General features: G+C 71.2%; 52 protein-coding genes. 30 read left to right on the top strand and 22 right to left on the bottom strand.

What is annotated here, in order from left to right:
* The first annotated feature begins 282 nt into the window (after window positions 1–282).
* The 5 genes from BM290_RS44700 to BM290_RS44720 all read left to right on the top strand — a co-directional run bounded on the left by BM290_RS44700 (window position 283) and on the right by BM290_RS44720 (window position 4,305).
* On the top strand, window positions 283–777 hold the full coding sequence (locus BM290_RS44700) for a hypothetical protein (protein ID WP_143134193.1): 495 nt from the start codon (window positions 283–285) through the stop codon (window positions 775–777).
* Between the two features lie 202 nt (window positions 778–979).
* Entirely contained in the window at window positions 980–2,146 is a 1,167-nt protein-coding gene (locus tag BM290_RS44705; RefSeq protein ID WP_093622099.1) for a DUF6042 family protein, read from the top strand.
* Between the two features lie 602 nt (window positions 2,147–2,748).
* Window positions 2,749–3,240, top strand: coding sequence for a DUF6188 family protein (locus BM290_RS44710; RefSeq protein ID WP_143134194.1), 492 nt, complete (start codon window positions 2,749–2,751; stop codon window positions 3,238–3,240).
* Window positions 3,241–3,277: 37 nt separating this feature from the next.
* Entirely contained in the window at window positions 3,278–3,634 is a 357-nt protein-coding gene (locus BM290_RS44715) for a hypothetical protein (protein ID WP_093622101.1), read from the top strand.
* Between the two features lie 131 nt (window positions 3,635–3,765).
* On the top strand, window positions 3,766–4,305 hold the full coding sequence (locus tag BM290_RS44720; RefSeq protein WP_143134195.1) for a hypothetical protein: 540 nt from the start codon (window positions 3,766–3,768) through the stop codon (window positions 4,303–4,305).
* Between the two features lie 783 nt (window positions 4,306–5,088).
* Here the strand turns inward: BM290_RS44720 and BM290_RS44725 are convergent.
* From BM290_RS44725 to BM290_RS44735, 3 genes are read right to left on the bottom strand one after another with little or no spacing between them, the layout of a single operon-like run.
* On the bottom strand, window positions 5,089–5,640 hold the full coding sequence (locus tag BM290_RS44725; protein ID WP_239144121.1) for a TetR/AcrR family transcriptional regulator: 552 nt from the start codon (window positions 5,638–5,640) through the stop codon (window positions 5,089–5,091).
* Window positions 5,637–5,963, bottom strand: coding sequence for a DMT family transporter (locus BM290_RS44730; RefSeq protein WP_093622103.1), 327 nt, complete (start codon window positions 5,961–5,963; stop codon window positions 5,637–5,639). The genes BM290_RS44725 and BM290_RS44730 overlap by 4 nt, the downstream gene beginning before the upstream one ends.
* A 57-nt stretch (window positions 5,964–6,020) precedes the next feature.
* Window positions 6,021–6,476: a hypothetical protein gene (locus tag BM290_RS44735; RefSeq protein WP_093622104.1), complete on the bottom strand. Its 456-nt coding sequence runs from the start codon at window positions 6,474–6,476 to the stop codon at window positions 6,021–6,023.
* 312 nt (window positions 6,477–6,788) lie between these two features.
* On the opposite strand from BM290_RS44735, the gene BM290_RS44740 reads away from it, so the two are divergent.
* Complete coding sequence (locus BM290_RS44740; protein WP_093622105.1) at window positions 6,789–7,961, top strand: MFS transporter; 1,173 nt, start codon at window positions 6,789–6,791, stop codon at window positions 7,959–7,961.
* Window positions 7,962–7,969: 8 nt separating this feature from the next.
* On the opposite strand, the gene BM290_RS44745 is transcribed toward BM290_RS44740, so the two are convergent.
* On the bottom strand, window positions 7,970–9,238 hold the full coding sequence (locus BM290_RS44745) for an alpha-hydroxy-acid oxidizing protein (RefSeq protein WP_093622106.1): 1,269 nt from the start codon (window positions 9,236–9,238) through the stop codon (window positions 7,970–7,972).
* A 403-nt stretch (window positions 9,239–9,641) separates the two neighbouring features.
* On the opposite strand from BM290_RS44745, the gene BM290_RS44750 reads away from it, so the two are divergent.
* The 3 genes from BM290_RS44750 (at window position 9,642) to BM290_RS44755 (ending at window position 13,814) form a co-directional block, all read left to right on the top strand.
* A complete protein-coding gene (locus BM290_RS44750) occupies window positions 9,642–10,238 on the top strand; it encodes a TetR/AcrR family transcriptional regulator (RefSeq protein WP_093622107.1) in 597 nt (198 codons plus the stop codon).
* Between the two features lie 61 nt (window positions 10,239–10,299).
* The gene (locus tag BM290_RS47910; RefSeq protein ID WP_143134196.1) at window positions 10,300–10,587 is read left to right on the top strand and encodes a hypothetical protein; all 288 of its coding nucleotides are present in this window, start codon (window positions 10,300–10,302) and stop codon (window positions 10,585–10,587) included.
* Complete coding sequence (locus BM290_RS44755; protein ID WP_143134197.1) at window positions 10,587–13,814, top strand: NACHT domain-containing protein; 3,228 nt, start codon at window positions 10,587–10,589, stop codon at window positions 13,812–13,814. Before BM290_RS47910 ends, BM290_RS44755 begins: the two co-directional genes overlap by 1 nt.
* On the opposite strand, the gene BM290_RS44760 is transcribed toward BM290_RS44755, so the two are convergent.
* Together BM290_RS44760 and BM290_RS44765 are read right to left on the bottom strand one after the other, a co-directional pair.
* Window positions 13,805–14,470 (bottom strand): GNAT family N-acetyltransferase, encoded by a 666-nt coding sequence (locus BM290_RS44760; RefSeq protein ID WP_307837989.1) that lies wholly within the window; start codon window positions 14,468–14,470, stop codon window positions 13,805–13,807. The genes BM290_RS44755 and BM290_RS44760 overlap by 10 nt on opposite strands.
* A 76-nt stretch (window positions 14,471–14,546) precedes the next feature.
* A complete protein-coding gene (locus BM290_RS44765; RefSeq protein WP_093622110.1) occupies window positions 14,547–14,954 on the bottom strand; it encodes a VOC family protein in 408 nt (135 codons plus the stop codon).
* 87 nt (window positions 14,955–15,041) lie between these two features.
* Here BM290_RS44765 and BM290_RS44770 point away from each other — a divergent pair, with 87 nt between their 5' ends.
* Window positions 15,042–16,052 carry a helix-turn-helix transcriptional regulator gene (locus BM290_RS44770; RefSeq protein WP_093622111.1) on the top strand — a complete coding sequence of 337 codons (1,011 nt, stop codon included), beginning with the start codon at window positions 15,042–15,044 and terminating at the stop codon, window positions 16,050–16,052.
* Here BM290_RS44770 and BM290_RS44775 read toward each other — a convergent pair.
* Window positions 15,996–16,946: a LacI family DNA-binding transcriptional regulator gene (locus BM290_RS44775; RefSeq protein WP_093622112.1), complete on the bottom strand. Its 951-nt coding sequence runs from the start codon at window positions 16,944–16,946 to the stop codon at window positions 15,996–15,998. The genes BM290_RS44770 and BM290_RS44775 overlap by 57 nt on opposite strands.
* A gap of 193 nt (window positions 16,947–17,139) precedes the next feature.
* Between BM290_RS44775 and BM290_RS44780 the strand changes: the two genes are divergently transcribed.
* The 6 genes from BM290_RS44780 to BM290_RS44805 are packed head-to-tail and all read left to right on the top strand — an operon-like array spanning window position 17,140 to window position 24,778.
* Window positions 17,140–20,730 (top strand): nitrate reductase subunit alpha, encoded by a 3,591-nt coding sequence (locus tag BM290_RS44780; RefSeq protein WP_093622139.1) that lies wholly within the window; start codon window positions 17,140–17,142, stop codon window positions 20,728–20,730.
* Complete coding sequence (gene narH, locus BM290_RS44785; protein ID WP_093622113.1) at window positions 20,730–22,232, top strand: nitrate reductase subunit beta; 1,503 nt, start codon at window positions 20,730–20,732, stop codon at window positions 22,230–22,232. The genes BM290_RS44780 and narH overlap by 1 nt, the downstream gene beginning before the upstream one ends.
* Entirely contained in the window at window positions 22,232–22,843 is a 612-nt protein-coding gene (gene narJ / locus BM290_RS44790) for a nitrate reductase molybdenum cofactor assembly chaperone (protein ID WP_093622114.1), read from the top strand. The genes narH and narJ overlap by 1 nt, the downstream gene beginning before the upstream one ends.
* Window positions 22,840–23,574 carry a respiratory nitrate reductase subunit gamma gene (gene narI / locus BM290_RS44795; RefSeq protein WP_093622115.1) on the top strand — a complete coding sequence of 245 codons (735 nt, stop codon included), beginning with the start codon at window positions 22,840–22,842 and terminating at the stop codon, window positions 23,572–23,574. The genes narJ and narI overlap by 4 nt, the downstream gene beginning before the upstream one ends.
* A 10-nt stretch (window positions 23,575–23,584) precedes the next feature.
* Window positions 23,585–24,142 (top strand): cysteine hydrolase family protein, encoded by a 558-nt coding sequence (locus BM290_RS44800; RefSeq protein ID WP_093622116.1) that lies wholly within the window; start codon window positions 23,585–23,587, stop codon window positions 24,140–24,142.
* A 39-nt stretch (window positions 24,143–24,181) separates the two neighbouring features.
* Window positions 24,182–24,778, top strand: coding sequence for a class I SAM-dependent methyltransferase (locus BM290_RS44805; RefSeq protein WP_093622117.1), 597 nt, complete (start codon window positions 24,182–24,184; stop codon window positions 24,776–24,778).
* Here the strand turns inward: BM290_RS44805 and BM290_RS44810 are convergent.
* Entirely contained in the window at window positions 24,762–25,079 is a 318-nt protein-coding gene (locus BM290_RS44810; protein ID WP_143134198.1) for a DUF6232 family protein, read from the bottom strand. The two genes, BM290_RS44805 and BM290_RS44810, sit on opposite strands and share 17 nt — an antisense overlap.
* A 258-nt stretch (window positions 25,080–25,337) precedes the next feature.
* Here BM290_RS44810 and BM290_RS44815 point away from each other — a divergent pair, with 258 nt between their 5' ends.
* A complete protein-coding gene (locus BM290_RS44815) occupies window positions 25,338–26,543 on the top strand; it encodes an MFS transporter (protein WP_239144120.1) in 1,206 nt (401 codons plus the stop codon).
* Between the two features lie 84 nt (window positions 26,544–26,627).
* On the opposite strand, the gene BM290_RS44820 is transcribed toward BM290_RS44815, so the two are convergent.
* Window positions 26,628–27,494, bottom strand: a complete 867-nt coding sequence (locus BM290_RS44820) for an alpha/beta fold hydrolase (protein WP_093622119.1) — start codon at window positions 27,492–27,494, stop codon at window positions 26,628–26,630.
* 42 nt (window positions 27,495–27,536) lie between these two features.
* On the opposite strand from BM290_RS44820, the gene BM290_RS44825 reads away from it, so the two are divergent.
* Together BM290_RS44825 and BM290_RS44830 are read left to right on the top strand one after the other, a co-directional pair.
* Complete coding sequence (locus tag BM290_RS44825) at window positions 27,537–27,908, top strand: VOC family protein (protein ID WP_177320171.1); 372 nt, start codon at window positions 27,537–27,539, stop codon at window positions 27,906–27,908.
* A gap of 29 nt (window positions 27,909–27,937) precedes the next feature.
* A complete protein-coding gene (locus BM290_RS44830) occupies window positions 27,938–28,093 on the top strand; it encodes a GrpB family protein (RefSeq protein ID WP_239144122.1) in 156 nt (51 codons plus the stop codon).
* Here the strand turns inward: BM290_RS44830 and BM290_RS44835 are convergent.
* Complete coding sequence (locus tag BM290_RS44835; protein ID WP_093622121.1) at window positions 28,044–28,610, bottom strand: GNAT family N-acetyltransferase; 567 nt, start codon at window positions 28,608–28,610, stop codon at window positions 28,044–28,046. The genes BM290_RS44830 and BM290_RS44835 overlap by 50 nt on opposite strands.
* Before the next feature lie 172 nt (window positions 28,611–28,782).
* Here BM290_RS44835 and BM290_RS44840 point away from each other — a divergent pair, with 172 nt between their 5' ends.
* Window positions 28,783–29,034 (top strand): DUF4242 domain-containing protein, encoded by a 252-nt coding sequence (locus BM290_RS44840; RefSeq protein WP_143134200.1) that lies wholly within the window; start codon window positions 28,783–28,785, stop codon window positions 29,032–29,034.
* On the opposite strand, the gene BM290_RS44845 is transcribed toward BM290_RS44840, so the two are convergent.
* On the bottom strand, window positions 29,031–29,876 hold the full coding sequence (locus tag BM290_RS44845; protein WP_093622122.1) for a helix-turn-helix transcriptional regulator: 846 nt from the start codon (window positions 29,874–29,876) through the stop codon (window positions 29,031–29,033). The two genes, BM290_RS44840 and BM290_RS44845, sit on opposite strands and share 4 nt — an antisense overlap.
* 113 nt (window positions 29,877–29,989) lie before the next feature.
* Here BM290_RS44845 and BM290_RS44850 point away from each other — a divergent pair, with 113 nt between their 5' ends.
* Window positions 29,990–30,367, top strand: coding sequence for a DUF2203 domain-containing protein (locus BM290_RS44850; RefSeq protein ID WP_093622123.1), 378 nt, complete (start codon window positions 29,990–29,992; stop codon window positions 30,365–30,367).
* A gap of 99 nt (window positions 30,368–30,466) precedes the next feature.
* Here BM290_RS44850 and BM290_RS44855 read toward each other — a convergent pair whose 3' ends face one another.
* Complete coding sequence (locus BM290_RS44855) at window positions 30,467–31,297, bottom strand: carbon-nitrogen hydrolase family protein (RefSeq protein WP_239144119.1); 831 nt, start codon at window positions 31,295–31,297, stop codon at window positions 30,467–30,469.
* A gap of 39 nt (window positions 31,298–31,336) precedes the next feature.
* Here BM290_RS44855 and BM290_RS44860 point away from each other — a divergent pair, with 39 nt between their 5' ends.
* Window positions 31,337–34,099, top strand: coding sequence for a DUF4132 domain-containing protein (locus BM290_RS44860; protein ID WP_093622125.1), 2,763 nt, complete (start codon window positions 31,337–31,339; stop codon window positions 34,097–34,099).
* Between the two features lie 12 nt (window positions 34,100–34,111).
* Entirely contained in the window at window positions 34,112–38,107 is a 3,996-nt protein-coding gene (locus BM290_RS50465; RefSeq protein WP_244903963.1) for an AfsR/SARP family transcriptional regulator, read from the top strand.
* On the opposite strand, the gene BM290_RS44875 is transcribed toward BM290_RS50465, so the two are convergent.
* Genes BM290_RS44875 through BM290_RS44890 form a run of 4 tightly spaced genes read right to left on the bottom strand, consistent with a single transcriptional unit; the run spans window position 38,091 to window position 41,974 of the window.
* Window positions 38,091–38,831, bottom strand: a complete 741-nt coding sequence (locus tag BM290_RS44875) for an ABC transporter permease (RefSeq protein WP_203779911.1) — start codon at window positions 38,829–38,831, stop codon at window positions 38,091–38,093. The two genes, BM290_RS50465 and BM290_RS44875, sit on opposite strands and share 17 nt — an antisense overlap.
* Window positions 38,828–39,766, bottom strand: coding sequence for an ATP-binding cassette domain-containing protein (locus BM290_RS44880; RefSeq protein WP_093622126.1), 939 nt, complete (start codon window positions 39,764–39,766; stop codon window positions 38,828–38,830). Before BM290_RS44880 ends, BM290_RS44875 begins: the two co-directional genes overlap by 4 nt.
* Before the next feature lie 37 nt (window positions 39,767–39,803).
* Window positions 39,804–40,823, bottom strand: a complete 1,020-nt coding sequence (locus BM290_RS44885) for a zinc-dependent alcohol dehydrogenase (RefSeq protein WP_093622127.1) — start codon at window positions 40,821–40,823, stop codon at window positions 39,804–39,806.
* Window positions 40,823–41,974: an MFS transporter gene (locus BM290_RS44890; RefSeq protein ID WP_239144117.1), complete on the bottom strand. Its 1,152-nt coding sequence runs from the start codon at window positions 41,972–41,974 to the stop codon at window positions 40,823–40,825. The genes BM290_RS44885 and BM290_RS44890 overlap by 1 nt, the downstream gene beginning before the upstream one ends.
* 230 nt (window positions 41,975–42,204) lie before the next feature.
* On the opposite strand from BM290_RS44890, the gene BM290_RS44895 reads away from it, so the two are divergent.
* Window positions 42,205–42,831, top strand: a complete 627-nt coding sequence (locus BM290_RS44895; protein ID WP_239144116.1) for a phosphatase PAP2 family protein — start codon at window positions 42,205–42,207, stop codon at window positions 42,829–42,831.
* Window positions 42,832–43,027: 196 nt separating this feature from the next.
* Here BM290_RS44895 and BM290_RS44900 read toward each other — a convergent pair whose 3' ends face one another.
* Both BM290_RS44900 and BM290_RS44905 read right to left on the bottom strand, forming a co-directional pair.
* Window positions 43,028–43,786 (bottom strand): hypothetical protein, encoded by a 759-nt coding sequence (locus BM290_RS44900; protein ID WP_143134201.1) that lies wholly within the window; start codon window positions 43,784–43,786, stop codon window positions 43,028–43,030.
* A 139-nt stretch (window positions 43,787–43,925) separates the two neighbouring features.
* Entirely contained in the window at window positions 43,926–45,086 is a 1,161-nt protein-coding gene (locus BM290_RS44905; protein ID WP_093622129.1) for an alkaline phosphatase PhoX, read from the bottom strand.
* A 239-nt stretch (window positions 45,087–45,325) separates the two neighbouring features.
* Between BM290_RS44905 and BM290_RS44910 the strand changes: the two genes are divergently transcribed.
* Window positions 45,326–46,168, top strand: coding sequence for an alpha/beta hydrolase family protein (locus BM290_RS44910; RefSeq protein ID WP_239144115.1), 843 nt, complete (start codon window positions 45,326–45,328; stop codon window positions 46,166–46,168).
* Here the strand turns inward: BM290_RS44910 and BM290_RS44915 are convergent.
* On the bottom strand, window positions 46,158–46,628 hold the full coding sequence (locus BM290_RS44915) for a QsdR family transcriptional regulator (RefSeq protein WP_143134202.1): 471 nt from the start codon (window positions 46,626–46,628) through the stop codon (window positions 46,158–46,160). The genes BM290_RS44910 and BM290_RS44915 overlap by 11 nt on opposite strands.
* Window positions 46,629–46,778: 150 nt before the next feature.
* The gene (locus BM290_RS44920) at window positions 46,779–47,234 is read right to left on the bottom strand and encodes a MarR family winged helix-turn-helix transcriptional regulator (protein WP_093622131.1); all 456 of its coding nucleotides are present in this window, start codon (window positions 47,232–47,234) and stop codon (window positions 46,779–46,781) included.
* A 72-nt stretch (window positions 47,235–47,306) separates the two neighbouring features.
* On the opposite strand from BM290_RS44920, the gene BM290_RS44925 reads away from it, so the two are divergent.
* Complete coding sequence (locus tag BM290_RS44925) at window positions 47,307–48,329, top strand: LLM class flavin-dependent oxidoreductase (protein ID WP_093622132.1); 1,023 nt, start codon at window positions 47,307–47,309, stop codon at window positions 48,327–48,329.
* 74 nt (window positions 48,330–48,403) lie between these two features.
* Entirely contained in the window at window positions 48,404–49,453 is a 1,050-nt protein-coding gene (locus tag BM290_RS44930; protein ID WP_093622133.1) for an LCP family protein, read from the top strand.
* Window positions 49,454–49,613: 160 nt separating this feature from the next.
* Here the strand turns inward: BM290_RS44930 and BM290_RS44935 are convergent, their stop codons facing one another.
* Window positions 49,614–50,831 carry a hypothetical protein gene (locus BM290_RS44935; protein WP_239144114.1) on the bottom strand — a complete coding sequence of 406 codons (1,218 nt, stop codon included), beginning with the start codon at window positions 50,829–50,831 and terminating at the stop codon, window positions 49,614–49,616.
* 35 nt (window positions 50,832–50,866) lie between these two features.
* On the opposite strand from BM290_RS44935, the gene BM290_RS48935 reads away from it, so the two are divergent.
* From BM290_RS48935 to BM290_RS44950, 3 genes are all read left to right on the top strand, one after another.
* On the top strand, window positions 50,867–51,097 hold the full coding sequence (locus BM290_RS48935) for a hypothetical protein (RefSeq protein WP_177320173.1): 231 nt from the start codon (window positions 50,867–50,869) through the stop codon (window positions 51,095–51,097).
* 171 nt (window positions 51,098–51,268) lie between these two features.
* On the top strand, window positions 51,269–53,395 hold the full coding sequence (locus BM290_RS48940) for a serine/threonine protein kinase (protein WP_093622135.1): 2,127 nt from the start codon (window positions 51,269–51,271) through the stop codon (window positions 53,393–53,395).
* An 86-nt stretch (window positions 53,396–53,481) separates the two neighbouring features.
* Window positions 53,482–53,763, top strand: coding sequence for a hypothetical protein (locus tag BM290_RS44950; RefSeq protein ID WP_143134204.1), 282 nt, complete (start codon window positions 53,482–53,484; stop codon window positions 53,761–53,763).
* On the opposite strand, the gene BM290_RS44955 is transcribed toward BM290_RS44950, so the two are convergent.
* Complete coding sequence (locus tag BM290_RS44955; protein ID WP_093622137.1) at window positions 53,750–54,763, bottom strand: suppressor of fused domain protein; 1,014 nt, start codon at window positions 54,761–54,763, stop codon at window positions 53,750–53,752. The genes BM290_RS44950 and BM290_RS44955 overlap by 14 nt on opposite strands.
* Between the last annotated feature and the right edge of the window lie 152 nt (window positions 54,764–54,915).

Here is a 54,915-nt window from a genome sequence, read left to right on the forward strand (position 1 = left end):
GCTTCGACGTCATGCTGATGTGCTCTCCTCAGGGCCGTCCAGGAAGAGTATCCCCTGGTAGACGGGCTGTCTCACATCAGCGTGACAGGGAGGGCCAGGCGGGTTCGCCATCCGTTTCACCGCCGGCAGCGCGCCCGGGCCGTCGCTGGGTCCGGATGCGGTCCTGACGACACCGTGGCGGCACGCGCCCTTGGGCAGAGACCGGGCCAAACACGCCTTCTCGGCGGCAGTTGAGTGAAGGCTCGATATCGATAAGCGCTAACACCGGTGGACAATGTGCAGGTGACTCTCGCCGGCCCGCACCTGGTCCATGATCTGGTCGTTGCACTGGACTACGGACAGTTCGGCATCTATGGCGGCTATCGTCCACATGTCGACTACATGGATCTTCTAGCGAGGGCCCAATCAGGTCCCGGCATCGCCAGCTACGAGTGCGGCGCGGTGATCCTCTCTCCGCACCAGAACAATTTTCGTATGCCGCTGCGTATCGAGGTATGGCACCAACGGCCACCCGACGACGAAAGCAGCTGGGAAGAGATCATGGAGTGCCAGCTGGCGGTGGAGACCGGCGAGCTGCGCTATGAGTCGCCCGCCGTCGCCGTCACGGCAGTGTGCCAGATACCGAACGGGCAATACGCGCTACGAGTCTGCGGCCGGGGGTTTGTCAACCGCGGCTGGCCGGGTTCAACGGAACCGGGTGACGTCTGGCGGATACAGCTTTGGCCGATCGCTGACGAGTTCGCTGACCGAAGGGTCAAGGCTTGGCAATCCGCGTAGCGTCGACGGCGGGTCCGCCGTAGAGCACCTTGTCAGCGGCAAATGAGTGCAGCCTTAAGAGAATCGCAAACCGGCCTGGTAAGTAGGCTCCATGGCGCATCGCCCGTCGGTTGTCATGCCGGCCTTCAAACGATTCGTCGATCTAGGCGACTTTGTAGGGCTTTGGACGGCTGGGCCCTGGCAACCTTGTTACGTTTCCGTCGTGCGCGTATTCGAGATCGACGGGTACGACCCGGAGTTCAGCACGCTCGTCCTTCGAGACCCGGCGGGATATGAGTCTGCTGGGCCTGGCGAGCTTGACGAACCCGTCGGCACCTTCGCCGGGGCGGGGGCCGGGTGGTTGGCCGCCGCGACAAACGGTCGAAGCGACTCGCTGCGGCTTGAGGCGTACGACAACCCGCCTTCCGTCAGCGAGGCGGTGTTCGACGACGAGATGGAGACGCCCTACCACTCGATCACCGGGCGGCTATCGCTGACGGCCATGACGGCAGGCATCGGCGGACGGAGCGTGCTCGAGTTGGGCGACAGAGGTGTGTATCGCGCACGCGTGACTCGGCGCGGGGGTGCCGCCGACGGTGACCACTGGTTGCTTCAATTCTGGCCGAGCCGGTCCTCGGCCTTGCCCGTATGGCGTTCACGCAGTCGGCCCGCTGTGGGACACGGTAAGAACGGCTGGCGGAACGAGCTACCCGCGCCGATCATGGATGTTCGCCGCATGGTCGGCGCGGTGATCGCTGAGTGGGGCCGGTCAGTGAGCGTCGAAGACGTCGACGAGTGGACCCGTACCCACCGTCATCCGTCGGATTGGTTGAACGCACCGCTGTGGCGGCCGGTCAGCGAGCCGCTGGCCACCGGACACGCCGACCGTGATCGGGCAGTGGCGGATCGGCACGCGCAGACATTGGCCCGGTTGGCCGCGATGCGGCGACGGGTCGACGAGATCGCGGCTGAACTTCGGGTACCTCGGGTCCGAAGCAAGCCGGATGTTCTGCCACTGCTGGCCGCTGCCGGGCTGCTGGTTCGCGACGAGGCTGATCGGTACAGCCTCGGACGGCCCCAGCGGGTGGATACGGTTTTGTCGTTGCCACCCGAACGTGCCCGGTTCGTGCAGCAGGCCGACGCTCGCAGCCGGTATCAGCAACTTGCTGAAGACGTGCTGGCAGTGTTGCGCTGGACACCGGAAGTTCAGCTGGAGACCACGCCCGCAGAACTCGCTGAACGCCTGCTGGCCACCAAGGACCAGATACACGACGTCCTGAAATTCGCCGAACACACCGGGCTGCTGCGTATCACCATGCAGCAGCAGCGACTGTTGCTCGCTGCTGAGATCTCGTCCGCGCAAGGAGCCCCTACAGCCAACCCAGGATGACCCGCCCGTCCGCCGTGGAGAATTGCCGATATGCGGCAATTGAGTGCACGTCTGACCAGCTTCAGAGCGGCGACAAGACCATCTCGACGTGTCGAGCTGCCGCCACGTAATCCACCACGAACTGCGGCAACCAGGAGCCAGGCCGAAATGCTATACGATCTTCGCGGCCGTAGCCCGATCGGTAAACCGACGCAGCCAGCTTGAGGGCTCCCGAGAGTGATCCCCATACGCGGCAAATGAGTTGAAGCGGTCTTGAGATACACGGGCCAGCGATCGCCTTATCTGGTGGAAGGCTCGGCGCCCAGGCCGCGGTACCCGCCGAGGTAGGCAGCCATCGTTGCCGTCAGGAGCAGCGAGTCGGACGATGCCAGATGGGGCTGAAGCTCAGTTGAGTTAGTCATGCTTCACGCTTCGACCGGTCGAGGCGGGCCCTGATCGTCCGGGATCCTCCGCCTACCTGGCGCCTACTATTCGGGTGCCGGGCGGCGGTGCACCTTCGTGAGGTTCTCCCCGAGCGATGATCGCCGCTCGGCACCTGATCAGCTGCCACCACATACGCTCACGGCGGCAGCTGAGTAAGCCGCAGAAGGCATAATCGGCTCGTGCCTCCAGCGTTTGAAGATGTCGATCTGGCCAATCGGCTGCTACATGCTGTTGTCGGCTCCCGGCTACTGGCCTTCCGCATGGGTGGAGGTGTACGGCTGGAGTTTGACGACGATGCCTATCACGAGCTCACGATTGAAGGCTCGCTGCGATTCGTCCGTGCTGACGGTCCCGAACGGCATGGCGAACCCATCAGTCTCGACGCGGCCGAGCAGCTCATTCAGTCGCTGAACACCCCAGTTATGGCGGCAGCGGTCGATCCGCACGGCACGTTGACGGTCACTTTCGGCAACGCCAACCTCGTGGTGCCCTATGACGAGATGTACGAAGCCTGGCAGATGCGCTCCGATCAAGGGCTCCTGATGGTGAGCACGCCTGGCGGCGACCTCGCGATCTGGAAGCCCGAAAACGATGGCCCGACCGGCGCTGACCGTCCCGGCGACAGCAGACGCGCACGGACGTCGGCATTTGAGGGCTTCTCGTTCGGTTGAGCAGTGGCGGACCGGACTGTTCATTTATTCTGGGATTGTGATTGAAGCGGGTAGTCGGCGGCGAAGCCAGCCAGCACCGCCCCATGTCGTCCTCGAAGCACTGACCGAACCGAATCGGGACCCCGCACGTCGATGGCTATTGCTCCTGAAGGATGAGCAGCCACCGCAGGTGATCGCTGCTGAGCGACCGAATTTTGTCGTGTGGTCTTCGCTGTGGGCGAAGCGGGCCGACGCGCAGATCCGATTCGACTTGTCAGCCGACGGCAGTGGTACCCGGCTGGGTTGGGCCCTTTTCGTCGTCGAGCCGCTGCCAGACTTCTCAAACCTTGGGCACATGCGCAAACGGATCAATGAGCTGATCAATGCGAATTTGCGGTTCACGTTCGGACAGTAGCCCGCCAGGCTCGTCCTTCCGGTCAGCGCGCAGCGTCGAGACAGACGCGAAGCCGGATCGCGGCTACTTGAAGAGGACGGCCGCCTATCGGGAAGGACGGAAGATCTCACACAGGGAGGCCCGCCTCAACAATGGGCGACAAGCCGTCGACTCAGCTCGGCGAACAGCGCCGACGGTCCGGGCGTTATCAGGCCTATGATCTTGCCATGAGGCTGAATCGAGTCGTGACGGCAACACTTTCGTTGATGACCCTGGCGGCCTGCTCCGATGACGCGCCGGGTCAGCCGACCGGCACCGTCGTGACCTACTCCTGCTGCAACGAGACGGATATCGACAAGCAGTACCGGGCTGGCGAAACTTTCAGCCTGCACTGGGCGGTAGCCGCGCAGGAGGGAACACCCGGATCCTTTGCCCCCGAATTGAACGCGCGACTGGTTGGCCCCTTCTATAACGTCGCGGAGCTGAAGAAGGCCGCGACAGGGACCACGGCGTCCGAGTCATTTGCTGCCACACCCCTTCATCCATCCGATTCGCTGGCGGACAGGCCGGTAAGCAGCATTGTCATACCCTCCGACGCCGAGCCCGGCTACTACAACCTGATCTTCTCCGAGCAGCGAGGAGGCAGCAAAGTCGAGGGCGCAAGCATCGTTCGCATCATGGCAGCCGGGTAGTGCATGAGATCACCGCCGACAGTTTCCAGCCCGCATTCACTTAGCAGTTCAAACGCACTCTCGTCGGCAGTTCAAAGAGTCACCGATCGAAGATGCTCTACCGGAGGCGGCCGTCTTGCGACCAGCGGTCGGGTGTTGATCGGCAACTGCGAGTCATACTCGGTACTGTGAATGACCTGTTTGACCAGGCGGCAGCTGAGGCGGCAGAGGCTGCTGGCGAATGGTCTACCGCGATTGCCCTGGTGGGCGCGTATGCAGAGTGCTATAGCCAGGATCCTCACCGGCATAACGCCCACCTATGGCACATCGATCTGCTCGCGAGATCTGGCCGCCTACAGCAGCTGACGGAGTACGCCGTGACCGACGTCCACGCCCGGCGGAGACTTCGGCGCCTTCGGTCTGAGGCGGGCAGTTCCGATCCCGAGCCGGTGATTTAGACGCCGATGCGCGACGCACTCAACTCGGCAGATCCGCGCACCACGGCCCGAGACTTCGGTGACTTATCGTAGTCGGCGAACGATCAAGGCCTGCTCCAGCCGTGCGTACCGACGCCGATGGTTGCTGTGTGCTTGCTGGTGTACGCGGCTCTTCACTCCACGGCGTACGCCGACCGGTGGGGAGCCGATGAACCTCGCGTCCGGCCGGCGGCGGTTTCGGGAGGGCTGCGTGCGCCGGGATTCAGCCCGGCGGTCGCCGGACGGCCTTGCGCCGGGCAGACGTCGCGGGGGAGTTCCGGGACGGGGTGGTGTGGTCGGGGAGTGGTGGCCGTACCGAATCGCGGTTTTATGAACTTAGTTTCCTGATTGCGGATGTCAGGCGTTCAGCGTCCAGCTCCGTGTCGCTGACCAGGGCCTGCAGGATGAAACCGTCCAGCAGGGCGCAGATGTCGCGGGCCTTCGCGGTGCCGACCGAGGTCACGAGGGTTTCCGGCATGTCGTTCAGCCAGGCCTCGGCCAGCGGGCGGAGAGCTTGGTCGCGGGCCGCCGCCACGAACAGCTCGTACTCGATGCGGACCTGACGGCGATCGGCCAGATACTCCTGGACCAGCTGGGTCAGGGCTTCGGGCATGTCGGGCGCTGTGCGCAGGCGCTCATCCCAGGTCTGGAGCTCGGTCTGCAGCGCGTCCAGGGCGTGCCTCAGGCCGGCCGCGATCAGGTCGTCGAGAGTCGGGTAATAGTAGGTCGTCGCACCGAGTGGCAGGCCGGCGCGGGCTGCCACCGCGCGATGGGTGGTGCGGCCCACACCGTTCTCGGCGACGACCTCCATGGCGGCCGCGGCCAGGGCTGCCTTGCGGGCCTCGGGGTCGCGGGCTCGCTGGGTGCGGCGAGCGGTCAATGGGCGCCGCTGGTGTTGAGATTGAGCATCACGACTCCGCCGATGATGAGGGCAATGCCCGCCACCTTAACGGTCGTGAGTGGTTCGCCGAGGAAGACCGCGCCGATCGCGACGATCGCGGCTGTGCCGACACCGGACCAGATCGCGTAGGCGACGCCCACCTCGATGCTCTTGACCGCCTGTGCCAGCAGGATGAACGACGCGCCGTAGCCGGCGAGCACTGCGAGGGTGGGCCACAGGCGGGTGAAGCCGTGGGTGCTTTTCATGAGGGCGGTGGCGAGGAGTTCGGCGGCGATGGCGATGAAGAGGAACAGGTAGTGCACGGCGGGCCTTCGATCCTAACTTGTACGGATGTACAAGTACGATCGTACAAGAGGGCGTCACTGCAGAGCCAGCGCGACGAAGCCCACTCCGATCGCCGCGCACAGTGCGCCGAGGCCGATGACCAGCAGAGTCACCTGCCAGGCCTGGTAGGCGCCGAGCAGCGCGCCCCGCAGGGTCTCGCCCATGAACGCCGTCTCGCGGAGCTTGCCCAGTTTTTCGTCGTTCTTCGAGTTCTGGCACTCGGCGGCGATCTCCGCATACGTGCGACCGCCCGTCGCCGCGGCCACGTGCTCGGCGATCAGGTCGGAGTAGGCTCGGGCCTCGGCGCCGGTGCGGACCGGACGGCCCGCGTAGGCGCCCAGCGTTGCCGGCAGTCCCGCCTGCGGGAACGAGATGCGCTGCTGCTGGAGTTCGTGGGTGACACCGCGGCGGCCCGCGAAGCCCTGAAAGATCATGATCGGGGCGGCGGCGAGCAGGACCAGGCCGACCAGGCCGAGGATGGTCTGAATCATGCCGCCGAGTCTGGTGCGGAAGCGTTCCGCCGGTCAGGGCCGGACGTCCTCAGCCGCCGTGACGTCCGTGCGATCGCCGAGTGCCCCTAAGCGCGGGAAGCGTCCGCCTCCGGTGCGCCGACCGACGGTTCACCACCCCGGCGACCACCGGGCCGGCCGTGGAAAGCCCGCTTCGCGGGACGGCCGGCGACGGGTCGACGATGCCGGGTTCGTCACCGCAGCCGACGGTGCCGGCCATCATGAGCAGGGCGATCACCGTCGTACGATCGGCATGCCCCGATTTTGTCAGAGGGTCGGTCTAATGTGCCCCGCATGAACGCCGTGCGCCGTGGCCGGATCGCCACCTCCCTCGTGTTCCTGATGTTCGGGGCCGCGCTCGGGGTGTGGACGGCCCGCATCCCCGCGGTCAAGGAGAGTCTGAGGCTCACCGACGGCCGGCTCAGCGTCGCGCTGCTCTCCTTCGCCGCCGGCTGCATCACCGGGATGGCGCTGATCGGCCGTCTGACGGATCGGTTCGGCAGCTCACGGGTGCTCATCCCGGCCGCCCTGCTGGAGGGCGCGCTGCTGATCCCGCCATCGCTCGCCGACGGATTGGTGCTGCTCAGCGTGGCCCTGTTCGTCTTCGGGGCGGTGCACGGCACGCTCAACATCGCGATGAACGCGAACGCCGCCGAGGTCGAGCGGGCCCACGGGCGGCCGATCATGGCGTCGTTCCACGCTCTCTACAGCATCGGCGGGTTCCTCGGCGCGGTCGCCGGCAGTCTGTTCGCGCATGCGGGGCTCAGCGTCGCCGCGACCCTGACCAGCGTCGGCGTGGTCGCCGTCCTGCTGGCCGGCGCCGCGGCCAGGTGGGTTCTGCCGTCGTCGCCGGCACCGGCGAACACGACGGCCGCCGACGAGCCCGCCACGGCGGGGCGCCGGCCGCTGTTGGTCTTCTTCGGTGTCGTGGTGCTGTGCACGCTGGTGGGCGAGGGCGCGGCCGCCGACTGGAGCGCCGTCTATCTGCGCGAGGATCTCGGTGCTTCGGAGGGCTTTGCGGCGTACGGGTATGCGGCCTTCGCCATTCTGATGACCGCCGGACGGCTCGTGGGTGACCGGACAACCACCCGGTTCGGGCCGGTGACGCTGATCCGGGCCAGCGGTCTCGTCGCCGCGGCCGGTCTCGGTCTGTGCCTGCTGCTCGATCACCCGGTCGCCGGGGTGGCCGGGTTCGGTCTGCTGGGCCTCGGGGTGTCGTGTGTCGCTCCGCAGTTCTTCTCCGCGGCGGCGGGCGTGGACCCGCGGCGTGCCGGGCAGGCGCTGTCGACCGTGGTGAGCATCGGTTACGTCGGTTTCCTGCTGGGGCCGATCGCCATCGGGGCCGCGGCGACGTTCGTGGGGCTGCCGGTGGCGCTGGGCATTCCCGTGGTGCTGGCCGTGTTCGTGGCACTGAGCGCGGGCAGTCTCCGGTTCGGCGAGCGGGCCGAGCGACCAGCCACCGCCTGACCGACGTGTCAGGCGGCAATTCCGGTCAGCAGATTCGGCGTGATCGCGGCGATGTCAGGGGTGCCGGTCAGGGCCATGGTCAGGTCCAGTTCCGCGATCACGTTGCGGATCACGTCTTCGACACCGCTCTGGCCGGCGAGGGCCAGGCCGTACATGTACGGGCGGCCCAGCAGCACGGCGTTCGCGCCCAGGGCCAGGGCGGTGAAGACGTCGGCGCCGGTGCGGATGCCGCTGTCCAGCAGGACCGTCGGTTCCGGGCCGAGTGCGGAACGAATGGTGACCAGCGCGTCGAGGGAGGCGATGGAGTTGTCGACCTGTCGGCCACCGTGGTTCGACACCACGATGGCGTCCGCGCCGACATCGAAGGCCCGGCGGGCATCGTCCGGGTGCAGGATCCCCTTGAAGACGATCGGCAGTCGGGTGCGGGACCGGAGGGTGGCGAGATGATCCCAGCTCAGGCCCGGGTTCGAGTAGATGTCGAGGAACGTCTCCACCGACGCCCTCGGCAGCGGCGAGCGCAGGTTCGCCCAGAAGCGGCCCGGATGATTGCGGGTCATCGCCAGCAGCGTGCGGATCGCTCCGAGCGTGACCTCGGGTTTCGGCGAGGGCAGCCCGGCCCGTTCGGTGGCTATCTGCGTGAAACGGGGATCCGAGGTGTACTGGGCGATGCCCTCGCCACGGCTGAACGGCAACGAGCCCAGGTTGAGATCCTGCGGACGCCAACCGAGGACGGTGGTGTCCAGGGTGACGACCAGGGCTCCGGCGCCGATCGCCTCGGCCCGCGCGATCAGGCTGTCGACGAGCTGCTCGTCCTTGCTCCAGTAGAGCTGGAACCATCGTGTGGCGTCGCCCATCGCCGCGGCGCAGTCCTCCATCGGGTTGCAGCCCTGATTGGAGAAGATGTAGGCGGTGCCGGTCGCGGCGGCGGCGCGGGCGATCGTCAGGTCGCTGTCGGTGGCGATCAGCGCGCCGGCCCCGACCGGTGCGAGCAGCAACGGTGTCGAGTGGCGGGTGCCCAGCAGGTCGATCGACAGGTCGCGGTCCACGGCGCCCGACGCCATCCGCGGCACGATCGACCAGCGGTCGAACGCCTCCCGGTTGCGGCGCGTGGTTCGCCCTTCACCAGCGCCGCCGGCAACGTAGGTCCAGGCGCGGGCGCTGGTTGCCCGGCGGGCACGGCGCTCCAGCTCGGCGAAGTCGGCCGGGACGCGGGGGCGCCGGCCGAGGACACCTTGGTGGTAGATCGTGCTCAGACGGGCGAGCCCGGCTCCGGACATCGGCTCCTCCGGGAGTTCGTGCGGGGTTGATCAGGGCTGACGGCGGACTGGTCCGAGATCCGGGAGGTGGCGAGGTTCGGGATTCGGCAGCGGCGAAGTCCGGCAGCGGCGAGGTTCGGTGGTTCGGCTGTGGCGAGGTTCGGTGGTTCGGCTGTGGCGAGGGATTGGTGGTTCGCGAGCGGTGAGGGGTTGGTGGTTCCCGAGCGGCGAGGGTTGGTGGTTCGGAAGGCGGCGGAGGCCGGGCATTTCGGACGAGGTCAGGGCTGAGAGTGCGTGGATGGGTTCAAGTGACCAGAGGGGCGGGGACACGCATATCCGGGACCACCGGGGTTGGCTGACACGCTAAACCAAGTCATCTGACTTGAGAAGTCGGCTGGCTTGGGGTGAAAGTTAGGATCGGCGGGTGACACACGGCGGGGTGCGGGCGGCGCGGCGTGCGCAGGCCGTCGATGCTCTGCTCGACGCGACGCTGGAGAGCCTGGCGACCGTGGGGTTCGCCGCGACCACGACTCGGGGCGTGGCTCAGCTTGCCGGGGTCAGTCAGGGGTTGCAGCAGCACTACTTTCCGACGAAGGCCGCCCTGATCGACGCCGCGATCAACCGCCTGGCCGCCCGGCTGCTCGATGAGGCGTCCCGGCCGGTCGAGGGCAGCACCGAGCGGGAACGAGCCGGGTTGCTGCTGCGCCGTGTGTGGGACAGTTTCCACTCGCCGGTTCTCGCTGTCGTGGCGGAGCTTCTGGTGCTGGCGCGGACCCATCCCGACACCGCGGAGAAGACTGCGGCCACACTGGTGGCGGTCACCGACCGGGTGGTCGCGGTCGCCGAGCAGGCCCTGCCGACCTATGCTCGGGAGCCGCGATTCCGTGAGTCGCTGTTGCTCGCGCTGAGTGCGATCCGGGACGCCACCACGGTGGCGCGCATCCCCGGCACCGCCCGAGCGCTGCCCACCTGCGACACGATCACCGCCGGATTCCTCCGGACACTCGGCGAGCCCGGCTGACGGCCGGGCGCGCCGAGTGCGGCCGGCCGCTGAGCGTGCCGAGGGTGGTGGGCGACCGGGCGTGCCGCTGGCTGTTGGTGGCCGGCGTGCCGACTTCATCCGGTCGCTGAGCATGCGGTGGGCGACCGGGCGTGCCGAGGGTGGTGGGCGACCGGGCGTGCCGCAGGCTGTTGGTGGCCGGCGTGCCGACTTCATCCGGCCGCTGAGCATGCGGTGGGCGGTGGGCGACCCGGTGGGCCGCAGGGCGGCGGATGGGTGCGGCGGCGAAGGCCCGCAGGCGTCGCGGGTGGTGCTCTACCCTCCACATCGGTACGTGCTGCGGAACATCGTGCTCGTGGATGGGAACTGATGGCACCCTCTCCCTACAGTTTGGACGGCGCTCGGGCGATCCTCTCCGGGCCGGATGACGGCTGGGCGCAAAAGCTGGGGGCGCTCCTCGGCGCCGGGGTGCTCGCCGCCGGGCCGGCCGGGGTCGTCGCCGGCTCGGCGGGGCTGCTCACGGTCTGGGGCTGGGTCGACCAGAAGAACGAGCTCGTCGGACTCCTCACCACACTCGTGGGCCTCGGACGGGACAGGCTCCGCGGCGGGCGGACCGCGGACCGGGACGACGTCCTCGCCGCCACGCACACCGCGCTCGTCTACGGGGCGTTCTTCGCCGCGATCCGGGACAGTGTCGGGCCTGTCTACGACCGGATCGGTGTGACCGACGACGACAAGCAACGGCTCACCGACCAGGCCGCGGCGACGCTCGCGCACGACCACCTCACTCGCCCGTTCAGCACGGCCCGTGTGCCGCTGCCGTGGGCCGGGTCCGGGTTCCACGACAACCGGGACACGGCGATCGCCGGGCTCTACCGGGAACTTGCCTCTCTGAGCATCCGATTCTTCCAGCATTTCGCCTGCTGGGAGCGGGCCGAAGTGGACAGCCCGGCGCAACCGCTGATCGAGGACGTCGTCGAGCGGGCGCTGCGGCGGTACGACGCCGAGTACCGGTCACTGGCCGCCGACGTGGGTGAGTTCGAGATCTGGGCGATGCTTGGCGAGCATCGGGCCACCCAGCTCGCGGCCGGACGGGCCGTGGACTCGCTGGCCCGGCTGGAGCGGCTGGTCATCTCGTTCGCGGGCGCCGCCCGGCAGCAGGCCGGCCGGGTACGCCGGGCCAACGCGAACTTCAACCGTGCCGTCCTTGCCGACCCGATCGTCACGGCCGGTGTCTCGGACGACCTGCCTGACCTGGAGATCCCCACGATCGAGGCGGCCTACCTGAGCCCGTCGTTCCGGTGGACGGTGATGGGCGCCGACTCCCGGCCCGCCGACGAGGACTGGTGGAACCGTGCGGGTGTCGAGGGCACCGATCTGGACGCCTTTCTCGCGGCCTATTTCGCGTCACCGCAGAGCCATGAACGGCCGCTGGTCGTGCTCGGGCATCCGGGTTCGGGAAAGAGCATGTTCACCAAGGTCTGTGCGGCCCGGCTCTCCGGCAGTGACGCGTTCGCGGTGGCCCGGATTCCGCTTCGCAAGGTGCCGGACGCGACCGCCCCGGTCTATCGCCAGTTCGCCGACACCCTCGGCCGGGCCACGCAGGGGCACGTGGAGTGGGACGAGCTGAACGAGGCGTCCGACGGCGCCACCAGGGTGCTGCTCATCGACGGTCTCGACGAATTCATGCAGGCCTCCGGGACGTCGGAGTCGAACTATCTGGCGAGTGTCGTCGACTTCCAGCGGACCGAGCGGAAGGTGGGCCACCCGGTCGCGGTGGTCGTCACCTCCCGGACGCTGGTGGCGGATCTGGCCCGCATTCCGGGTGGCTGTCTCGTCGTCAAGCTGGAGGATTTCCGCCCCGAGCAGGTGGAGATGTGGCTCGACATCTGGAGACGGGCCAATCCCCGTCGGGAGCACGGCATTCCCGCAATCGAGTCGGTTCTCTCCTACGGCGGCATGGCCCGGCAGCCGCTGCTGTTGCTGCTGCTCGTTCTCTACGGCGTGTCCAGTGGGCTTCCGGCGATGGCGGAGGAGTCCACACCGGCTCAGATCTACGGTGACATCCTGCGCCGGTTCATCAAACGGGAACTCGGCAAACCGACGGACACCGAAACGGATGCCGGTGAGGAGACGCTGATCCGGGCCGAACTGTGGCGGCTCGGCATCGCGGCGTTCGCCATGTTCAACCGGGGCCGGCACTACGTCGAGGAGGAACTGCTCCTCGACGACCTGCACGCCCTCGATCCGGCGCCGGCCCCGCAGCGGCCCGCGCCGCGACGCGGAATCGCGCTGAACAGCGCCCGCCGGGTGCTCGGCCGGTTCTTCTTCATCCATTCCGCCGAGGCCGGGGAACGGCATGAGGGGCGCAGCTACGAATTCCTGCACGCGACCTTCAGCGAGTATCTGATCGCCCATTTCATCCGGTCGGAACTGGCCGAGCTGTGGGAGTCCCGCGATCGGCCCTCCTCCCAGAACTGGGACGACGACCGCCTCTACGCCCTGCTGTCGCACCACACCCTCGACTCCGGGGCGTCGGCTGTCCTGCCGTTCGTCCGCCAGTTGCACGCCCACCCGGACAGCGTGGCCGGCGCCCGCCGGATTCTCCGCATCCTGATCCGCGAATCCGGGAACCGATGGGGTCCCGGCCGGTTCGGCGCCTACGAGCCGTCTCCCGGTGGATATGTGGAAAGGTTCGCGACCTATACCGCCAACCTGATGCTGCTTCTGCTGGCGGTCGAGGAAATGCCCGTCACGATCGAGTCGATCAGCCCGCCGGGAGCGCCCGCGAGCTGGTGGCCGCGGCTCGTGCGGATCTGGGAAGCGTATCTGGGCCCGGAGCTGCTGGGGCGGATGGCGCCCGACCGCGTTCCGGAGCGGGCGGTCTCCGACGGGGGAAAGGGCGAGGCCCAGCACACCGTCCATGCGCATTGGCTGGCCTCCGATCGGCTGGAGGCGATGATCGCCAACGCGGGACACGGGCTGATGGGATTCGACGTCGACAGCCCGGACCTGGAAATCAACGTGATGGGCCTGGTGGGCCGCGCTTTCACCGAACCGGACAATTCTCTGGAGAGCACCTGGGCGGTCCAGGAGATCCTGGATCCGGCATCCGGCAGGAGCATCGATCACAACGCGCTTCCCGCTCTCGCGGCCTACGTCGCGCAGAACCCCGAGGCCTTCACCCTCGATGAGGTCGAAAGGCTGATGGGCTTCCACGAGAGGGAGATTGCGCGATTCGCCATGCGCTGGTCGAAGGCGATCCTGGTGGCCCAGTATCCGAAGATGTCCGACAACATGCGGGCCAAGCTGATCATCCGGCAGACCGCGACCTATGACCCGCCATTCGTCGCCCTGCTGGCCGGCGTGGTCGTCTGGGGCGACGAGTGGGCCGCCTCCGCCTATATCCTGGAGCGAACCCCCGAACCCCGGCGTTCGTCGGCGCAAGCGCTACGGCCGATGGTCGCCGGAATGGCCGGGTTCGTCGACCCGCGCCGGCAGGTCCTCATCGTGGCGCACGAGCTGGCCCGGCGGGACCGGGAATCGGACGGCGGGCACTCGGACATCGAGGCCGAGGCCGCCGAAGACTATTGGTGAGTTCTGATGCCCAGGTAGGTGAGGGGACCCGGGTCGGGGACGGGCAGGACGGTGAATCCCAGGCGGTCGTAGAAGCCCCTGGCCTTCACATTCGCGGTGAGCATGCCCAGGTGGACACCGGGCGCGTCGACCGTACGCAGGAAACGGTTGATCAGACGACGGCCGAAACCGCGGCCCTGGTAGGCGGGCAACAGGTCGATGTGCAGGTGTGCGGGATATCCGTCGAGCCCGTCGACGAGCATGCGTTCCGGGTGGAAATGCAGGGCGACCATGTCCTGCTCGGGAGTGCGCGGAGGTTGAGGGGGCACCGGATAACGGTCGCCGATCAGCGGAATCCACTCAGCGCGGTAACGGCGTACGAAATCGGCGGTGTCGTCGGTCCCCACGACATAACCGACCACTTCGCCGCCGTCGTCGACAACGAAGGCCAGATGCGGTTCGAGATGGGCATAGGGGCCCGCGAACAGATCGCCCATCAGGTCGTCGCTGGAATACCGGCCGCGGGCGTCGTCGCCGGCGTCGGCCGTGCGGACACAGATGTCGTAAATGGCGTCGCGGTCGGCGGGCCGGTACAGGCGGATTTCGGGCACGACCGGACGATAGGCGGTGGAAACGCTTCCACCACAAGCCTTTGCCGGTACGCATCCCGCCGCCACCGACCGCAACCATCCCGTCCCGCCGCATCCTCGGCGACGGGGCTGCCCGGTTGCGGCCGGCACGGCGCCGCCGGGCTCATGCGAGGGCCCGGCCACACCCCACGATGTCCAGATAGTGCTGGTTGTACATGACGCCGAGGATGTTCCCGAACGGGTCGGTGACCGAGGCCGTGACGTACCCGGGTCCGCGTTCGGTGGGCTTGTCGTGTTCGGTCGCTCCCAGGCCGAGCAGCCGGCGGTAGGCGGCCTCGACGTCGTCGACTGCCCAGTAGACGATCGCCCCCGACGGCGCCCCGGCCGGCGGGTGCGGTGCGAACCTGGCGTTGAGCAGCCCCAACTCGTGCTGGTAGTCGCCGGTCCGCCATTCGAGGTAGGCGCCGTCCCGCACGAAGTAGGGCTCCGCCTCGAAGACCGCTGTGTACCAGGCGCGGGCCGCGGCCATGTCGTCGGCGAGGAAGGTGACGGTGGTGAGTCCGCGAAGCATGTGGGTCGTCCCTTCGGTTGGTGTCGACGTCGATGCTTCCGGATTAAGTGCTCACCTCCTGAGCACTTTTCCTGAGAACCTGACGGCATGCGTGCGGACCGGCTCGTCGCCACTCTCCTGTTCATGCAGACCCGGGGCCGGGTGACGGCCGCCGAGGTCGCCGCCGAACTGGAGGTGTCGGTGGCGACCGCCCGCCGTGACCTGGAGGCGCTGTCCGCGGCCGGTGTCCCGGTCTGTCCGCAGCCCGGACGGCACGGCGGATGGTCGCTGGTCGGCGGCGCCCGCACCGACCTGAGCGGCCTGTCGGCGGCCGAGGCGCGAGCGTTGTTCCTGCTCACCGGCCCGGCTGCGGTCTCCGGTACGGCGCGGACGGCGCTGCGCAAGCTGCTCCGGGCGCTGCCCGCCCCGTTTCGCGCCGACGCCGAGGCCGCCGCCGGCGCGACCCTGATCGATCCGGCGGGCTGGGGTGAGCGGGCGCCGGAGACGCCGGAGGCGGTGGCCCTGCTGCAGGAAGCGGTGGTGGCCCGTCGCCGGATCCGGTTCGTCTACCGGGGGCGTGGTGAGGATGCCGAGCGGGTGGCGGAGCCGTGGGGCGTGATCGACAAGAGCGACATCCACTACCTGGTGGCGGGCACCGTGAACGGCCGGCGGACCTTCCGGGTGGACCGGATGTCCCGGGTGGTCGTGACCGGGGAGACGTTCGAGCGGCCGGCTGATCTCGACTTGGACGCGGCGTGGGACGAGGTGGTCGGCGAGGTCGAGCGGATGCGGTCCCGGACCTCGGCGACCCTGCTGGTCGACCGGCGTTTCGTGTGGGTGCTGCGGGACCACTTCGGCCGCCACTGCGAGGTGGCGGAGATACTCGCCGACGGACGGGCCCGGGTCCGGGTGGGCGCGCCGGAGCCTCGCGATATCGCCCGGACGCTGGCCGGCTGGGGTGCGGCCGTCGAGGTCCTGGACCCGCCCGCGGTGCGCGCCGAACTGGCCCGGATCGGCGCGGAACTGGCCGGCCTGTACCGGCAGCCCGGGAGTGCGTGCGGATCAGGCGGTGGCTCGCAGGACCGGCCGGCTCGGGAAGAGGCGGTCCCGGACGGCTGAGCCGAGGGCGGCCCTCGCGGCGGCCGTGGCGATCAGCTCGACCGGGTGGGTGGCGGTGGACAGGCCGGGGGAGGCGCTGGCGGCGAACGGGATGTCGTCGAAGCCGGTGACGGCCACGTCGTGCGGGACGCGGACGCCGGATTCCGCGAGGGCCCGGAGGGCGCCGAGGGCGGTGGCGTCGCTGACCGTGGCGATGGCGTCGGTGTCCGGCCATCGCCGCAGCACGGCACGCGCGGCGGCACATCCCCGGACCGCGGTGAAGTCGCCGGTCACGACGCGGACCGGCAGGCCGGCGTCACGCATCAGCGCGGTGTAGGCGCGCAGTGGCGCGCGGGCGGCGGCCAGCCACGGTGGCCCGCCGATGAGGGCGATCCGGCGCCGCCCGGTGGTGTGCAGGTGGCGTAGCAGGGCCCCGATGCCGCTCTCGCTGTCGACGTCGATGCCGCCCGCCCCGATCGCGGCGAACCGCCCCCGTAACCGGGCGGGCACGTCGTCGAGCGAGTCGTGCCCGGCCAGCACCACGGCGGCGACGCTGCGGTCGGCGGCGATCCGGTCCAGTTCGGCGGCGGCGGCCAGCGGCAGGTGGCGCAGCGCGACGCCGAGCCCGTCCGGTTCGACGGCGGCGGCCATCGCGGCGGCCGCCCGGGTCACGAACGGGTCGGACAGGATGCCGGCCCGGCGGTCCCGGACGGCGAACAGCAGCCGGGTCCCGGCGCCGCGGGCGAGGCGGCTGGCCACCGGATGCGGCACGTAGCCGACGTCGGCGGCGGCCCGGAGCACGGCGTCGCGGCTGGCGGCGGAGGCCGGTCCGCGCCCGGTCAGGACACGGGACGCGGTGGCGACGGAGACTCCGGCCAGCCGGGCCACCTCGGTGAGTACCGGACTGCGGCTCATGCCCGCCAATATGCAGGACCCGGGCCTGTCGGCCAAGAGCGGGCGGGACCTTGGTCCCGGGTAGAGGGGGACCGGCGGCTCAGGCGGTCCCGTGGGTTGTCGGACAGCCTTGAGGTGCGTCGGGCAGCCGCTCGGCCGAACGTTGAGCCGGCGAAGGAAAACCACCGTGTCACTGGATCCCGGAACCGCCCCTCTGCTGGGCGCACGCCGCTTCCTCACCCGCGAGACGGTCGGCGACCACGGCCGTACGCTGCATCGGGTCGACAACAGCGAGTGGGACGCGTTCTACCGTGACCGCTGGCGCTACGACAAGGTCGTCCGGTCGACCCACGGCGTCAACTGCACCGGCTCCTGCTCGTGGAACGTGTTCGTCAAGGACGGGCTGATCACCTGGGAGCACCAGGCCACCGACTATCCGACGACCGGGCCCGACTCACCCGACTACGAGCCGCGGGGCTGTCCGCGAGGGGCGAGCTTCTCGTGGTACGAGTACTCGCCCTCGCGCGTGCGTCACCCGTACCTCCGCGGTGTTCTCGCCGAGATGTTCCGGGAGGCGCGGCAGCGTCTGGGTGACCCGGTCGCCGCGTGGGCGGAGATCGTCGAGACGCCGCTGAAGGCGCAGGCCTACAAGGCGCAACGTGGTCGCGGCGGGTTCGTGCGGGCGACCTGGGACGAGGCGGTCGAGCTGATGGCGGCGGCGCACGTCTACACGGTGAAGACGTTCGGCCCGGACCGGGTCGTCGGTTTCTCGCCGATCCCGGCGATGTCGATGGCGTCGTTCGCGGCCGGCACCCGTTACCACGCGCTGCTCGGCGGCACCCTGCTCAGCTTCTACGACTGGTACGCGGACCTGCCGATCGCGTCGCCGCAGATCTGGGGCGACCAGACCGACGTGCCCGAGGCCGGCGACTGGTGGAACGCGACCTACCTGATGATGTGGGGTTCCAACATCCCGGTCACGCGTACGCCCGACGCGCACTTCCTGGCCGAGGCGCGCTACAAGGGCACCAAGGTCGTCGCGGTGAGCCCCGACTACGCCGACAACGTGAAGTTCGCCGACGACTGGCTGGCCCCGCACCCGGGCACGGACGGCGCGCTCGCGATGGCGATGGGCCACGTGATCCTGACCGAGTTCTTCCGTGACCGCGAGGTCCCGTACTTCCTGGAATATGTTCGTAAATACACTGACCTGCCGTTCCTGGTGACGATCGTGGACGGCAAGGCGGACCGTTTCCTCACGGCTGCGGATCTCGGCGACGTGGACGGCGAGCACAAGACCGTCCTGATCGACTCTCGAAACGGCGAGTTGGTCACGCCGAACGGCTCTCTGGGCTACCGCTACGGCGAGCCCGGCCGATGGAACCTCGATCTCGGCGACGTCGTTCCCGAGATCGGCCTGAAATCCGGCGAGGCGGTCGAGATCGAGCTGGCCCGTTTCGACATCGGCGACACCGAGGGCGGCGCCACGATCCGCCGCGGTGTCCCCGTGCGCCGGGTCGGCGACCACCTCGTCACCACGGTCTTCGATCTGATCATGGCGACGTACGGGGTGCGCCGCGGCGACCTGCCCGGCGAATGGCCGACCGGCTACGACGACGCCGGGTCCCCGAACACCCCGGCCTGGCAGGAGCGCATCACCGGCGTCGACGCGAAGCTGGCGGCCCGGATCGGCCGGGAGTTCGCCCGCAACGCCGAGCGCAGCAACGGCCGCTCGATGATCGTGCTGGGCGCCGGCGCGAACCAGTGGTTCCACTCCGACATGACCTACCGCGCGTTCATCTCGCTGGTCACGCTGACCGGCTGCCAGGGGGTGAACGGCGGCGGCTGGGCGCACTACGTCGGCCAGGAGAAGGCCCGCCCGGTCACCGGCCAGCAGCACATGAGCTTCGCCTTCGACTGGCAGCGGCCGATGCGCCACCAGGCGTCGACGCCGTTCTGGTATCTGCACACCGACCAGTGGCGCTACGAGCGGGTCCCGGCCGACGAGCTGTCGTCGCCGCTGGGCACCGGCCGGTTCGCCGGGATGGCGTTCGCCGACACGGTCGCGGCCGCGCAGCGGATGGGCTGGAGCCCGGGCCACCCGTTCTTCAACCGCAACCCCCTCGACATCGCGGATCTCGCGAAGCAGCAGGGAATCGAGCCGCAGGAGTACGTCGTCCGCGAGCTGCGGTCCGGCGGTCTGAAGCCGGTCGCCGAGGACCCCGACGACCCGGCGAACTTCCCGCGCTGCCTGACGCTGTGGCGCGCCAACCTGCTCGGCTCGTCGGGCAAGGGCAACGAGTACTTCATGCGCCACCTGCTCGGGGTGGACTCCGGCGCGACCGCCACCGAGTGCGAACCCGGCCATCGCCCCCGCGACGTCACCTGGCGTGACGAGGCGCCGGTCGGCAAGCTGGACCTGCTGACCACGCTGGACTTCCGGATGACCAACACCGGCCTGCACTCGGACCTGGTCCTGCCGGCCGCCACCTGGTACGAGAAGCACGACATCTCGACCACGGACATGCACCCGTTCGTCCACGCGTTCAGCCCGGCCGTCGAGCCGCCCGGTGACGCGCACACCGACTACGACACGTTCCTGGCCCTGGCCGACAAGGTCAGCGAGCTGGCGGTGACGCATCTCGGAACCCGGACCGACGTGCTGGCCGCGCCGCTGCAGCACGACACCCCGGACGAGCTGGCCATGCCCGGCGGCCGGGTGCGCGACTGGAAGTCCGGCGAGTGCGAGCCGGTCCCCGGCCGGACCATGCCGAAGCTGATCACCATCGAGCGCGACTACACCCGGATCGGGACGAAGATGCGTACGGTCGGCCCGCTGATGGAGAAGCTCGGCACCACCACGAAGGCGATCACCGTCGACGTGACGGCCGAGGTCGACTACCTCAAGCACCAGAACGGGGTGATCGACGGCCGCCCGTCGCTGGCCACCGCCGACCGGATGTGCGAGGCGATCCTCGCCTTCTCCGGCACCACCAACGGGCGGATCGCCCACGCGGGCTTCGAGGAGCTGGAGAAACGTACCGGCCGGCGGTTCACCGACCTGATCGAAGGACACGAGAAGGACCGGGTCACCTACCAGGAGACCCAGGAGGCGCCGCAACCCGTCTTCACCAGCCCGGAGTGGTCCGGCTCGGAGAAGGGCGGCCGCCGCTACTCCCCGTTCACGATCAACGTCGAGCGCCTCAAGCCGTGGCACACGATCACCGGCCGCCAGCACTTCTTCGTCGAGCACGACTGGGTGGCCGAGCTCGGCGAGCAGCTGCCGGCCTTCCGGCCGCCGCTCAACATGGCCCGCCACTTCGGCAAGCCCGGCGACGCGGTCGACGGCGGAGTGACGGTACGGTTCCTGACCCCGCACGCCAAGTGGTCGATCCACTCGATGTACCACGACAACGAGCTGATGCTCGCCCTGTCCCGGGGCGGCCCGGTGATCTGGATGAGCGTCCAGGACGCGCAGAAGATCGGGGTCCGCGACAACGAGTGGATCGAGGCCCACAACCGCAACGGCGTCGTCGTGGCCCGTGCCGTGGTCAGCCACCGGATGCCCGAGGGCACCGTCTTCCAATACCACTCGCCGGAGCGCACGGTGAACGTCCCCAAGACCGAGAAGTCCGGCAGACGCGGCGGTTACCACAACTCGATGACCCGGCTGCTCGTCAAACCCACCCACCTGGCCGGCGGGCACGCCCAGCTCACCTACGCCTTCAACTACTACGGCCCGATCGGCAGCCAGCGCGACGAGATCACCGTGATCCGCCGCCGCACGAGTGAGGTGGAGTACTGATGCGCATCCGAGCGCAGGTCGCCATGGTGATGAACCTCGACAAGTGCATCGGCTGCCACACCTGCTCGGTCACCTGCAAGCAGACGTGGACCAACCGCGAGGGCACCGAGTACGTGTGGTTCAACAACGTCGAGACGAAGCCGGGCATCGGCTACCCGAAACACTACGAGGACCAGGACCGCTGGAAGGGCGGCTGGAAACTCGACACCAAGGGCCGGCTGGTTCTGCGCGGCGGCGGCCGGGCCAAGCGGTTGAGCCGGATCTTCGCCAACCCGGACCTGCCGGCCATCGACGACTACTACGAGCCGGCCACCTTCGACAAGGACATCCTGGTCAACGCGCCGGCCGGGCTCAAGGACACCCCGGTCAAGCAGCCGTACTCGAAGCTGACCGGTGAGCCCATGTCGATCGAGTGGGGGGCGAACTGGGAGGACTCGCTGGGCGGCGACTCGGGGAAGGACGATCCGAACTTCCGGAACATGGTCGAGAAGGTCACGTTCGAGTTCGAGAAGACCTTCATGTTCCACCTGCCGCGGATCTGCGAGCACTGCCTCAACCCCGCGTGCGTCTCGGCGTGCCCGTCCGGCGCCATGTACAAGCGCGAGGAGGACGGCATCGTCCTGGTCGACCAGGACCGCTGCCGGGGCTGGCGGATGTGCGTGTCGGCGTGCCCGTACAAGAAGGTCTACGTCAACCACGCCACCGGCAAGGCCGAGAAGTGCACCCTCTGCTTCCCGCGGATCGAGGCCGGGCAACCCACCATCTGCAGCGAGACGTGCGTCGGCCGCCTCCGCTACCTGGGCATTCTGTGGTACGACGAGGAGGCCGTGCTCGCCGCCGCGTCGGTGCCCGAGGAGGAGCTGCTGGACGCGCAGCGCGCCGTCTTCCTCGACCCGTTCGACCCGGACGTGCAGCGGGCCGCCCGCGAGGCCGGCCACCCGGAGGAGTGGATCGAGGCCGCCAAGGCCTCGCCGGTGTGGAAACTGATCAGCGAGTACCGGATCGCGCTGCCGCTGCACCCGGAGTACCGGACGCTGCCGATGGTCTGGTACGTGCCGCCGCTGTCACCGGTCCTGGACGCCGCGGGCGCCGCCGGCCGCGACGACACGAACGCCGACGACATCTTCCACACCATCGACGACCTGCGGATCCCCGTCGCATACCTGGCGTCGCTGTTCACCGCCGGCGACACCGCGGCAGCCGGTGGCGTGCTGATGAAACTCGCCGCGATGCGCGCCTACATGCGGGCCCGCACGCTGGACGGCACCGTGGCGCAGGAACTGCTCGACGGCATCGGCATGACCGGTGCGCAGGTCGAGGCCATGTACCGGCTGCTCGCCATCGCCAAATACGACGAGCGTTACGTGATCCCGGCCGCGCACCGGGGACAGGCCGCGGCGCTCGAGGAACTCGGTGGCTGCTCCCTCGACGGCGAGGGCGGCCCGGGGATGGGTGGCGGCGGTCGTGTGCCGGTCACCATCGCGAGCAGGAGGAACCCGTGATGAACCGCTCGCACCTCTTCCAGCTGGCATCGGTGCTGCTCACCTACCCCGACGAGGAACTGCTGGCGGCCGGCGGCGAGCTGCGCGCCGCCGCGGCCGGCGTCGACGGGTTCGAGCGGTTCGTCGAGTGGCTGCTCACCGGCACCCTCACCGAGGTGCAGCGGCACTACGTCGAGACGTTCGACCTGCGGCGCCGGTCCGGGCTCTACCTCACCTACTACCTGCACGGCGACACCCGCAAGCGCGGGATGGCGCTGCTCATGCTCAAACAGCGGTACCGGGCGCACGGGCTGCGCCTGAACGGCGGGGAACTGCCCGACCTGCTGCCGATCGTGCTGGAGTTCGCGGCCACGGCCGGGCCCGGCGACGGCGAGGCGCCGTTGCGCCAGCACAGGCAGGGCATCGAGCTGCTGAGAGCCGCACTGCACGAGACGCGTACGCCGTACGCCCTGATTCTGGATGTCGTCTGCGACCTGCTGCCGCAACTGACCGACGACGACCGCGCCGCGCTGATGTCCCTCGCCTTCGACGGGCCGCCCGTCGAGACCGTCGGTCTCGACGAGGTGGGCCTCGGCCCCAACCTCGCACCGTATGCGGAGGTGTGCAGATGAGCACCCTGGTCTGGATCGTCCTGCCCTACGCCTGCCTGGCCGTCTTCGTGGCCGGCCATGTCTGGCGGTGGCGGCACGACCAGTTCGGCTGGACCACCCACACCAGCCAGCTCCTGGAGAACCGGCTGCTGCGGCTCGGCTCGCCGCTGTTCCACCTGGGCGCCTTCGGCGTGATCGGGGGGCACGCGATGGGCCTGCTCGTGCCCGCGTCGTGGACCGCCGCCGCCGGCGTCTCCGAGCACACCTACCACCTGGTGTCGGTCACCGGCGGCACGATCACCGGAGTCATGCTGGTGGCCGGCCTGGCGCTGCTGATCGCCCGCCGTTTCGTCAGCGGCCGGATCCGGCGGGTCACCACGACCATGGACCGGATCCTGTACGCGGCGATGGCCGCCATGGTCGTGCTCGGCATGAGCGGCACCGTGGTGATCAACCTGCTCGGCGACGGGTACGACTACCGCGAGACGCTCGCCGTCTGGTTCCGGGGCATCTTCTGGCTCCGGCCCGACCCGGCCCTGATGAGCGACGCCCCGCTGGTGTTCCAGCTGCACGCGATCGGCGGGTTCCTGTTCCTGGCGCTGTGGCCGTTCACCCGGCTCGTGCACGTGTGGTCCGCCCCGCTGGCCTACCTGTGGCGCCCGTACGTCGTCTACCGTGGCCGCCGCACGCCCGCCCCCGCGGCGCAGCCCGCTCCGGCGGCTGTCCGGAAAGTTGTCACACCCTCGTCCTAGGGTGGGGAGCATGACGACTTTGACCGATCGGCCCCGCACCGCCCTGCTCGTCATCGACGTCCAGGTCGGTGTGGTGGCCGGCGCGCCCCGCCGCGACGACGTGATCGCCAACATCAACACCCTGGTCGACAAGGCCCGCTCCGAGCAGGTCCCGATCATCTGGGTGCAGCACTCCGACGACGGCGGCCTGGCCCAGGGCAGCGACGACTGGCAGTATGTCCCGGAGCTCAGCCGCCGTGACGACGAGCCGATCGTCCACAAGCGGTATGGCGATTCGTTCGAGGCCACCGACCTGGAGGCGCTGCTCGCCGAGCGTGGCGTCGGCCGGCTGGTGGTCACCGGCGCCCAGAGCGACGCGTGCATCCGTTCCACCCTGCACGGCGGGTTCGTCCGGGGCTACGACGTCACGCTGGTCTCCGACGCGCACACCACCGAGGACCTGTCGGAGTATGGTGCGCCCGCTCCCGAGCAGGTCATCGCCCACACCAACCTCTACTGGGGGTTCCACCGCGCGCCCGGCCGCACCGCCGGCACCGTCGAGACCGGGAAAGTCGACTTCGGGGCGTGACCAGCACCCCCGGCCTACAGAAGAGGTAACAACCGCACCATGAGCACCACCGACAACCTCTGGCTGCAGAAGATCGCCGCCGACCCGGGCCACTCCCGGTGGTACATCGATCGGTTCCGCCAGATGGCCGCCCGCGGCGACGACCTGACCGGCGAGGCCCGGATGGTCGACGCCATGGTGCCGCGCGGCGCCCGGATCCTCGACGCCGGCTGCGGCACCGGGCGGGTCGGCGGCCACCTCGCCGCCGCCGGTCACGACGTCACCGGTGTCGACCTCGACCCCGAGCTGATCACCGAGGCCCGCTCCCAGCACCCCGGAGCGACGTGGCAGGTCGGCGACCTCAGCGAGCTCGACCTGCCGGCCCGCTTCGACGCGATCGTCTGCGCCGGCAACGTGATGGCCTTCGCCGGCCCGTCCACCCGCGGCGAGATCCTGCGGCGGTTCGCCTCCCACCTGGCCGACGCCGGCCGGGCGGTGGTCGGTTTCGGCGCGGGCCGCGGCTACGACTTCGACGACTTCCTCACCGACGCCGCGGCGGCCGGCCTGACCCCGTCCGTGCTGCTCAGCACGTGGGACCTCCGGCCCTACGCCCCGGGCGCCGACTTCCTCGTCGCCGTTCTCAGCCCCACCGCCTGAACGGCGTCTGCCCGGGCGGCTTCGGGCGTTCCTCCAGGGCCCTCTGCAGAGCACGGGTGACCATGTTGAAGACGCGTGGCTCCCGGCTCTCGTAGAGGGTGACCTGCCGTCCCTGGTAACGGGCCTGGAGGACCCACACCTGCTTCGGGCGCCACGGCTCCCACCAGTTGCGCTCGACGAGCTTGATCGCCACGTCGCCGATGTCGGCGATCGCGAAGCTCTCCGGTTCCCCGCCGGTCTCCCGGATGAAGGCCTCACTGGTGATCTCGGCGTCGTAGCTGCGGTAGTACACCCTCCTCACCAGGACTCCTCTCGCAACGGCCCCCGCAGGTCATGGTCACACGGGTGTCGACGCTCCTCAATCCGTGGCGCGACCGGAACCACGCCGGCCGTCCCTCACTGCCGGGGTCCGGGGCCGCCCGGGAACCGGCCGGACCCTGGTGAGCAGGGACCGGGACCCGCCGGGACAGGCCCAACGTCCCTGTCGGCGGCGCCGTGCCGGCGGCGACTCTGGTGGTGACCCGCAGACCGGGCCACCGCCGGACGATGGAGTGGAACCATGAGCACACCGCAGACCCCGACCGCCCGAACCGGGGGCCGGGCCGGATTGATGCTCGCCCTGGCGACCGTGGGGTTCGCCGTCAACTTCTGGGCGTGGGCGCTGCTCAGCCCGCTCGCCACGAGGTTCCAGGCCGCGCTGCACCTGACCCCGTTCCAGCAGGCGCTGCTCGTGGCGGTGCCGGTCGTCGTCGGGTCGGTCGGGCGGATCCCGGTCGGCGCGCTCACCGACCGCTACGGCGGCCGGGTGATGTTCCCGCTGATCTCGCTCACCACCATCGTCCCGGTTCTCTACCTCGGGCTGTTCGGGCACGAAGCGCTCACGTCGCTGCTGGTCGGCGGGTTCTTCCTCGGTATCGGCGGCACCGCGTTCGCGGTCGGTGTCCCGTTCGTCAACGCCTGGTTCCCGCCGGAGCGGCGCGGTCTCGCCGTCGGTGTGTTCGGCGTCGGCATGGGCGGCACCGCGATCAGCGCGCTCACCACGGTCAAGCTGGTCGACGCCGACGGCACCGCCGCCCCGTTCCTGATCACCGCGGGAGTGCTGGCCGCGTACGCCGCGATCTCCTGGCTCGTCCTCCGCGACGCGCCCGGCCGCCCGGTGCCCACCGCGCCGCTCGCGCAGCGTCTCGGCGCCGTCCTGCGCCTCCGGATCACCTGGCAGGCGTCCGCCCTGTACGCCGTCGCCTTCGGTGGCTACGTGGCCTTCTCGGTCTATCTGCCCGCCTATCTGAAGACCGCCTACGGCCTCACCCAGGCCGACGCCGCCAACCGGATGGCCGGTTTCGTCCTGCTGGCCGTGATCATGCGGCCGGTCGGCGGCTGGCTCTCCGACCGCTTCGCCGCCAGCCGTGTCCTCGCCGTCGCGCTCGGCGTCGTGGTCCTCGGCGCGGTCGTCCAGTCCTTCACCCCCGGCCTGGCGCCGCTCGGCACGATCGCGTTCCTCGGCATGGCCGCGGCCCTCGGCACCGGCAGCGGCGCCACGTTCGCCCTGGTCGCCCAGGTCGCCCCGGCCAACCAGGTCGGCGCGGTCACCGGCATCGTCGGCGCGGCGGGCGGCCTCGGCGGATTCATCCCGCCGCTGGTGATGGGCGTCATCTACGGGGAGTTCCAGTCGTACGCCCTCGGCCTCGCCCTCCTCGGCGTCGTCGCCCTGGCCGCCCTGCTGCTCGACGTCCTCTCCGTCGGCCGCCGCCCGGTGACCGCCTGACAGACCCGTCCCCAGGACCGAACCCCCGGCCGCTCGTCCCACGGCCGGGGGTTCGGCGTCGGCGAGGGCGGGCGCGGCGGCGGCTCAGGTGGTGGACAGGAAGTCGTGGATGGCGGCGGCGACCGGGCCCGGGGCCTGCTCCGCCTGGTGGTGACCGCTCTCGATCACCTGGTGGCGCAGCGGAAGGGCCAGCCACGGCGCCCAGATCGCGGCCGGGTCGCCGTGGATGTCCAGGTCGTCCTCGGCGGATTCGAGGAGCAGCGTGGGGCACCGGACCTGACGGCCGGCGGCGCGGTCCTCCTCGTCGTGGCGGCGGTCGATGCGCAGGTTGGCCCGGTAGTCCTCGCACATGCCGTGCACCACTGCCGGATCACGCAGCGCCGCCCGCACGTCGTCGTGGTTGCCGTGGCCCATCTCGGCGGGGGACGGGAGGCGGTACCAGGCGTCCGGGTCGGCGCTGATCACCCGCTCGGCGGGCTTGTCGGTCTGGCCCAGGAACCACCAGTGCCACCAGGCCAGCGCGAACGTGGCATCGGTGCGTTCCAGGTGCTCGACCGGGGGCAGGCCGTCCATCACGACGAGATGCGTCACGCGTGCCGGGTGGTCCATCGCGGCACGGAACGCGGCCACCGAGCCCCGGTCGTGCCCGGCCACCGCGAACCGGTCGTGACCCAGGTGCTCCATCAGGCGGACCACGTCCCGCGCCATGGCGCGTTTGCTGGACTGGGCGTGCTCGGGCTCGTCGGGCGGGAGCGTCGACCTGCCGTACCCCCGCAGGTCGGGTGTCACCACGAAGTGGTGGGCGGCGAGGCGGGGCGCCACCTCGTGCCAGGTCGTGTGGGTCCGCGGATGGCCGTGCAGCAGCACGATCGGGGTGCCGGCGCCCCCGTGCCGGACGCGCAGGGTCACCTCGCCGACGTCGATGTGGTCCAGCTGAAAACCGTCGAACATCATGGCACGTTACCCGTTCGAAGATCCCCTAGTCTGGTACGCATGTTCGAAACGGCGCTGGTGAATCTCTACACCCGTGACATCGACGCGGGTGTTCATTTCTATCGTGACCTGCTCGGGTTCGTGGAGACGTTCCGGGCGCCCGAGCATGTCGAGTTGCGGCTCGGCGGGTTCACCGTCGGGCTGGGGAGCGTCGAGGCGGCCCGGCGGCTGCACCGGGTCGAGCCCGAGCCGGGGCGGCCGGCCATGGTGCTGGTGGTGTGGACCGGTGACGTCGACGAGGCGTTCGCCCGGCTCGTCGCCGCCGGGGTCCCGGTGGTGCAGCCGCCGTACTCCTCCGGAAACGACAAACGGGCCGCGCTGCTGCAGGACCCCGACGGCAACCTCGTGGAGATCGTGTCGAAAGCAGGCTGAGCCCTCGTCGGGCGCAAGTCCGTGACCACCTGCGGGCGCATCCGGAGGACGCCGCCGAGTACGGGCGGATCAAGACCGCGCTGGCCGCAGCCGACGAGCACGACCGGCCCCGCTATCGGGCGGGCAAGGCGCCGTTCATCCAGTCGGTGCTGAGGCGGGCCACTCGTGAGCGAGGATCGACATGACGGTGGCGTCGATCCACCGGTCGCCGTCGCGCAGCGCCTCCCGGAGCACGCCCTCGGCCACGAAGCCGACCTTCTCGTAGACGCGCCGCGCCCGCGGGTTGTGCGCGTACACCTCGAGCGAGATCCGGTGCAGGCCCAGCCGCTCGAATCCGTGGCCGACGATCAGCCGCACCGCCTCGGTGCCGAGCCCGCGGTCACGGCCGGCCGCCACGAGCAGGGTCCGGAAGTTGCAGCTGCGATTGTGCGGGTCCCATTCGTTGAGGACCACCTCGCCGACGCACGCGCCGCTCGCCCGGTCGACGACGGCCAGGTCCAGCCGGTCGTCCTGGGTGTTGCGGCCGGCGTACCAGGCGCGGGTCCGCTGCTCGTCGGGCGCGTCCTCCGGGGAGCTGCCGGTCAGCCGGGCCACCTCGGGATCGGCGACCGCCTCCAGGAACACCGGCACGTCGGCGTCGATGAACGGGCGCAACACGACCCGCTCGCCGGTCAGCACCGGCTTGATCGAGAAATCGGCCATCCGCTGATCCTCCGATGCCCGGCCGGGCCGGTCAAAGCAGATATCACGGACGAGCTGGGCGCGGCCCCGGCGGCCCGGGCTGGTAGGTGGGTGACGGTCCGCCGAAGGTGGGGAACCGGTACCGATCCCGGTCGTACGGTCGGGTCAGGAACACCTGACGAGGGGGAAGAGCATGCCGATCTTCATGGACGTCCACACCATCGCCGGTGGCGTCGACATCGAGGACGTCGCGAAGGCGCACGTGGCGGACCTGCAGACACAGGCCGGGCACGACGTCGAATACCAGCGTTACTGGGTCGACGAGACCCAGGGGAAGATCTTCTGCCTGGTGGAGGCCCCGTCGGCGGATGCCGCTGCGGCGGTGCACCGCGAGGCGCACGGCCTGGTCGCCGACGAGATCTACCAGGTCCAGGAGGGCTCCTAGGACGCGCTCATGCTCTGCGTGCCGATCACGCTGAGCAGCTTGAGCCGGTCGGCGGCGTCGCTGCCGACCGGCGCCGAGTAGCACACCACCTTCACATCGCTGCCCGGGGCGGTGAGCACGTCGCAGTCGACGCTGAACGAGCCGACCTCCGGATGGTGCACGGTCTTGCTGTTCGACTCGTGCGTGCCGACCACACCGTCGTCCCACAGCCGCACGAAGTCGGCGCTGGCCGCCCGCAGCGCGGCCAGCAGGTCGCGCAGGCCCGGATCGGCCGGATACCGGGCGGTCGCCGCCCGCAGATCGGTCACCAGCACCGCGCGGAACAGCGTGGTCTGCTCGGGCGTGCACCGGATCCGGCTGGGCATGCCGGTGAACTCCCGCCACGCCACGTTGCGCTCCCGCCCGCGCAGCATCGACAGATCGCCGATCAGGGCCGCGCCGAGCGGATTCCACTCGATCATGTTCCACGAAGCGTCACACACGGTGAGCGCGACGCCGTCGAGCTGGTCGAGCAGGCGGCGCACCCCGGGCGGCGTGCCCGGCGGGATCCGGCCCGCGCCCGGCGCGGTCTGACCGGCCAGCACGAACAGGTGCTCCCGCTCGGCGGTGGACAGCCGCAAGGCCCGCGACAGAGCCGACAGCACCTGTACGGACGGTGACGTCGCCCGGCCCTGCTCGAGCCGCACCACGTAGTCGACCGACAGGTCGGCCAGCTGAGCCAGCTCCTCGCGCCGCAGCCCGGCGGCCCGGCGCACCCCACCGGCCGGCACCCCCGCCGCCTGCGGCGTCGTCCGGTCCCGCCAGCCTCGCAGCGCCCTGCCCAACTCCCGCGATCCGCTCACGCCGTCAAGTATCGCCCCGCCCGGCCGGACGAGCCTGGTACTGCCAATACCACCGGGGCGCGCCAGGGGAATCCCCGCCGGGCCCGATCCACGCGTTTGACAGACTCGGCGCCATGGGGTTGTTCACACTGCCCGAGGCCCGCGCGGAACTGGCCCGCCTCCGCCCGGTCCTCGCCGAGATCCTCACCGTCCGTGCCGACCTGGTGGAGCTCTCCGCCGCCCTGACCCCCGGCGGCGCGCCCACGCCACTCGGCGGCCTGCCCGAACGCAAGGCCGCCGAGGCCCGCCTCAACGAGCTGATGACCACGGTCCAGGAGACCGGCGCCGAGCTCAAGGGGGTGGCGCCGCTGCTCGTCGACTTCCCGGCCACCCTCGACGACGTGCCGGTCCTGCTCTGCTGGCTCGAAGGCGACGGCGACATCACCTGGTATCACCGCGCCGATCTGGGCTTCGCCGGCCGCCGTCCACTTCCGCCGGACCCGAAAAGCTGATCAGGGGGTACGGCCACGCCGGCTCCCGTGGCCGTCCCCGCGACGTGGTCCCGGCGCCGGACCGACCCGCGCCCGCCGGGCCGGATGCGGTGGTCCCGCTCAACCCCGTCTCCGGCTCTCACCGGCTTCTCGGAACCCGTGAGCGTCGGCCCGCATCTCGGCCTCGTGATCGCCGCGACGGTAGGCCAGGGCGATCACGTCCTGCCGGCGCTGGTCGAGGTACCAGGCCGAGGACTCGGCCGGGTCGATGGTGTGCCGCAGGATGCCGGGACGGCCCATCGGCAGCTCGGCCAGGACCTCACCGCGCGGCGACACGATCATGCTGGGGCAGTGCTGGTGCGGGTCGGGGATGTTCGCGGAGAGGACGAAACGCTGGTTCTCGGCGGCCCGGCTGATCAGATGGCTGCGCCAGACCCCCTGCGGCTCCCGTGGGTTCGCGGCATTGGTCAGATAGGCGAAGAACGCCGCGCCCGCCGTGGCCAGGTGCTGCCATTGCTCGGGGAAACGGATCTCACGGCACAGTTGTACGGCGGCCGTCGTGCCGCCGACCCGGAACGTCGGCAGGCCGTCGCCCGGGACCAGGCGGCCCCGCTCGTTCACGGCCAGATTGATCTTGCGGTAGATCTGCGGCTCGCGGCCGGGGGAGAGGTGGACGGCGGCGTTGGACCAGCCGGCCTCGTCCGGGTACAGCGAGCCCAGGAAGACGTGGCGCCGGTTGCCGGCGGCCAGCCCGGCCACGGCCCGGCGGATGCCGTCCGGATCCATCGTGTCCAGCGGGGAGAGGTCCTCGGCGTAACCGGAGAGCATGCCCTCCGGGAAGATCACCACGTCGCCCGGGGCGGTGCCGTCCAGGACGCCCCGCACGGTGGCGAGGTTGGCTTCGACGTCCCACACGACGGGGACCTGGGCGATCACGACGGAGAGCGGCACGGGCGACATTCTGTCGTACCCCGTCACTACTGTGTCGGCATGCTCATCGACGAGGATGCCTGGGGCCTGCCGGAGGAGTGGTGGCACGGCCTCCACCCGCGACGCGGTGGCCGCCCGGCGCCATCGCCGGCCGAGGGCGATCCGGAGGAGCGGCTGCGGGAGTATCTGGCCACTGACCGGGCACGGGAGCGCCGGGAGCGGATCCTGGGGCGCTTCGTCGAGTATGACGCGGGGCTGCTGGCCACCGATCCGGACACCCCGCTCGGCGCCGCCGTGGCCGTGCTGACCACCGACGCGGTGCCGCTCGTCGACGCGTGGGCCGCCCGGTTCGGGGTGTCCTTCGTGGCCGAGGCCGTCGGGGAGGCGTTCCGGCTGGCCGGGTCGGATGCCCTCTGGCGTTCCCGGGGCGGCGGGTTCGAGCAGCTGTGGCGCGGCGAGGACTTCCGGCGGGCGTGGGTGGCGGCCCGGGCCGTGCGGCGTCATCTCGCGGCGGTGCCCGACGACGTCGACGACATCCTCTCCGGGTTCCGGACGTCACCGACCGGGCGGATCCTGTCGTCCTACCTGATGCCGACCCGGGTCGACTGGGTCGGCGACGACTGCGCGGCCGCCGCCGGCTGGGGCGACGGCCCGGAGGAATGGGCGTGGGCCGACCACCGGCACCTGCGCGGCGCGCTGGTGCTCTCGGCGAGCCGCCCCGAGCACCTGGAGTCGCTGCGCGGCGCGATCACCGACGCGGTGCTGGGATATCGGGACATGGGCGTCGTCGCCACCGTGCTCGACGGGGTCGGGCCGGCCGCCGCGACGTTTCTGGCCGATCCGTTCTACCTGCGGCTGTTCCGGCTGGAGGACGATCGGTGGGAGAGCCGCGAGCTGCTCGGCGAGGCCGGGATCCGGATCATGGCGGGGACGCCCGACGACGACGCCATGCGGCTGCTGCTGCGGCACACCCTCGACGGGCCACGGATCCGGCCCGGGCAGCTGCTCAAGTCGGGGGCGCTGAAACGCTATCCCGGGCGGGCGCTGCGGGTGCTCGCCGAGCGCGACGACGCCGTGTCCCGCGATCTGGCCCTCGCCGTCTCCGGCGCGTCCTCGCCGTCGGCCGGGTCGGGGTGGGCGGCGCTCCTCGACGACCCTCGCACCTGTTTCGACAGCGCCGACGACCGGAAACGGGCGGTCGGGGCGCTCGCCGCGCTGCCGGCCGAGAGCGCCTTCGGGCTGCTCCTGGACCGTGTGGAGCGGAAATACGTCCGTCAGGCGCTGCTCGCCGCCGCCAGACGCGACCCCGGGCTCGCCGTGCGCGTGCTCGCCTCCCGGGACACCGATCCGGCGGTGTCGGAGCTGCTGCGCGACCACGTGCTTCGCTATCCGGCGTGCCTGACGGCGCTCGACCCCGGCGACCGCGCCCGGGTGCAGGCCCTCACCGGCGTGGCCGCCGCCGATCCGTCCGACCCGGCGGCGCCCGCCCTGATTCCCGGGCCGTCCCGCGCCGTCGCGCTGCCGGAGTGGCTGATCCCCGCCCGGCTCCCGGCCGGTCCGCTGTCCCCGGCCGATGTGCGCCGGCTGTGTCAGCTGCTCGTCGCGTCCCGGATCGGCGCGATGAAACCGGAGCTCGACCAGGTGCGTCAGCTCGGAGACTTCGCCGGCTTCGCCTGGGAGATCTTCGAGCAGTGGCGGGCCGCCGACTATCCGGCCAAGACGACGCTCGCCATGACGGCGCTGGCCGCGTTCGGTGACGACACCAGCGTGCGGGCGCTCACCGCGCTGCTGCCCGAGTGGTCGTCGGTCAGCAGCCGGGTGCGCACCACGATGGAGGTGTTCGCCGCGATCGGCACCGACGCGGCGCTCACCCAGCTGGACCGGCTCAGCCGCTCGGCGAAGACGGCCGGGTTCCGGCGCGCCGCCGCGGGACGGCTCACCGCCGTCGCCGAGGCGCGCGGCCTGCGGCCCGAGCAGCTCGCCGACCGGATCCTGCCCGACTTCGGCCTGGATGCGGACGGCCGGCTCGCCCTCGACTACGGCGCACGCCGGTTCACCGTCGGATTCGACGAGCAGCTGCAGCCGTGGATCGCCGACGACACCGGGCGGCGGCTGACCCGCCTGCCCCGGCCCGCCGACGACGTCTCCGCGGCGGCGCACCGGCGGTTCGCCGAGTTGCGGAAAGAGGCGAGGACGGTCGGCGCCGAGCGGGTCCGGGCCATCGAGGAGGCCATGGTCACCGAGCGCAGGTGGACTCCCGGCGAGTTCCGCCGATATCTGATCGACCACCCGTTGACGTGGCAGCTGACGCAGCGGCTGTTGTGGGTGGCCCTCGACGGTGATGCGGTGGCCGGGGTCTTCCGGGTGGCCGAGGACCGGAGCCTCGCCGATCTCGACGACAAGGAGTGGGCGCTGCCCGAGTCCGTCACGGTCGGGGTGGCCCATCCGTGGCACTTCGCCGGCGATCGGGACGCGTGGGCGGCGCTCGTCGCCGACTACGCGATCATTCAGCCGTTCCCGCAGGTGGGGCGGGAGCTGACCGGGCGGTCCGAGGTGGACGTGTCGTCGTTCGCGGGGGAGGCTGTTGCGGGCCGGCGGCTCTTCGTGCTCAGCGCACGGGGCTGGCAGTTCACCGACGGGCACGGATCACTGGTGCGCTACTTCCCCGGCGGGCCCCCGGTGGAGATCAACTACTCGCCCGGATACCACTGGCAGGAGCCCGACCTGCCCAAGCGGCTGGACGGCGTGACCGGTCTCGACGGCCTCGGCCCGATCGCGTTCTCGGAGGTGATCCGGGACATCCGCTACTTGACGAGCCCGTGACAAAATCGGCGCGTGCAGATCGGGATATTGGGGCCGTTCGAGGTCCGGACGGACTCCGGGGCCCTCGCCGACGTGCCCGGCGCGCGCCTGCGCGGGCTGCTCACGGCCCTCGCCCTGGAGCCCGGCCGGGTGGTTCCGAAAGCGACACTAGTCGACCGGATCTGGGGTGACGCCCCGCCCGCCGACGCCACCAACGCCCTGCACCGCCTGGTGTCCCGGCTGCGCAAGACCCTGCCCGGCGGCGTGATCGAGGGCCTGCCCGACGGCTACCGGCTGGCGGTGGAGCCGGGCGCTGTCGACGCGGTGCGGTTCGAACGGTTGCTCACAGCCGGACGGTCCCGGGCCGCCGACGATCCGGAACGGGTGCGGCTGCTGCGCGAAGCCCTCGGCCTGTGGCGGGGTGCGGCCCTGCAAGACGTGGACCTGCCGGACAGCGCGGCGGTCGCCCGGCTCGAGGAGCTGCGGCTGGCCGCAACGGAGGAACGGTTCGAGGCCGAGATCCGCGTCGCCCAGAATCCGGTCCCGGAGGGGAGTTTCAGCGCGGTAGGCGGCGGCTTCGTGGGCGGCCCCGGCAATCCGGGCGGTGGGCTGGGCGGCTCTATGGGCGGCGCGGTTGGTGGGCTGGGCGGTGCCGGCGGTCGGCTGGGCGATGCGGGCGGTGGGCTGGGCGGCTCTGTGGGCGGCGCGGTTGGTGGGCTGGGCGGTGCCGGCGGTCGGCTGAGCGATGCGGGCGGTGGGTTTGGCGGCTCTGTGGGCGGCGCGGTTGGTGGGCTGGGCGGTGCAGGCGGTGCAGGCGGTGCCGGCGGTGGGCTTGGCGCTTCTGTGGGCGGCGCGGGCGGTACCGGCGGTGGGCTGGGCGGGGTCCGTGGGGACGCTGGGGGTGCGAGCGCCGGGGCTGATGGTGACGGCGGTGGGCTGGTGGGGCTTGTGGGGGAGCTGACCGGGCTGGTTGCTCGATATCCGCTGCGGGAACGGCTGGTCGCTGCGCTCATGCGTGCGCTGGTGGCGACCGGTCGTGGCAATGAGGCTCTGCAGGTCTATCAGCGGACGCGGGAGGCGCTGGCCGCGGAGCTGGGAGTCGACCCGTCGGCGGAGTTGTCCGCTCTGCATGTCGAGGTTCTGCGGGGGGACGGTGGGAGGCCGCGTGCCCGCCGGACCAATCTGCGAGCTGAGTTGACCAGTTATGTGGGCAAGAGTGCCGATGTTGCTGCGGTTCGGGAGTTGATCGGGGAGAGCCGGCTTCTCACGTTGATCGGGCCGGGCGGGTCGGGGAAGACTCGGTTGGCGGCGGAGTCCGGGCGTACCCTCGTCGATGATCTTGATGGTGGGGTCTGGCTGGTGGAACTGGCCGCGATCGGCGCCGGCGGTGACGTGGCACAGGCGACCGTCACCGGGCTGGGGCTGCGGGATGCGCTGCTCGGCACCGCGTCGAGCGTCGACCTGGTCGACCGGGTCGTCGCGGCGATCCGTGATCGGGAGATGCTGCTCATTCTGGACAATTGTGAGCACGTCATCGATGAGGCGGCGGCGTTCGCGCACCGGCTGCTCGGCGAGTGTGACCGGCTGCGGATCCTGGCCACGAGCCGGGAGCCGCTCGGCATCACCGGCGAGGCGCTGTGGCATGTGGAGCCGCTCGACCAGGCGTCGGCGGTGCAACTGCTGCGGGACCGGGCGGCCGCGGTGGGCCGAGACCGGCCGGGTGCGGCTGGCGGAGATCGGGTCGGCGTGGGTCGGCCGGGTGCGGCTGGCGGAGATCGGGTCGGCGTGGGTCGGCCGGGTGCGGCTGGCGGAGATCGGCTCGGCGTGGGTCGGCCGGGTGGGCTCGGCGGAATCTCGTCGGGTGCGGCCGGTGCCGATGGCGAGGGTCTGGTGGGCGGGAAGGGGCTTGGCAGGGGCCCGTTGGGTGCGGTCGGCGCCGATGGCGAGGCTCTGGTGGGCGGGAACGGGCCGAACGCGCTTGGCAGGGTCTCGTCGGGTGCGGCCGGCGCCGATCGCGAGGGCCTGGGCGTCGGCGGAGGCGGGGAGAGTGCGGTCGCCGGAGAACGGCCGGGTGGTGACGGGGAATCGGCGACCCTGGAGCGGGTCTGCCGGGCCCTGGACGGGATGCCGCTGGCTATCGAGCTGGCCGCCGCCCGGCTGCGGACGATGACTCTCGACCAGCTCGCGCATCGGCTCGACGATCGGTTCCGGCTGCTCACCGGCGGGAGCCGGACGGCGCTGCCCCGGCACCGGACGCTGCGGGCCGTGGTGGACTGGAGCTGGGATCTGCTCAGCGCCGAGGAGCGGACCGCGCTGTGCCGGCTGTCGGTGTTCGCCGGTGGGGCGAGTCTGGAGGCCGCCGAGCACGTCGGCGCGGGCTTCGAGCTTCTCACCTCGCTGGCGGAGAAGTCGCTGCTGGTCACCGAGGGCGGCGACGCTCCCCGGTATCGGATGCTCGGCACCATCAAGGAGTACGCCGCCCAGCGTCTGGCCGAAGCCGAAGCCGAAGCCGAAGCCGGAGCCGAAGCGGGAGGCGGAACAGGAGCGGGTGCCGGCGCGGGAGGCGGAACAGGAGCGGGTGCCGGCGCGGGAGGCGGAGCGGGAGGCGGAGCGGGAGGCGGAGCGAGAGCGGGCGCGGGAGGCGGAGCGGGAGCGGGAGGCGGCCACGGAGGCGGTGGGCCCGGGACGGCCCGGCGGGCGCATCTGGCCTACTTCACCGCGCTCGCCGAGACCGCCGAACCCCGCCTGCGCCGCGCCGATCAGCTGGAATGGCTGGCCCGTCTGGAAGCCGACCACGACAACATCGGCGCGGCGATGCGGGGCGCTCTGGCGGCGGGCGAGACCACGGCGGCGATGCGGCTCGCCGCGGCCGCCGGGTGGTACTGGTGGCTCAGCGGGCGCAAGACCGAGGGCAACGAGCTGATCGCCGCCGCTCTGGCTATGCCGGGTGAGGTGCCCGACCCGATCCGGGCGACCGTGTACGCGTTGATGAGCCTCTACGTGAACTCGGGCCTGGGTGACGAGCACCAGGCAGCCGAGTGGATCCGTCAGGCGTACCGGTTCAGCCGGGGTGTCGACGGCTCGCATCCGCTGATCGGGTTCGTGGTGCCGCTGGAGCGGCTGTTGCGGGAGCCGGGAGCGGCCCTGTCCGCGTTCGAGCCGATGCTGCACGACGACGACCCGTGGGCGCGTGCCCTGGCCCGGCTGCATCTGGGGAAGATGCGGGTGGTCCTGGGGCACGGGGGTCATGAGGCGGACGAGCACCTGGCCGCGGCGCTGGCCGAGTTCCGGGCGCTGGGGGAGCGGTTCGGGATCTCGTTCGCGCTCAGTGAGCTGGCCGAGCGGATCGCCACGCGGGGGCGGTTCGCCGAGGCCTGCGACCACTACGAGCGGTCTGTCGAGGTGCTCACCGAGGTCGGCTCGACCGAGGACGTGATCCGGCGGCGGGCCCGGCAGGCGCAGCTCTACTGGCTGTCCGGAGACCGGGACGCGAGCGCCGCCGCCCTGGCCGAGGCGCAGCGGCTGGCCGGGCAGGTCACCTGGCCGGGGGCGCTGGCCGAGCTGGCGTTCGTCCGGGCCGAGCTGGCCCGCTGGGCCGGTGACCGGGCGGAGGCGTACCGGCAGGTGGAGGCGGGGGCGGCGCTGCTCGGTGAGGAGGCCCGGTGGCCGAACATCCGGGCGAGCATCCACGACCTGCTGGGCTATCTGGCCGTCGATACCGCCGGATCGCGGGCGCAGCGGGTGGCGGCGTTCCGGGCGGCGGTCGAGGCGGGGCATCCGACGCTGATCGCGCGGGTGCTCGTGGGGGTCGCCGATCTGGCGCTGCGTGACGGCGACGACGTGCAGGCGGCCCGGCTGCTGGGGGCGGCGGTGGCCGTACGCGGACTGCCGGACCGCTCCCATCCGGACGCCGCGAGAATCGAGGAGACCGCGCGCGGCCGCCTCGGCGAATCGGGTTTCGCCGAGGCGGCGGAGCAGGGCGCGGCAGCCGGCTGGCAGACGGCGGCCGAGGTCACGCTCGCCGGTTGAAGGTACGGATCGCCCACACGTATCCGACGAGGGCGATCCCCGCGCACCAGGCCAGCGACGTGATGACCGCCGTGGTGTCGGGTGTGCCGGCGAGCAGCGACCGCAGCGCCTCGATGATCGGCGTGAACGGCTGGTACTCGGCGAACTGCTCGACACCGGCGCCCATCTTGTCGGCCGGCACGATGGCGCTGCTGAAGAACGGCAGCATGACCAGCGGCACCGAGCCGAGCCCGGCGGTCTCCGGCGACTTGGCGGACAGGCCGAGCGCGACGGTGAACCAGCCGACGGAGAAGCTGAGCAGCAGCGCCAGCCCGGTCACGCCGAGCCAGCCGGTGAGCCCGGCCGCCGGGCGGAAGCCCAGCGCGAACGCCACCCCGACGATCGCCGCGATCGCGATCACGTTGCTGAGCATGCTGGCGACGACGTGCCCGGTGAGCACCGCGCCGCGGGAAACGTCCATCACCTTGAACCGGTTGATGATGCCCTTGGTCATGTCCGAGTTGACGGCGGTCGCGGTGGCGCTGAGCCCGTAGCAGACGGCCAGCAGGATCATCCCCGGCGTCGCATAGTCCACGTAGTCGACGCCGACGTCGAACGCCCCGCCGATCACGTAGACGAACATGACCATGATGACCACCGGGAACAGCACCGAGTTGAACACCGCGGCCGGGTTGCGCAGCGTGTGCTTGAAGTTGCGTCGCAGCATGATCGTCGAGTCGCTCATCGGGTGCTCGCCTCCGTGGCGGGGTGGGAACGCCCGGTCAGGGCGAGGAAGACGTCGTCGAGGTCGGGGGTGTGCACGGACAGCTCCTCGGCGTGTGTGCCGTGGTCGTCGAGCCGGTTGAGCAGCTCCCGCAGCGACGCGGTGCCGCCGTCACCCGGAACACGCACGGTCACGCCGTCGTCGTCACGGGTCGCGCTGGGAACGACCCGGGCCGCCGCCTCTGCCGCGGCCGGGTCACCGAACCGGAGCCGGACGTGACTGCCCGGGATCTGCCGTTTCAGCTCGGCCGCGGTGCCCTGGGCGACGATGCGGCCCTGGTCGAGGACCGCGATCCGGTCGGCGAGCTGGTCGGCCTCCTCCAGGTACTGGGTGGTGAGGAAGATCGTCACCCCGCCGGCCACCAGGTCGCGGATGATGTCCCACATGGTGCGGCGGCTGCGCGGGTCGAGGCCGGTGGTCGGCTCGTCGAGGAAGATGATCTGCGGAGCGCCGACCAGCGTCATCGCCAGGTCGAGTTTGCGGCGCATGCCCCCGGAGTAGGTGGCGACCGCTTTCTGTTCCGCCCCGGTCAGGTCGAACCGCTCCAGCAGGCCGGGGATCACGGCGCTGCCGGCGCGCTTCAGATCCACCATCAGCTGCAGGTTCTCCTGCCCGGTCAGCAGGTCGTCCACGGCGGCGAACTGGCCGGTCACGCCGATGGCAGCCCGTACCCCCCTGGCGTTCTTGATCAGATCGTGGCCGGCCACCCGGGCCGAACCGCCGTCGGCCCGGATCAGGGTGGTGAGAAGGTTGACGGTGGTGGTCTTGCCGGCGCCGTTGGGGCCGAGGAGGGAGAAGATCGTGCCGGCCGGGACATGCAGATCGATGCCGTCGAGCACGACCTTGGTCCCGAAGGCCTTGCGCAGGCCGGTGACCTCGATCGCTGAATCACTCATGCCGAGAAGGCTCGCGGCCCGCGCTGACAGCCCCCTGTCACGCCTCTGACACGGCGCCCACAGGGTCGATCAGCACCTTGGGACCCGCGCCCGCCGATCGGGGACGACGCCCGGCCAGCACGTCGGCGGCCTCCTCGAGCGGGACCGTCGCGGCCACCAGTGGCCGCGGGTCGACGGCCCCGGACGAGAACGCGGCGATCGCCGGCGCCAGGCCCGCCGACGCGCCGAGGATGCCGACGGCCGTCACGTCCTTCAGCACCATGTCGCGGGTGTCGATGGTGCTCGGCGTGCCGGACAGGCCGATGTAGACGAGCCGCCGGCCGGGTTCGACCAGGTCCACGGCCAGGCCCGGCATGGACGAGGCGTTGGTGGCGTCGACGACGGCGTCCCACGGCAGCGACGGCAGCGACTCCCGCGTCCACACGTCGGCGAACCCGAGCGAGCGGGCGAACGCCGGCTCCTGCCCGAGCAGGTGCACCCGGATGCCGCGGGCGCGGGCGAGCATGGCGGTGAGCAGGCCGATCGTGCCGGTGCCGAGCACCAGCAGCCGCTCGCCGGGGGACAGGGCGGCCGCGTCCACACACCGTTGCGCGTTGCCGGCCGGCTCCACGAGCGCCCCGGCGGTGGCGTCCACCCCGTCCGGCAGGGCGTGCAGGTACGCGGCGGGGAAGGCCAGCCGCTCGGCCAGCGCGCCGGCCAGCCCGTCCCGGATGCCGAGTTCGTGCCGCTCCGGGCAGACGTGGTGCCGGCCCTTCGTGCAGCGCCGGCAGTGACCGCAACCGATCATGGTGTCGCCGGTGACGCGCCGGCCCAGCCACGACGTGTCCACACCCTCGCCGACCTCGCGGACGGTCCCCGACCACTCGTGGCCGGGCCGCAGCGGATACGACGACACCCCGCTGTGCAGGTAGCTCATCTCGCCGGTGAACAGCTCCACGTCGGTGCCGCACACCCCGGCCCGCTCCACCGCGACGACCACCTGCCCCGGGCCCGCGACCGGCGCCGGAACCTGCCGGACCTCCGCCTTCCCCGGCCCGGTCAGCACCAGCGCGCGCATCAGGACCCCTTTCGCCCGGCCGCCGCGCCCGCCGCCGTCTGCAGCACGCCCAGCCCGATGATCATGACGAGGGTAGCCTCCCAGGCGCCGGTCCGTTCGGCCAGCACGCCCGCCGCGACCGGTCCCGCCGCGGCCAGCAGGTATCCCAGCGACTGCGCCATGCCGGACAGCCGGGTGGTCTCCGACGGTGTACGCCCGCCGAAACTGATCAGCGTGAGCGCGGCCACCAGCGACGCGCCCTGCCCGAGCCCGGCGATCGCCGCCCACAGCGCCGCCAGCCCCGGCGCCGTCAGCAGGCCGGCCATCGCCACGATCACCGGCAGGCTCGCCGCGACCGCGCCCCACGCGCGTGTCGCCGGATCGCGCAGCAGCACCGGCACCGCGAGGCCGCCCAGGATCCCCATGCCCTGAAACAGGAACAGGTGCAGTCCGGCCGTACGCTGCGACACCCCGTGTCCGATCTCGATCGTCGGCAGCCAGGTCACCAGCACGTAGAAGCAGGTGCTCTGCAGCCCCATGAACGCGGTGATCAGCCAGGCCCGCGGCTGCCGCCACACCGGCGCGCCCACCCCCGGGACGCTCTCCTCGACGGCCGGCGCCGACCGGGCCCGGTAGGCCCAGACCGCCGCCACGAGCAGTGCCAACAGTGCCCACAACGCCAGCGAGAGCCGCCAGTCGGCGACGTCCGCCACGGGGACCGCCACCGCCGACGCCGTGCTCGCCGCGATCGTGATGAACGCCGTGTAGAACCCGGTCGCCCGCGACACGTTCGCCGCGAAGTCACGCTTCACGATCGCCGGCACCAGCACGTTACCGACCGCTATCGCACATCCGATGACGACGGTGCCGGCCCACAGCCCCGCCGTGCCGGTGTACGACCGCGCCAGCGTGCCGGCCGCCAGCACCAGCAGCGCCGCCAGCACCGCCCGCTCCATCCCGAGCCGCCCCGACAGCCGATGCACCTGCGGCGACACCAGCGCGAACGCCAGCAACGGCAGCGCCCCGAGCAGCCCCTGCGCCGCCTCACCGAGCCCGGCGTCAGCGCTGATCTGCGGCAGCAACGGCCCGACCGCGGTGATCGCGGGCCGCAGGCACAGGGCGACGAGGAAGATCGTCGCAGCCGCTGACGCGGCCGGCAGTAAGCGCTTCACGCCCCCGAGCCTCTTACGGTCCGCTTCCCAAGGTCAAGATCCGGCGGCGGTACGGCCCACCCGCCCCGCCTCGCGCAAGAGGCACGCCCCGCGCCACCTGCCGCACCGGACGCCCGTACCACCCGGTGGTCCGCCCTGTCCCCGGATCGACGGAATCAGCGAGCCCGGCACCCCGGTCGGGAATCGTGGAGCCGTCGGGACGGGGGCGGAGGCCGGAACGGGGATTTGCGATGATCTACGTCATGGCGACGTCGAGCACCGAGCGGGTGATGCTGCCGGACCGGGCCGCGCGGCTGCTCACCGAGGTCCTCTCGCCGGCGGTGCTGGTGGCCGGGGTGCTGTTCGCGGTGGCCTGGGCGTCCGTCGAGTCCCCGGCGTCGGCGCTGCTGATGGGCGTGATCGCGGCGGCCGCGGCCAGCTTCCTGCCGATCGCCTACATCCTGTATGGCGTACGCCGGGGCGCGTGGACCGACCGGCACGTCGGTGTCCGCGCCCAGCGGACCCTGCCGATGCTGGTCTGCCTGGGCTCGACCGCATGCGGCGCGGTGGCCCTGGCCCTGGCCGGCGCGCCACGGGACCTGCTGGCGCTGATCGTGTGCATGGCCGCGGCGCTGCTGGTGGCCACCCCGATCACGCTGCTGGCCCGCTGGAAGATCTCCATCCACTCGCTGGTGGCGGCCGGCACGGCGGTGACCTTCACGGTCGTCTTCGGCTGGGCGCTGCTGTTCACCTGGCCGATGGCCGCCGCCGTCGGCTGGTCCCGGGTCCAGCTCCGCGACCACACCACCGCCCAGGTGCTGGCCGGCGCCCTGGTCGGCGCCTGCGCCACCGGCCTGCTCTACCCGGCCCTCCGCTGACCCGCAGCTGATCGGCCACGGCGGCCGGCGGATCAGGCACCGATCGGACGGAACGCCGCCGGTGGCGTGCGGATCAGGTGCTGAGCGGACGGAATGCTGTCGGTGGCGGGCGGATCAGGCGCCGAGCAGACGGAATGCCGCCGGTGGCCGACGGATCAGAAGCCGAGCGGACGGAACGCTGCCGACGGCCGCCGGATCAGGCGTTGAGCAGGTAGACCGCCGACGGCACGGCCAGCACCAGCCCGATCACGGTGAGCCAGACGACCGCCGCCCCGCCGACGCGGATGTCGTCGCGCCGTCTGGCGATGGCGGCGGCCCGGGTGTCGGTGGTGAAGACGGTCAGCCCGGCCCGGCTCGGGAGCAGCCCCCGCCGGGTGGTCCGCCCCACCGCGAAGACCGGCCGGCCGTGCGGCACCCGCACCTCGGTGAGGCGGAGACGCTCGGAGCTGCGCAGTCCGGCGATGACGTCGGCGGGGACGATCGCCGGCAGGCCGGCCGGCTCGGCGTGGCTGTGCTCGTACTCGGTGATCACGTAGACCGGTGGGTCGCTCATCAGCGGGTCGTAGAGGCCACGCCGCGGCGACACCAGCCGCGGATCGACCGGGACGCGGGTGAGCCGGTCGGCCAGGGCGGGCCAGACCGGCGACTCGGATTCGAGGATCACGTCGTGGTCGGGGCCCTCGCCGTGCGAGAAGGCGCGGCTCGGCTCCCGGATCAGGATCGTCCGGTACCAGGTGCAGTCCTCGCCGCTGGCCGGGGCGGTCTGCCGGCCGGCGGCGCCGTACTCGGTGGTCCCCTCCAGGGCGACCCGGCCGCGGGTGCCGATCGTGGCGGGCCGCAGCCGGCGCAGGGTCCACAGCTCCCGCAGGCCGCCGAGGATGAGGAGGACGAAGATCCCGGCCCCGGCGACGAGCAGGAGGCCGAGACAGAACGCCACGGCAGCGACGGTCATCACGTCGTCACGATAGGTTGCCGCGGCCGATGTCGATATCGTCCGCGGGCATGGATCTGACCGGCGTGGCGGAGCGGGTGGCCGCCCCCGGCCACGTGCCGGATCGACCCGCGACATCCAGCTGGGAGCGGCCGGCGCGGGGTCACGTCCGGAAGGGCCCGGTGACGCAGTAGGTGATGCCCCCGGACGACGCGCCGCTCGTGCCGCGCTGCGACGAGAAGTAGAGCCGGTTGCCGGCCGGGGTGAACGCGGGCCCGCACAGCTCGGACGAGCCCTGTCCGGTGACGCGCAGGAACACCGAGATCCTGTCGTCCGGTGTGATCATGCAGATCTCCATGTTGCCGCCGTCCTCGGCCACGTAGAGATCCCCGTACGACGACCCGGTCACGTTGTCGACGCCGGTGAGCGGCGCGGTCCCGGAGGACACCAGGTTGTCGTCGTAGGCCAGCTCGTACGTGCTGGTCAGCAGGTTGACCTGCCACACCCGGTTGTCGCCCTTGGTGGTGAACCAGACGGTGTCGGCGGCGTAGTGGCAGCCCTCGCCGCCGTTGAACGACTTCGACCCGGACACCTGGCTGCGGGTACGGGTCGGGGAGCCGTCCGGGTCGGGCACGTTCGCCCAGGTGAACGACCCGGAGGTGCCGGACCCGGCGACGAGCACCTGCAGCGTGCCGGAGGACAGGTCGCCCCAGGTGGTCGGCACGAACCGGTAGAAGCGCCCGTTGGTCTCGTCCTCGGTCAGGTAGATGACCTTGCGGACCGGGTCGGCGGCCGCGGCCTCGTGCTTGAACCGGCCCATCGCAGGCCGGGCCACTGCCGTGCCGCCCAGCGGGTAGGTCTCCCAGACCCGTCCCAGGTCGGTCTCCTCGCAGCTCAGCCAGGTGTTCCACGGGGTCTTGCCGCCCGCGCAGTTCTGGTTGGTGCCGGAGAGGATCCGGGACGCCCCGACGATCGTGCCGGTGGAGTCGAACAGGATCCGCGACGCCCCGCCACCGGCCGACGAGCTGACCTCGGAGTTGGAGACGTAGATCCAGCCGGACCCGTTCGGGATGACCGCGCCGCCGTCCGGGGCGTCGTGCCAGGTGTAGGTGGTGCCCGGGACGGTCTGCCGGGAGCGGGCGATCACCGTGCTGGTGAACCCGGCCGGGAGCTGGATGCCGTTGGCGTCGGCGGCCTGCAGCGGGCCGTATGGTCCGGTGGCGTTCTGGGCCGGCGCCGCGTAGGCGGCCGACCAGGCGGTGAAGGGCAGGGCCAGGCCTCCGGCGCCGGCCACTGTGGTTCGCAGAAGAGTTCGCCGATCCATGGGCGGGAACGTATTTGCCCATTGAGGACGGTTGATGAACGGCGGGCATCCGATCGCTGACCATCAATCTTCGTCCGATTCGGGCGCTTTGTTGTCTGGTGCCCGGACCCCCGTCTCAGCATTCTCCGTCCCGTTGTCGGCGCGTTACGGGTGAGCCAAGAATTGTCCCGGTAAACGTTTCGCGAAGTGGGGAGAGAGAAGTGGTCAAGGTAATTCCAAAGTTATTCGGATTCGCGGCCGTGGTCGCTCTCGGTGGCGCCGGAATCACGCTGATCCCGGATGCCGACGCGGCCGAGGCGTCGTTCGCGAAGGGTCCGGCGCCGAGCAACGCGAGCATCGAGGCGGTCCGCGGCCCGTTCGCGATCACGGAGTCCACGGTGTCCCGGGCGTCGGTGTCCGGCTTCGGCGGCGGCGACATCTACGCCCCTGCCGACACCGGCGCCGGCACCTTCGGGGCGGTGGTGATCGCGCCCGGCTTCACCGCCCGCAAGTCGAGCATGGCCTGGCTGGCCCCACGGCTCGCCTCACAGGGCTTCGTCGTGTTCAACATCGACACGCTGACCACCTCGGACCAGCCGGCCAGCCGCGGCCGCCAGCTGCTCGCGGCCGCCGACTTCCTGACCCAGCGCAGCACCGTGCGTACCCGCATCGACCCCGCACGCGTCGCGGTGATCGGGCACTCGATGGGTGGCGGCGGGGCGCTGGAGGCGGCGCAGAGCCGTCCCGCGCTGCAGGCCGCGATCCCGCTGACGCCGTGGAACCTGACCAAGTCGTTCCGCGGGGTCACCGTGCCGACGCTGGTGATCGGCGCCGAGGCGGACACCATCGCGCCGGTACGCAGCCACGCCCAGCCGTTCTTCCAGAGCCTGCCGGCCGCGCCCGGGAAGGCGTTCCTGGAGCTCAACGGGGCCAGCCACTTCGCGCCCAACACGCCGAACACGACGATCGCGAAGTTCAGCATCTCCTGGCTGAAGCTGTTCGTCGACGACGACACCCGTTACCAGCAGTTCGTCTGCCCCGGCCCGGGCGCGAGCGCCGCGGTCGAGGAATACCAGGCGACCTGCGACCAGATCAGTCGGTGAGCAACGCCCGCAGGGCCGGCTCGGCCGCCTCGAACGCGATCGGGCCGCTGCCCAGCAGCGGTCCGTAGAGCACCCCCTCCAGCGTGCGCAGGTAGAGGGCGGCGCGGCGGCGCAGGTCCGCCGGGTCGCCCTCGATGCCCGACTCCACGAAGATCCGCAGCTGGGCGTCGATCGCGTGGTGCCGCAGTTCGGCGGCGGCGGTGAAGAGCACCCGGGCCGCTGTCTGCGGCTCCGCCGCCACGAAGGTGCGCATCTGCGGAGCCGAGTCGAGAAGCTCGGTGAAGATCCGGGACACCGCGATCACCCGGTCCGGCCCGGTGCCGCCTGCCTCCCCGGCCGCCTCGGCGATCAGGACCTTCGCGATCGCCCAGAACACCTCGCCGAGCAACGCGTCCCGGCTGCCGACCGCGCGGTAGAGCGTCGCCCGGCTGATCGCCAGCTCGCCGGCGAGGATATCCATGTCGATCGTGGAATGCTGCAGATAATGGTAGGCCGCGCCCCGCAGAAGAACCTCCGGGGCGATCACGCGCCGCGCCGTGGGAATGGCGATTCTCCTCCCCCGAGAAATGCATCCTGGCCGTACTGGATACGCTTCCGGGGCCACCGCGGTTCAACGTTTCGGAAGTTGATCCCGTAACGCTGCCGTAATCTGCGCCACGGCGTCGAGCTGGTCCGCGGTGAGCGCATCGACGAACAACTCGCGAACGGCCGTCAGGTGCGGCACGGTCGCCGACCGGAACGCCGTGGCGCCGGCCCCCTCGAGGACCACGAACGCCCCGCGGCTGTCCCCGCTGAACCCCTCCCGCCGGATCAGGCCGCGCCGCTCCATCCGGCCGAGGTGGTGCGACAGCCGGCTGCGCTCCCAGCCGATCGTGGTGGCCAGGTCGGAGGGGCGCAGCCGGGTCTCCGGGGCCTCGCTCAGCGCGAGCAGCACCACGTAGTCACCGGGGGAGAGCCCCGAGTCGTCCTGGAGCCGGGCCGCGACGACAGTGCGCAGCGCCTCGACGGTCTCGATGAAGTCCCGCCACGTCCGCAGCTGCGCGGAGCTCGGAAGTCTTCTGGGCATAAACCTCGGCCCTCCACTGTTCGACGTGTCGATCAGCCTAGTTGACACGTCAATCAGTATGGGGGAAGTGCCATGATCCTCGGCCTCGACACCTTCGGCGACGTCCCGGTCGACGACGCCGGACAGCCGATCTCGCAGGCGGCCGCGATCCGGCAGGTCGTCACCGAGGCGGTCCTCGCCGACCAGCTCGGCGTCGACGCGATCGCGCTCGGCGAGCACCACCGCCCGGAGTACTCGATCTCCACCCCGGAGACCGTCCTGGCCGGCATCGCGGGCGTCACCGAGCGCATCAAGCTCGGCTCCGGCGTCACCGTCCTCAGCTCCGACGACCCGGTGCGCGTCTTCCAGCGGTTCGCCACCGTCGACGCGCTCTCCGGCGGCCGGGCCGAGGTGATCCTCGGGCGCGGCTCGTTCACCGAGTCGTTCCCGCTGTTCGGCTACGACATGGCCGACTACGCCCGGCTCTTCGAGGAGAAGCTCGACCTGTTCGTGAAGCTGCTCGACGAGAAACCGGTCACCTGGTCGGGTACGACCCGCGCCGCGCTGACCGACGCCGACGTCTACCCCAAGACCGAGTCCGGCTTGCTCGCCACCTGGGTCGGCGTCGGCGGCTCACCCGAGTCGGTGGTCCGCACCGCCCGGCACGGCCTGCCGCTGATGCTCGCCATCATCGGTGGACCGGCCGCCCGGTTCGCGCCCTACATCGACCTCTACCGGCGTGCCGCCGAGCAGCTCGGCACCACCGCCCACCCGGTCGGCATGCACTCGCCCGGCTTCGTGGCCGACACCGACGAGGAGGCGAAGGAGCTGTACTACCCGGCCTACAAGATCCAGCGGGACCGGATCGGGGCGCTGCGTGGCTGGCCGCCGCTCCAGCGCGCCGAGTTCGACCACGAGGTCGAGTCCGGCTCCCTCTACATCGGCGCCCCGGAGACGGTGGCCCGCCGGATGGCCGGCGCGATCCGCACGCTGGGCGTGGGCCGGTTCGACCTGATCTACACCGCCGGGGCGCAGTCGGTCAGCGCGCGTACCCGGGCGGTCGAGCTTTTCGGGTCCAAGGTCGCCCCGATGGTCCGGGACATGCTCACCTCCTGAAAACCTTCCACCATCAGGGGGTACGCGGCAAAAGCCCCGTTTCGGCGCTGAGCAGGTCAATATCGTCATCGGACGTGCAGACACGCCTCCTCTCCGACTCAGGGAAACGCCGCGCCCCCTGGCAGGCCCGGCTGGCCGTCGCCGTGGGAATCCTCCTGCTGCTGCCCGCCGCGCTCACCGTGCCGTCCGTGGCGGGGCCGCGGCGCGCCGCCCTGTCCGGTCCGCTCGACTTCCTGCTGGCCGGTATCGACCCGCGCGGCACCCACGTCAAACCCCTGGCCGACACGATCATCGTCGCGCACGTCCCCGCCGACCGCAGCGGCGTCTACCTGTTCTCGCTGCCGCGCGACCTGGTCGTGTGGATCCCGCCGTTCGCCCCGAGCGGCAGCACCGGCCGGCGCACGAAGATCAACGCGGCGATGGCGCTGGGCAGCGCCGCCGGCCGGGACCGCTACGACCGCGCCCAGGGCTACCGGTTGCTCGCCACCACGGTCGGCGCGGTCACCGGCCTCACCTTCGACGGCGGCGCGGTGATCGACTTCGGTGGCTTCAAACGGATGGTGGCGGCCCTCGGCGGCGTCGAGCTCACCGTCGACCAGACCGTCGTCTCCGAACACCTCAAACCCGACGGCACCCGCCGCGACCTGCTGCCCCAGTGCCGCCTCGGCGGAACCTGCCTGCGCCCGTACACCGGCCCGCAGAAGACCTACCCGCAGAGCACGACACCGGTCCGCCTGCAGCCGTGGGAGGCGCTCGACTTCGTCCGGCAGCGCTACGGCCTGCCGCGCAGCGACTACGACCGCCAGCGCCACCAGCGTCAGCTGCTGCGCGCGGTGGCCCGGCAGATCACCGATCCGGCCCAGCTTCTCAAGGTGATGACCGCCATCGGCGACAACCTGACCTTCATCGACGGCGGCCACGACATCACCGACTGGCTGGCCGCCCTCAAGGACGTCGACACCACCGCCGTCACCACGATCGGCCTCGCCGGCGGCCCGGTCTTCGACGGCGACCACTACCTCGGCGAACGCCTCACCTCGGAGGCGACCAGGTTCTTCGCCGCGGTGAAGGAGGACCGGTTGCCCCGCTACCTCCTGAGCCACCCCGCCTTGGTCGACGGGTGATGCCACCCCGCGTTGGTCGACGGGTGATGCCACCCTGCCTTGGCCTACCGGTGATGCCACCCCACCCGGATCGACCGGTGATGCCGCCCCACCTTTGGCCGGCCAGTGATCAGTAACGGCCAGCCGTCGCTCGAACAGGTTGCGGCGAGGGCGCGGGGTGTCAGCGGGACCGGCGGCGGGCGATGACCACCCCGAGCACGAGCGCGGCAGCGATCAGCGCGCCGCCGGCGGCCATCGCCCCCACCGGCAGGCCGCCGCTTTCGGCCCGTCCCGCCGAGGCCGGCTGACCGGCCTTCGCCGGGGACGATGATGGTGGGGACGATGACGGTGGGGACGATGACGACGCCTTGGACGAGCCGGCGACCGGGGCGGGCGCGTCCGGCAGCGCATACCGCAGCATGTCGACGCTGTCGGCGCCGTCGGTCCGTTCCGAGACGCTGAGCAGCGCGGCGCCGTCGGCCGTGTAGGCGATCGACTCGCCCTGCGGCTCGTCGGGCAGGGCGATCTCGCGAGGCTTCCCCTCACCGATGGCGCGGACGACGGCGTCCGCGGACCCGCCCGGTTCCACATCGAATTCAAACGCGTCGGCGTACGTCCGGAGCGCCACCCGTGTGCCGTCGGGGCTGGTAGCGGCGCCCGTGACGACGAACCGGCCCTTGAAGCCGTACGGATTGCCGGTCGTCGTCACCGGGATCCGGAAAGCGCCGGCCCGTCGCAGCGGCACGGGCGCCGACGCGTCCAGGGCGCGCTCCGGCACGTACACCCCGGCGGTCAGCGGGTCCTTCGTGACCACGATCGGTGTCCCGTCACCGGCGATGAGCAGGGCCTCCGCGTCGTGGGCGCCGTCCGGGTAGGACAGCCGGAACAGTGTCGGCGACTTCGCGCCCGGGGCCAGCCGCCACACCCCGATGCCGGCCCGTTCGCGGTCGTTGTCGCCGATGTCGCCGATCCACAGCGTGCCGTCCGCGCCACGGGCCATGTCCTCGGTGTCCTGCGGCCGCGAGGGGTACGACACCGTACGCGTGACCTTGCACTTCTTCGTCAGGTAGAAGATCTTGCGCCCGGACTCCTCGTCGGCCCCGTCGTTCACCACCACGTAGCCGTCACTGTCGGCCACCAGCCCGGAGATCTCCACCAGCCGGTCGTCCTTGACCCGGCACGTGGTCTCCGGCGCTCCGGCCACCGGCGCTCCGGCCACCGGCGCTCCGGCCACCGGCGCTCCGGCCACCGGCGCCGGGGCCAGCGGGATCACCGCGGCGATCAGGGCCGCGCCCGCGGACAGCACCGTCATCTCACTCCCACCGTCGCCCAGCCCGTTGAGGACACCCTGCCACGACGACGCCGCCGTGGCCCGACAGCAACCCCACAGGGTGCTCACGGGGTGGGCAGACATTCGCAGGTCAAGCTCGGGTCATGACACAGATGACCTTCCCCGTCGCGTTTCCGACAGCCCGCCGCGCCACGATCGCGACACCCGCCGGGCAGCCCCGCTGGATGGTGCGGGGCGTCGAGTTCGCGACCGTGCTCGCCGTCAGCCTGGGCGCCGATCCGGCGGTCGTCCACCCTTCCGCCGACCGGGGCGTGATCGTGGCCGGCCCGCGTGTCGCCGCCGCCCCGCCCACCTCGTGGATCACGGCGTGGTAGAAGTCACAGCTCCCACATCGTGGTCCCGCGGGGCTGTCCGGGCCTCCGGCGTCACCCGTCGTGAGCAGTGGTTACGCGGGGTAGCCGAAGACGATTGACAACCGATCAACGGACACGCCGGACCGTCCCCTCGTGACACATCGGGGCCACGCGTGCCGGTACCGTGCCGCAGTGCCCGAAGCTCGTCCGCATCTGATCGCCGAACGTTACCGCCTGGTAGGCCAGATAGGCCAGGGCGGGATGGGCCGTGTCTGGGCCGCCCGCGACGAGTTGCTCGGCCGCGACGTGGCGATCAAGGAACTGGTGCCCACCCCCGGCCTGACCGGGGACGAGCTGCGCGCGCTGCGGGAGCGCACCATCCGCGAGGCCCGCGCCATCGCCATGCTCGACCACCCCAACGTGGTCCGCATCTTCGATGTCGTCTTCGACCGCGGCGAACCGTGGATCGTCATGGAGCTGGTTCCGTCCCGGTCGCTGTTCGACACGGTCCGCGACGACGGGCCGATGTCACCCGACCGGGCCGCCCGGGTCGGGCTCGGTGTCCTCGCCGCCCTACGGGCCGCCCACCGGACCGGCCTGCTGCACCGCGACGTCAAACCCGGCAACGTGCTCCTCGCCCACGACGGCCGCATCGTCCTGACCGATTTCGGACTTGCCACCGCCGCCGGTGACGCCAGCATGACCAGCACCGGTGTCGTCCTCGGCTCCCCGCAGTACCTCGCGCCGGAACGTGCCCTCGACGGCGAGATCGGCCCACCCGCCGACCTGTGGTCCCTCGGCGCGACCCTCTACGCCGCGGTCGAGGGCCGGCCGCCGTACGTCCGTTCGTCCCCGATGGCCACCCTCGCCGCCCTGGCCACCGAACTGCCGGCACCACCGGAACGCGCCGGCGCCCTGCGCCACGCCCTCACCGCCCTGCTCCAGCGCGACCCGGCCCTCCGCGCCGACGCCGAGACCGCCCAGCGCCTGCTCCTCGCCGCCACCTCCGCGAACGCCGCGCCGCCGCCCGACCTGCCCCGCTACGAACACCCCACCTTCGCCGTTCCCCACCAGCGAACCCCGGCCCCGGTCCTCCCACCCACACCCCAGCCGGGCCCGTCCGCACCCCCGGCACGGTCCGCGTCCACGACGCCCCCGGTCCCGTCCGCGCCGGCCGCCCCCACGGCGCCCCCCGTCTTGCCCACCGGGGCCGCCTCCGCGGCACCCCTGGTCTCGCCCGCCGCGGCCTCCTTCGCGGCGCCCCCGGTCTCGCCCGCCTCCGGCTCCTCTGCGGCACCCCCGGTTTCGCCTGCCTCCGGCTCCTCCGCAGCGCGCTCGGTTCCGTCCGGGTCTGCTGCGCAGCTCGCGTCCGGCACTCCCGGAACTCCTGTGGCGGAGAACCCGCCCGGCTCCGCCGATCCGCAACGGATCGCGAGGCAGGTGACCGCCGTTCAGCCCATCGTCTCCGGACGAGCCGGCACGTCCGGCACGCCCGGCGGGGCAGCGGGGACCAGCGGCGCGCCCGCGGAAAGCGGGCCGGCGGACACGTTCGGCCGTGGTGGCGCGGCGGAGGGGCACCAGCGGAGCGGGTCGGCGGACACGTTCGGCCGAAGCGGTTCGACGGTCGCCCCGCAGCGGAGGCGCCGTGTGCTTCTCGTGGCTGCCGCTGTCGCTGTGCTGGTCACGGGAGGGCTTGTCGCGTACCCCCTGATCTCGGGCGCAAGCACCGCGGACCCGCAGCCGGACGCGGCCTTCGTCGCACCGTCGGCGGGCGGAGCCGGCGGTGCGGGGACTCCGATCGCGAGCGTGCCGGTCAAGACCTCGCGCCCGCGGAGCCCGGAGCCGTCCGCGAGTCACTCCGTCAGTGGGAGCCCGTCGGCCAAGCCGTCGAAGCCCGGCACGTCGGCCAAACCGGGCGCGTCGCCGACGGCGGCCACCACGACCGCGGCGACGGTGGCCGGCCGACGTTTCCAGGGCCACGCGACCGGGACGTGCCTGTACGCGCCCGGGACGACCGGCCGCATCCAGTCCTGGGCCTGCAACGACGACGCCGGCCAGAAGTTCACCCATCCGTCCGACGGCACGTTGCGGGTTCGCGGCAAGTGCGTCCAGATCGCCGGCACCGGGGACGGCGCGACCCTCGATCTGGCCATGTGCACCGGCGCTCGCGCCCAGCAGTGGGATTACAACGCGTCCTACGACCTGGTCAACCTGTGGGCGATCAAGTGCGTCGACATCCCGGACGCCGACGGTTCGAACGGCGTCGTGGTCCAGATCTGGGAGTGCAACGGCGGCTCCCACCAGAAGTGGGACTACTGACAAACGCCCCGGAGAGAGGCCCGCGCGGGTGTCCGGCAGGTGGTTGAGGGCTGTGAGGGATCGGGAGACGGCGATAGCATGCGGTGATGCCGGTCATCGACCTGGATTCGTCGCCTCCCGCGGCTGTGCGCCGCGGGCGGGCGGAGCGTTCGCGGCCTCTGGTCCTCGTGCTGGCCGCGATGACATTGCTGCTGGTCGCCGGCGAGCCGGTGGCTCTGCCGGGCGTCCCCGATCAGGCGACTGTGTGCGGCGAGCTGCCTCCGCTGCCGGGCCGGGCGGGCGAGCGAGCGACACTCGCCCTCATCGACCCTCGGTCCGGTGGGGTTCTGGAGATCGTCGACTGTGTCGTGCCCGTCAGGAGGCGATGACCTCCACGGTCAGGCCGTCGGTGTGCGGCACCGGGTGGACGCCGGGGACGAGCAGGCCGGGCAGCGCCGCGATGGCCGCTTCGGGCAGGTCGATCTCGAGAGCGCCGGCCGCAGGAGAGACGCCGTCGCCCGGAGCGGTTACACCGGACAGAAGAGGGACATCAGAAGCCGGGTCGCCGGCCGCGGCAGGAACGGCGGGGGCGCCGGCCGCGGGGAGCGGGCGTACGGCGTAGGCCGGCGCCGGGGTCAGCAGGAGCCGGGTGTGGCCGTCGCCGTCGAGGATCAGTGGGCGGCCGTGGGCGAGACGGTCACGGACCGCCTGGGCCGCCAGTGGCGCGCTGATCTCCTTGAACCGTAGCCGCACCCCGTCCGCCGACGGGGCCGTCCAGGTGAAGCCGGCGAGCAGGAGCAGACCGGTCGACGAGCCGTCGCGTTCGCGGCCGGCCTCGACGGCGGCGCGGACGGCCGGGTCGTCGGTGGCGGACGGCCGGTCCGGGTCGGTGATCAGCAGGGGGTTGTCGCGGGCGGCCAGCAGCCCGAGCACGCCCTGGGTGTCCCATCGGCGGGCGGCCTCGTACTCGTCGCCGGTCAGGCCGACGACCTGCAGGAACTGCAGCCGCCCGTGCGGGGTGCCGATGGCGCCGAGTTCCGGGTCCTCGGCGAACGCGAGCGCTGTCATCGCCGTCGGACGGTCCGGGGAGATCGGGCCGTTGGCGTCGAGGTGGTGGCCGGGCTCGAACCAGTTGCCGGTGGAGTACACGTAGCGGGCCAGCCACTGGAGCAGGTCGGCCGCCCACATCGGCGGCTCGTCGTCACCCGGGTCACGGGCGATCCGGAAGGTCAGCTCGAACCCCCAGCCGGACTCCTCGGTCTCCTCGGCGTCCTCGTCCCGCGCGTACAGCTCGCTCATCCCGTAGCCGACGAGATGCCAGTGATCGGTGCGCGGATAGAAGCTGACGCCGTCGAGCGGGTTGCCGCCGCCGAGCGCGAACGGCGGCATCGTCCCGAATTGACTTCTCCCCGCCCTAATGGACGGGGATTCCAGCGGTCGTCCGCTGGGTTTCCTGCTTCATCGCCTGCTGCCCCGCACGGAGGTTCCCCCGTTGAGGTCTTACGCCGGCTCCACAGGCAGACACCGCCAGCCCGGCGGCC

It is taken from the genome of Actinoplanes philippinensis, from assembly GCF_900113015.1.
Lineage (GTDB): Bacteria > Actinomycetota > Actinomycetes > Mycobacteriales > Micromonosporaceae > Actinoplanes > Actinoplanes philippinensis.

Bases quoted from the DNA above. Each gene is read 5' to 3' on its own strand.
- BM290_RS44815 (WP_239144120.1), top strand. From the start codon at position 25,338: ATGAGCACACCGCAGACCCCGACCGCCCGAACCGGGGGCCGGGCCGGA.
- BM290_RS44955 (WP_093622137.1), bottom strand. From the start codon at position 54,763: ATGCCGCCGTTCGCGCTCGGCGGCGGCAACCCGCTCGACGGCGTCAGC.
- BM290_RS44915 (WP_143134202.1), bottom strand. From the start codon at position 46,628: ATGGATATCCTCGCCGGCGAGCTGGCGATCAGCCGGGCGACGCTCTAC.
- BM290_RS44850 (WP_093622123.1), top strand. From the start codon at position 29,990: ATGGGGTTGTTCACACTGCCCGAGGCCCGCGCGGAACTGGCCCGCCTC.
- BM290_RS44805 (WP_093622117.1), top strand. From the start codon at position 24,182: ATGAGCACCACCGACAACCTCTGGCTGCAGAAGATCGCCGCCGACCCG.
- BM290_RS44905 (WP_093622129.1), bottom strand. From the start codon at position 45,086: ATGGATCGGCGAACTCTTCTGCGAACCACAGTGGCCGGCGCCGGAGGC.
- BM290_RS44880 (WP_093622126.1), bottom strand. From the start codon at position 39,766: ATGAGTGATTCAGCGATCGAGGTCACCGGCCTGCGCAAGGCCTTCGGG.
- BM290_RS44800 (WP_093622116.1), top strand. From the start codon at position 23,585: ATGACGACTTTGACCGATCGGCCCCGCACCGCCCTGCTCGTCATCGAC.
- BM290_RS44755 (WP_143134197.1), top strand. From the start codon at position 10,587: ATGGCACCCTCTCCCTACAGTTTGGACGGCGCTCGGGCGATCCTCTCC.
- BM290_RS44920 (WP_093622131.1), bottom strand. From the start codon at position 47,234: ATGCCCAGAAGACTTCCGAGCTCCGCGCAGCTGCGGACGTGGCGGGAC.
- BM290_RS44765 (WP_093622110.1), bottom strand. From the start codon at position 14,954: ATGCTTCGCGGACTCACCACCGTCACCTTCCTCGCCGACGACATGGCC.
- BM290_RS44735 (WP_093622104.1), bottom strand. From the start codon at position 6,476: ATGATTCAGACCATCCTCGGCCTGGTCGGCCTGGTCCTGCTCGCCGCC.
- BM290_RS48935 (WP_177320173.1), top strand. From the start codon at position 50,867: ATGACACAGATGACCTTCCCCGTCGCGTTTCCGACAGCCCGCCGCGCC.
- BM290_RS44770 (WP_093622111.1), top strand. From the start codon at position 15,042: ATGCGTGCGGACCGGCTCGTCGCCACTCTCCTGTTCATGCAGACCCGG.
- BM290_RS44875 (WP_203779911.1), bottom strand. From the start codon at position 38,831: ATGAGCGACTCGACGATCATGCTGCGACGCAACTTCAAGCACACGCTG.
- BM290_RS44925 (WP_093622132.1), top strand. From the start codon at position 47,307: ATGATCCTCGGCCTCGACACCTTCGGCGACGTCCCGGTCGACGACGCC.
- BM290_RS44885 (WP_093622127.1), bottom strand. From the start codon at position 40,823: ATGCGCGCGCTGGTGCTGACCGGGCCGGGGAAGGCGGAGGTCCGGCAG.
- BM290_RS44825 (WP_177320171.1), top strand. From the start codon at position 27,537: ATGTTCGAAACGGCGCTGGTGAATCTCTACACCCGTGACATCGACGCG.
- narI (WP_093622115.1), top strand. From the start codon at position 22,840: ATGAGCACCCTGGTCTGGATCGTCCTGCCCTACGCCTGCCTGGCCGTC.
- BM290_RS44860 (WP_093622125.1), top strand. From the start codon at position 31,337: ATGCTCATCGACGAGGATGCCTGGGGCCTGCCGGAGGAGTGGTGGCAC.
- BM290_RS44820 (WP_093622119.1), bottom strand. From the start codon at position 27,494: ATGTTCGACGGTTTTCAGCTGGACCACATCGACGTCGGCGAGGTGACC.
- BM290_RS44775 (WP_093622112.1), bottom strand. From the start codon at position 16,946: ATGAGCCGCAGTCCGGTACTCACCGAGGTGGCCCGGCTGGCCGGAGTC.
- narJ (WP_093622114.1), top strand. From the start codon at position 22,232: ATGAACCGCTCGCACCTCTTCCAGCTGGCATCGGTGCTGCTCACCTAC.
- BM290_RS44745 (WP_093622106.1), bottom strand. From the start codon at position 9,238: ATGTCCGGAGCCGGGCTCGCCCGTCTGAGCACGATCTACCACCAAGGT.
- BM290_RS44950 (WP_143134204.1), top strand. From the start codon at position 53,482: ATGCCGGTCATCGACCTGGATTCGTCGCCTCCCGCGGCTGTGCGCCGC.
- narH (WP_093622113.1), top strand. From the start codon at position 20,730: ATGCGCATCCGAGCGCAGGTCGCCATGGTGATGAACCTCGACAAGTGC.
- BM290_RS44720 (WP_143134195.1), top strand. From the start codon at position 3,766: ATGGGCGACAAGCCGTCGACTCAGCTCGGCGAACAGCGCCGACGGTCC.
- BM290_RS44835 (WP_093622121.1), bottom strand. From the start codon at position 28,610: ATGGCCGATTTCTCGATCAAGCCGGTGCTGACCGGCGAGCGGGTCGTG.
- BM290_RS44840 (WP_143134200.1), top strand. From the start codon at position 28,783: ATGCCGATCTTCATGGACGTCCACACCATCGCCGGTGGCGTCGACATC.
- BM290_RS44895 (WP_239144116.1), top strand. From the start codon at position 42,205: ATGATCTACGTCATGGCGACGTCGAGCACCGAGCGGGTGATGCTGCCG.
- BM290_RS44740 (WP_093622105.1), top strand. From the start codon at position 6,789: ATGAACGCCGTGCGCCGTGGCCGGATCGCCACCTCCCTCGTGTTCCTG.